The sequence below is a fragment of the Variovorax sp. N23 genome, assembly GCF_025486315.1.
Lineage (GTDB): Bacteria > Pseudomonadota > Gammaproteobacteria > Burkholderiales > Burkholderiaceae_C > Variovorax.
In genome coordinates, this window is record NZ_JAOOPY010000023.1 from 1 (window position 1) to 54,524 (window position 54,524).

Annotated in this window: 55 protein-coding genes and 1 tRNA gene (1 of these 56 running past the window's edge); 27 read left to right on the forward strand and 29 right to left on the reverse strand. The window is 68.6% G+C overall.

The window, feature by feature from the left end; translation table 11 throughout:
* Positions 1–87: 87 nt before the first annotated feature.
* From N8A90_RS24065 to N8A90_RS24085, 5 genes are read right to left on the reverse strand one after another with little or no spacing between them, the layout of a single operon-like run.
* Positions 88–693 (reverse strand): SCO family protein, encoded by a 606-nt coding sequence (locus tag N8A90_RS24065; RefSeq protein WP_262077785.1) that lies wholly within the window; start codon positions 691–693, stop codon positions 88–90.
* Positions 694–709: 16 nt separating this feature from the next.
* Positions 710–1,624, reverse strand: coding sequence for a heme o synthase (cyoE, locus tag N8A90_RS24070; RefSeq protein WP_262077786.1), 915 nt, complete (start codon positions 1,622–1,624; stop codon positions 710–712).
* Positions 1,621–2,823, reverse strand: a complete 1,203-nt coding sequence (locus N8A90_RS24075; protein ID WP_262077787.1) for a COX15/CtaA family protein — start codon at positions 2,821–2,823, stop codon at positions 1,621–1,623. The genes cyoE and N8A90_RS24075 overlap by 4 nt, the downstream gene beginning before the upstream one ends.
* A gap of 6 nt (positions 2,824–2,829) precedes the next feature.
* Entirely contained in the window at positions 2,830–3,552 is a 723-nt protein-coding gene (locus tag N8A90_RS24080) for an SCO family protein (RefSeq protein WP_262077788.1), read from the reverse strand.
* The gene (locus N8A90_RS24085; protein WP_410087742.1) at positions 3,497–4,330 is read right to left on the reverse strand and encodes an SURF1 family protein; all 834 of its coding nucleotides are present in this window, start codon (positions 4,328–4,330) and stop codon (positions 3,497–3,499) included. The genes N8A90_RS24080 and N8A90_RS24085 overlap by 56 nt, the downstream gene beginning before the upstream one ends.
* 36 nt (positions 4,331–4,366) lie before the next feature.
* On the opposite strand from N8A90_RS24085, the gene N8A90_RS24090 reads away from it, so the two are divergent.
* Entirely contained in the window at positions 4,367–4,588 is a 222-nt protein-coding gene (locus tag N8A90_RS24090) for a twin transmembrane helix small protein (protein ID WP_262077790.1), read from the forward strand.
* Between the two features lie 77 nt (positions 4,589–4,665).
* On the opposite strand, the gene N8A90_RS24095 is transcribed toward N8A90_RS24090, so the two are convergent.
* The 8 genes from N8A90_RS24095 to N8A90_RS24130 all read right to left on the reverse strand — a co-directional run bounded on the left by N8A90_RS24095 (position 4,666) and on the right by N8A90_RS24130 (position 11,057).
* A complete protein-coding gene (locus N8A90_RS24095) occupies positions 4,666–5,547 on the reverse strand; it encodes a cytochrome c oxidase subunit 3 (RefSeq protein ID WP_262077792.1) in 882 nt (293 codons plus the stop codon).
* 54 nt (positions 5,548–5,601) lie between these two features.
* Complete coding sequence (locus N8A90_RS24100) at positions 5,602–5,826, reverse strand: DUF2970 domain-containing protein (protein WP_262077793.1); 225 nt, start codon at positions 5,824–5,826, stop codon at positions 5,602–5,604.
* The gene (locus tag N8A90_RS24105) at positions 5,826–6,449 is read right to left on the reverse strand and encodes a cytochrome c oxidase assembly protein (RefSeq protein WP_262077795.1); all 624 of its coding nucleotides are present in this window, start codon (positions 6,447–6,449) and stop codon (positions 5,826–5,828) included. Before N8A90_RS24105 ends, N8A90_RS24100 begins: the two co-directional genes overlap by 1 nt.
* Before the next feature lie 12 nt (positions 6,450–6,461).
* Positions 6,462–6,572 carry a cytochrome oxidase small assembly protein gene (locus tag N8A90_RS24110; RefSeq protein ID WP_262077797.1) on the reverse strand — a complete coding sequence of 37 codons (111 nt, stop codon included), beginning with the start codon at positions 6,570–6,572 and terminating at the stop codon, positions 6,462–6,464.
* A 22-nt stretch (positions 6,573–6,594) separates the two neighbouring features.
* On the reverse strand, positions 6,595–8,235 hold the full coding sequence (gene ctaD, locus N8A90_RS24115; RefSeq protein WP_262077799.1) for a cytochrome c oxidase subunit I: 1,641 nt from the start codon (positions 8,233–8,235) through the stop codon (positions 6,595–6,597).
* Positions 8,236–8,281: 46 nt separating this feature from the next.
* On the reverse strand, positions 8,282–9,463 hold the full coding sequence (gene coxB, locus N8A90_RS24120) for a cytochrome c oxidase subunit II (RefSeq protein ID WP_262077800.1): 1,182 nt from the start codon (positions 9,461–9,463) through the stop codon (positions 8,282–8,284).
* 63 nt (positions 9,464–9,526) lie between these two features.
* A complete protein-coding gene (locus N8A90_RS24125; RefSeq protein ID WP_262077801.1) occupies positions 9,527–10,003 on the reverse strand; it encodes a DUF2244 domain-containing protein in 477 nt (158 codons plus the stop codon).
* Between the two features lie 139 nt (positions 10,004–10,142).
* Entirely contained in the window at positions 10,143–11,057 is a 915-nt protein-coding gene (locus N8A90_RS24130; protein WP_262077802.1) for a class I SAM-dependent methyltransferase, read from the reverse strand.
* A gap of 23 nt (positions 11,058–11,080) precedes the next feature.
* Between N8A90_RS24130 and N8A90_RS24135 the strand changes: the two genes are divergently transcribed.
* Both N8A90_RS24135 and N8A90_RS24140 read left to right on the forward strand, forming a co-directional pair.
* Entirely contained in the window at positions 11,081–11,815 is a 735-nt protein-coding gene (locus N8A90_RS24135; RefSeq protein WP_262077803.1) for a ComF family protein, read from the forward strand.
* A gap of 13 nt (positions 11,816–11,828) precedes the next feature.
* On the forward strand, positions 11,829–12,296 hold the full coding sequence (locus N8A90_RS24140) for a tRNA (cytidine(34)-2'-O)-methyltransferase (RefSeq protein WP_262077804.1): 468 nt from the start codon (positions 11,829–11,831) through the stop codon (positions 12,294–12,296).
* Between the two features lie 10 nt (positions 12,297–12,306).
* Here N8A90_RS24140 and N8A90_RS24145 read toward each other — a convergent pair whose 3' ends face one another.
* Positions 12,307–12,765, reverse strand: a complete 459-nt coding sequence (locus N8A90_RS24145; RefSeq protein WP_262077805.1) for a MaoC family dehydratase — start codon at positions 12,763–12,765, stop codon at positions 12,307–12,309.
* Positions 12,766–12,861: 96 nt separating this feature from the next.
* Between N8A90_RS24145 and N8A90_RS24150 the strand changes: the two genes are divergently transcribed.
* Together N8A90_RS24150 and kefC are read left to right on the forward strand one after the other, a co-directional pair.
* On the forward strand, positions 12,862–13,512 hold the full coding sequence (locus N8A90_RS24150) for an NAD(P)H-dependent oxidoreductase (protein ID WP_262077806.1): 651 nt from the start codon (positions 12,862–12,864) through the stop codon (positions 13,510–13,512).
* A 1-nt stretch (position 13,513) separates the two neighbouring features.
* Positions 13,514–15,343: a glutathione-regulated potassium-efflux system protein KefC gene (gene kefC, locus N8A90_RS24155; protein ID WP_262077808.1), complete on the forward strand. Its 1,830-nt coding sequence runs from the start codon at positions 13,514–13,516 to the stop codon at positions 15,341–15,343.
* A gap of 15 nt (positions 15,344–15,358) precedes the next feature.
* Here the strand turns inward: kefC and N8A90_RS24160 are convergent, their stop codons facing one another.
* On the reverse strand, positions 15,359–16,222 hold the full coding sequence (locus N8A90_RS24160) for an amidohydrolase family protein (protein ID WP_262077810.1): 864 nt from the start codon (positions 16,220–16,222) through the stop codon (positions 15,359–15,361).
* A gap of 102 nt (positions 16,223–16,324) precedes the next feature.
* Between N8A90_RS24160 and N8A90_RS24165 the strand changes: the two genes are divergently transcribed.
* The 6 genes from N8A90_RS24165 to N8A90_RS24190 all read left to right on the forward strand — a co-directional run bounded on the left by N8A90_RS24165 (position 16,325) and on the right by N8A90_RS24190 (position 23,192).
* A complete protein-coding gene (locus N8A90_RS24165) occupies positions 16,325–17,098 on the forward strand; it encodes a crotonase/enoyl-CoA hydratase family protein (protein ID WP_262077811.1) in 774 nt (257 codons plus the stop codon).
* A 28-nt stretch (positions 17,099–17,126) separates the two neighbouring features.
* Positions 17,127–19,025, forward strand: coding sequence for a feruloyl-CoA synthase (locus N8A90_RS24170; RefSeq protein WP_262077812.1), 1,899 nt, complete (start codon positions 17,127–17,129; stop codon positions 19,023–19,025).
* A 31-nt stretch (positions 19,026–19,056) separates the two neighbouring features.
* Positions 19,057–19,830 (forward strand): SDR family NAD(P)-dependent oxidoreductase, encoded by a 774-nt coding sequence (locus tag N8A90_RS24175; protein ID WP_262077814.1) that lies wholly within the window; start codon positions 19,057–19,059, stop codon positions 19,828–19,830.
* 73 nt (positions 19,831–19,903) lie between these two features.
* A complete protein-coding gene (locus tag N8A90_RS24180) occupies positions 19,904–20,893 on the forward strand; it encodes a tripartite tricarboxylate transporter substrate-binding protein (RefSeq protein WP_262077816.1) in 990 nt (329 codons plus the stop codon).
* 26 nt (positions 20,894–20,919) lie between these two features.
* Positions 20,920–22,638, forward strand: coding sequence for an acyl-CoA dehydrogenase family protein (locus N8A90_RS24185; protein WP_262077817.1), 1,719 nt, complete (start codon positions 20,920–20,922; stop codon positions 22,636–22,638).
* Between the two features lie 92 nt (positions 22,639–22,730).
* Positions 22,731–23,192, forward strand: coding sequence for a MarR family winged helix-turn-helix transcriptional regulator (locus N8A90_RS24190; protein ID WP_262077818.1), 462 nt, complete (start codon positions 22,731–22,733; stop codon positions 23,190–23,192).
* A gap of 245 nt (positions 23,193–23,437) precedes the next feature.
* On the opposite strand, the gene N8A90_RS24195 is transcribed toward N8A90_RS24190, so the two are convergent.
* The 6 genes from N8A90_RS24195 to N8A90_RS24220 form a co-directional block, all read right to left on the reverse strand.
* Positions 23,438–24,199, reverse strand: a complete 762-nt coding sequence (locus tag N8A90_RS24195; protein ID WP_262077819.1) for a sulfite exporter TauE/SafE family protein — start codon at positions 24,197–24,199, stop codon at positions 23,438–23,440.
* Between the two features lie 65 nt (positions 24,200–24,264).
* On the reverse strand, positions 24,265–25,275 hold the full coding sequence (locus N8A90_RS24200; RefSeq protein ID WP_262077820.1) for a Bug family tripartite tricarboxylate transporter substrate binding protein: 1,011 nt from the start codon (positions 25,273–25,275) through the stop codon (positions 24,265–24,267).
* Between the two features lie 185 nt (positions 25,276–25,460).
* Positions 25,461–26,189: an SDR family NAD(P)-dependent oxidoreductase gene (locus N8A90_RS24205; protein WP_262077821.1), complete on the reverse strand. Its 729-nt coding sequence runs from the start codon at positions 26,187–26,189 to the stop codon at positions 25,461–25,463.
* 52 nt (positions 26,190–26,241) lie between these two features.
* The gene (gene pcaF, locus N8A90_RS24210; protein ID WP_262077822.1) at positions 26,242–27,450 is read right to left on the reverse strand and encodes a 3-oxoadipyl-CoA thiolase; all 1,209 of its coding nucleotides are present in this window, start codon (positions 27,448–27,450) and stop codon (positions 26,242–26,244) included.
* Positions 27,451–27,475: 25 nt separating this feature from the next.
* Positions 27,476–28,138, reverse strand: a complete 663-nt coding sequence (locus N8A90_RS24215; RefSeq protein WP_262077823.1) for a 3-oxoacid CoA-transferase subunit B — start codon at positions 28,136–28,138, stop codon at positions 27,476–27,478.
* Entirely contained in the window at positions 28,135–28,836 is a 702-nt protein-coding gene (locus N8A90_RS24220) for a 3-oxoacid CoA-transferase subunit A (protein ID WP_262077824.1), read from the reverse strand. Before N8A90_RS24220 ends, N8A90_RS24215 begins: the two co-directional genes overlap by 4 nt.
* A gap of 119 nt (positions 28,837–28,955) precedes the next feature.
* Here N8A90_RS24220 and N8A90_RS24225 point away from each other — a divergent pair, with 119 nt between their 5' ends.
* Both N8A90_RS24225 and N8A90_RS24230 read left to right on the forward strand, forming a co-directional pair.
* The gene (locus N8A90_RS24225) at positions 28,956–29,744 is read left to right on the forward strand and encodes an IclR family transcriptional regulator C-terminal domain-containing protein (protein WP_262077825.1); all 789 of its coding nucleotides are present in this window, start codon (positions 28,956–28,958) and stop codon (positions 29,742–29,744) included.
* 35 nt (positions 29,745–29,779) lie between these two features.
* Complete coding sequence (locus tag N8A90_RS24230) at positions 29,780–30,211, forward strand: DUF1841 family protein (protein WP_262077826.1); 432 nt, start codon at positions 29,780–29,782, stop codon at positions 30,209–30,211.
* On the opposite strand, the gene N8A90_RS24235 is transcribed toward N8A90_RS24230, so the two are convergent.
* On the reverse strand, positions 30,198–31,166 hold the full coding sequence (locus N8A90_RS24235) for a LysR substrate-binding domain-containing protein (RefSeq protein ID WP_262077827.1): 969 nt from the start codon (positions 31,164–31,166) through the stop codon (positions 30,198–30,200). The two genes, N8A90_RS24230 and N8A90_RS24235, sit on opposite strands and share 14 nt — an antisense overlap.
* A 95-nt stretch (positions 31,167–31,261) precedes the next feature.
* Here N8A90_RS24235 and pcaH point away from each other — a divergent pair, with 95 nt between their 5' ends.
* Positions 31,262–31,993 (forward strand): protocatechuate 3,4-dioxygenase subunit beta, encoded by a 732-nt coding sequence (gene pcaH, locus N8A90_RS24240; RefSeq protein ID WP_262077828.1) that lies wholly within the window; start codon positions 31,262–31,264, stop codon positions 31,991–31,993.
* A gap of 16 nt (positions 31,994–32,009) precedes the next feature.
* Entirely contained in the window at positions 32,010–32,615 is a 606-nt protein-coding gene (gene pcaG / locus N8A90_RS24245; RefSeq protein ID WP_262077830.1) for a protocatechuate 3,4-dioxygenase subunit alpha, read from the forward strand.
* Positions 32,616–32,685: 70 nt separating this feature from the next.
* Here pcaG and N8A90_RS24250 read toward each other — a convergent pair whose 3' ends face one another.
* On the reverse strand, positions 32,686–34,098 hold the full coding sequence (locus N8A90_RS24250; protein ID WP_262077831.1) for an MFS transporter: 1,413 nt from the start codon (positions 34,096–34,098) through the stop codon (positions 32,686–32,688).
* Positions 34,099–34,126: 28 nt separating this feature from the next.
* The gene (locus tag N8A90_RS24255; RefSeq protein WP_262077832.1) at positions 34,127–36,001 is read right to left on the reverse strand and encodes a bifunctional sugar phosphate isomerase/epimerase/4-hydroxyphenylpyruvate dioxygenase family protein; all 1,875 of its coding nucleotides are present in this window, start codon (positions 35,999–36,001) and stop codon (positions 34,127–34,129) included.
* Positions 36,002–36,140: 139 nt separating this feature from the next.
* Between N8A90_RS24255 and N8A90_RS24260 the strand changes: the two genes are divergently transcribed.
* The gene (locus tag N8A90_RS24260) at positions 36,141–36,920 is read left to right on the forward strand and encodes an IclR family transcriptional regulator C-terminal domain-containing protein (RefSeq protein ID WP_262077833.1); all 780 of its coding nucleotides are present in this window, start codon (positions 36,141–36,143) and stop codon (positions 36,918–36,920) included.
* Between the two features lie 19 nt (positions 36,921–36,939).
* Here the strand turns inward: N8A90_RS24260 and N8A90_RS24265 are convergent, their stop codons facing one another.
* The 3 genes from N8A90_RS24265 to N8A90_RS24275 form a co-directional block, all read right to left on the reverse strand.
* Entirely contained in the window at positions 36,940–37,773 is an 834-nt protein-coding gene (locus N8A90_RS24265; RefSeq protein ID WP_262077835.1) for a shikimate dehydrogenase family protein, read from the reverse strand.
* Between the two features lie 37 nt (positions 37,774–37,810).
* Positions 37,811–38,725, reverse strand: a complete 915-nt coding sequence (locus N8A90_RS24270; protein ID WP_262077836.1) for a shikimate dehydrogenase family protein — start codon at positions 38,723–38,725, stop codon at positions 37,811–37,813.
* 235 nt (positions 38,726–38,960) lie between these two features.
* Positions 38,961–39,647 (reverse strand): c-type cytochrome, encoded by a 687-nt coding sequence (locus N8A90_RS24275; protein ID WP_262077837.1) that lies wholly within the window; start codon positions 39,645–39,647, stop codon positions 38,961–38,963.
* Between the two features lie 152 nt (positions 39,648–39,799).
* On the opposite strand from N8A90_RS24275, the gene N8A90_RS24280 reads away from it, so the two are divergent.
* The 11 genes from N8A90_RS24280 (at position 39,800) to N8A90_RS24330 (ending at position 52,656) form a co-directional block, all read left to right on the forward strand.
* Positions 39,800–40,654 carry an AAA family ATPase gene (locus tag N8A90_RS24280; RefSeq protein ID WP_262077849.1) on the forward strand — a complete coding sequence of 285 codons (855 nt, stop codon included), beginning with the start codon at positions 39,800–39,802 and terminating at the stop codon, positions 40,652–40,654.
* A gap of 4 nt (positions 40,655–40,658) precedes the next feature.
* Positions 40,659–40,907 carry a hypothetical protein gene (locus N8A90_RS24285; RefSeq protein WP_262077838.1) on the forward strand — a complete coding sequence of 83 codons (249 nt, stop codon included), beginning with the start codon at positions 40,659–40,661 and terminating at the stop codon, positions 40,905–40,907.
* A 2-nt stretch (positions 40,908–40,909) separates the two neighbouring features.
* On the forward strand, positions 40,910–41,515 hold the full coding sequence (locus tag N8A90_RS24290) for a GNAT family N-acetyltransferase (protein ID WP_262077839.1): 606 nt from the start codon (positions 40,910–40,912) through the stop codon (positions 41,513–41,515).
* 18 nt (positions 41,516–41,533) lie between these two features.
* A complete protein-coding gene (locus tag N8A90_RS24295) occupies positions 41,534–42,721 on the forward strand; it encodes a vWA domain-containing protein (protein ID WP_262077840.1) in 1,188 nt (395 codons plus the stop codon).
* Positions 42,722–42,838: 117 nt separating this feature from the next.
* Positions 42,839–43,729: a 2OG-Fe(II) oxygenase gene (locus N8A90_RS24300; protein WP_262077841.1), complete on the forward strand. Its 891-nt coding sequence runs from the start codon at positions 42,839–42,841 to the stop codon at positions 43,727–43,729.
* Between the two features lie 69 nt (positions 43,730–43,798).
* A complete protein-coding gene (locus tag N8A90_RS24305) occupies positions 43,799–45,682 on the forward strand; it encodes an autotransporter assembly complex protein TamA (protein WP_262077842.1) in 1,884 nt (627 codons plus the stop codon).
* A 10-nt stretch (positions 45,683–45,692) separates the two neighbouring features.
* A complete protein-coding gene (locus tag N8A90_RS24310) occupies positions 45,693–49,772 on the forward strand; it encodes a translocation/assembly module TamB domain-containing protein (RefSeq protein ID WP_262077843.1) in 4,080 nt (1,359 codons plus the stop codon).
* Positions 49,773–49,800: 28 nt separating this feature from the next.
* Positions 49,801–49,875 (forward strand) — tRNA-Arg (locus N8A90_RS24315).
* A 174-nt stretch (positions 49,876–50,049) separates the two neighbouring features.
* Positions 50,050–51,273: a tyrosine-type recombinase/integrase gene (locus tag N8A90_RS24320; protein ID WP_262077844.1), complete on the forward strand. Its 1,224-nt coding sequence runs from the start codon at positions 50,050–50,052 to the stop codon at positions 51,271–51,273.
* Positions 51,270–51,572, forward strand: coding sequence for a hypothetical protein (locus N8A90_RS24325; protein ID WP_262077845.1), 303 nt, complete (start codon positions 51,270–51,272; stop codon positions 51,570–51,572). The genes N8A90_RS24320 and N8A90_RS24325 overlap by 4 nt, the downstream gene beginning before the upstream one ends.
* 880 nt (positions 51,573–52,452) lie before the next feature.
* Positions 52,453–52,656 (forward strand): hypothetical protein, encoded by a 204-nt coding sequence (locus N8A90_RS24330; protein WP_262077846.1) that lies wholly within the window; start codon positions 52,453–52,455, stop codon positions 52,654–52,656.
* A gap of 993 nt (positions 52,657–53,649) precedes the next feature.
* Here N8A90_RS24330 and N8A90_RS24335 read toward each other — a convergent pair.
* Complete coding sequence (locus N8A90_RS24335; protein ID WP_262077847.1) at positions 53,650–54,117, reverse strand: hypothetical protein; 468 nt, start codon at positions 54,115–54,117, stop codon at positions 53,650–53,652.
* 2 nt (positions 54,118–54,119) lie between these two features.
* Positions 54,120–54,524 carry the 3' portion of a hypothetical protein gene (locus N8A90_RS24340; RefSeq protein WP_262077848.1) on the reverse strand. 309 nt of this gene lie beyond the right edge of the window, so only the last 405 of its 714 coding nucleotides appear in the window; the start codon falls outside the window, past its right edge; its stop codon occupies positions 54,120–54,122.

A 54,524-nucleotide genomic window follows, 5' to 3' on the forward strand; every position in this document is an offset into this window, starting at 1 on the left:
CGGGCGTCCTTGGCCGGGTAGCTCCGGCAGTGTTCCTATCGTCCTGAGGTGTCAACGCTATTCAGGACGGGTCACGCGCCGATTGGCTCAGCCCTGCTTGATGAGCGCCTGCACATCGGCCACCATCGGCGCCACGCCGGCGCCGTAGCGCGCATAGAGGCGCAGGCGGCCCTGCGTGTCGTAGATGTAGCTGGCGGCCGAGTGGTCCATCGAGTAGCTGGTGGGTGTCTTGCCGTCGACCTTCTTGTAGTAGGCCTTGTAGTCCTTGGCCATGGCCGCGAGCTGCGCCTGCGTGGGGATGAGTGCGACGAAGGCCGGGTCGAAGGCGCCCATGTAGGCCTTCATGACCTCGGGCGTGTCGCGCTCCGGGTCGACGGTGACGAACAGCACCTGCAGCTTGTCGCCATCGGGGCCGAGCTGCTGCTTGACCTGCGCCATCTCGGTCATGGTCGTGGGGCACACGTCGGGGCACTGGGCGTAGCCGAAGAACAGCACCACGACCTTGCCCTTGAAGTCGGCCAGCGTGCGCTCCTTGCCGTCGGCGTCCTTCAGGGCGAAGTTCTTGGCGTAGTCGGCACCGGTCATGTCGACGGCATTGAAGCTGGGCTTGGGGTCGGAGCAGGCCGTCAGGCCCGCCCATGCGGCCAATGCCACAGACAGGCCGGCCAGTCGGAGGAAATAGCGCTTGTTCATGCTGCGTCCGTCGAGGTCAGTAGAGGTAGTGATCGACCAGCAGGGCTGCGAACAGCACGCTGAGGTGGATCAGGGAGAAGCGGAAGGTCTTGCGCGCCAGCGCGTCGGAATAGTGGCGCCACAGCGCGAAGGCGTAGCCGCTGAAGCCGATGCTCACCGCGACCGCCACCGCCAGGTACAGCCAGCCGCTCATGCCGTAGATGAAGGGCATCAGGCAGGCGGCGAACAGGATGAAGGTGTAGAGCAGCACCTGCAGCCGCGTGAATTCGTTGCCGTGCGTCACGGGCAGCATCGGCAGGCCGGCCTTGCGGTAGTCCTCGACGCGGTAGAGCGCCAGCGCCCAGAAGTGCGGCGGCGTCCACAGGAAGATGATCAGGAAGAGGATCAGCGCCTCGGGGCCGACATCCCCCGTCATCGCCGCCCAGCCGAGCACTGGCGGCATCGCGCCCGAGGCGCCGCCGATCACGATGTTCTGCGGCGTGAGCGGCTTCAGGATGACGGTGTAGACCACCGCGTAGCCGACGAAGGTGGCGAAGGTGAGCCACATGGTCAGCGGGTTGACCGTGAACCACAGCAACGCCGAGCCGGCAGCGCAGAGCACCGCCGAGAAGATGAGCGCCTGACGGTCGCTCAGCTGGCCGCGCGCCGTCGGGCGCCAGGCGGTGCGCTTCATCTTGGCGTCGATGCCCTTCTCGACCAGGCAGTTGAAGGCGGCGGCGGCGCCGGCCACCAGCCAGATGCCGATGCAGCCGAGCAGCCCGCGCTGCACCTCGGGCCAGCCCGGCACGCCGGGGACGGCCAGCACCATGCCGATCAGCGCGCAGAAGACGATGAGCTGCACCACGCGCGGCTTGGTGAGCGCATAGAACTGGCGCAGCACGCTGGCGGTGCTGGCGCTCGCGGGTGAGGTGGCGGGAAGCGGTCGGCTCATGCGGCCCCCATCCTGCCCGAAGCGGTGCCGGGTGCGCGCACGGCGGCTTCGCGGGCGGCGCGGCGGCTCTCGCACAGCGTCCAGGTCAGCACCACCGCCAGCGCGGCGGCGCCGCCGGTGTGCAGCACGGCCGCGGCCAGCGGCCAGCCGAGCAGCACGTTGCCCAGCCCGGTCGCAAGCTGGAGCAATGCCAGACCTGCCAGCCAGCGTGCCTGCGCACGCAGCGACGGGATGCGGCGCAGGCGCCAGGCAAGCACGCCGAGCGCGACGAACACGGCGTAGGCCATCAGCCGGTGGACGTAGTGGATGGCGGTGAGCGCGGCGAACTCGATCGGCGTGCCGCCGGTATCCACGCCGAGCTCGCGCCAGATCTGGAAACCCTGGCTGAAGTTCATCTGCGGCCACCAGCTGCCCTGGCAGGTCGGGAACTGCGTGCAGGCCAACACCGCGTAGTTGGTGCTGACCCAGCCACCCAGGGCGATCTGCAGCACCAGCAGCGCGGTCGTAGCGACGAGCAGCGTGCGCAGCGGCGATGCGATCGCCACCGGGCCGCGCGCCGCGGCCGACTGCCGGTAGCGCACGGCCTGGATGCACAGCAGCGCCAGCAGCACGACGGCGCCGAGCAGGTGCAGCGTGACGATGGCCGGGAACAGCTTGAGCGTGACGGTGAGCGCACCGAACGCGCCCTGCAGGCACACCCACACCAGCGTGGCCGCGGGCCACCAGGCGCTCAGCGCGGCCGGATCGCCCGCAGCTGGCGAACGCCCCGGCAGCTTGCGCTGACGGCGCCGCACGACCCAGGTTGCGACCGCCAGGCTGAGGATGAGCACGCCGACACCGGTCGCGAGGTAGCGGTGCACCATCTCGACCCAGGCCTTGCCGTGCGTGACCGGGCCGGACGGCTGCGCCGACTGCGCCATCGCGATCTCGTGGCGTGCGCCGACCGGGCTGGCGTTGCCGTAGCAGCCCGGCCAGTCGGGGCAGCCCAGGCCGGAATCGGTGAGCCGGGTGAAGGCGCCGAACAGCGTGAGGTCGAAGGTGAGGAACAGCGTGAGCACGGTCAGCGCATGCAGGCGGCGCGCCGGCCCGGCGCCGGCATCGCGGCGCCACACCCACACGAGCGGCCCAAGCGCGATCAGCACGCCCATGGCCATGAGCCACGCGACGGGGGTGAGGTCGTAGAGGGACTGGCTTTGCATGGCGTGCTAGCGGCCCGGTTCGTCCCAGGAGGCGGAGGCGCGCAGCAACCGGTCGAGGTCGCGCTTGGCGCGGCCGGCGCCTTCGGTGTCCATGCGCGCCGGGAAACGCATCATCCAGTTGCCCAGCGGATCGACCACGTAGAAATGCTCGGCCAGGGTGTGGCCGGCGGCAGGTGCGAGCCACTGGGCGAGCTCGGCCGCGGGCACGCGCAGCACGGTGGCACCGCGCAGGCCGTTGTCCAGGCGCGGCGGCACCGGGGCGTCGTCGCTCACCAGCCAGACGCGGTCGAGGCGGTCCTTCTCGCGGCCCAGGCTTTCACGCAGCTGGCGCTGCAGGTACAGCTGCCGCTCGCACAGCGCGTCGCAGGCGGCATCGGCCACCGTCACCAGCAGCCACTGACCCTTGAGCGCGCGCAGCGTGGTCGGCGTGCCGTCGCGTGCGGTCGCGCTCGTGGCCGGCAGCGGCCGCTGCGGATCGATCAGCTCGCCGTAGACGCGCCTGCCTTCCGGTCGGATCACGTAGTAGGTGAAGTACGAGGCGATGACCGGTGCGGCGCAGCACAGCATCACGGCGATCATCTTCCAGCGGCCGACCATCGTGCGGCGGCCTTCGCTGCCGTCGAGCGCCTGCTTGGGCGACGGCATCGAATGGACGGTCAGGCCCAGCGGCTCGTCAGCGTTCGCCACGGCGGGCCCTGCGCCAGGGTGCGATGAGTTGGAACCAGACATAGAGGATGACGACGAGGGCCGCGAGGCCGAACCACTGGAATGCATAGCCATAGTGCCTTTCGACACCCAGCGCGGGCGCCGGCCAGTCGCGCTGCAGGCCTTCGGAGGCCGCGCCGATCTGCTGGAGCGTGAGGTCGGTGCGCAAGGGCAGACGGGTTTCGCTGCGGAACGCTTCGAGGTCGAGATTCTGCCGGATGGGAGAAGACCCCACGACAGGCTGCTGCGCCTCGCCGGCCGGCCCCCCTTCGGCGGCAGGGGCGGAGGCAGAAGCCGGGGCGGCGGGCTTGCCGAGTTCCAGCAGGTGCGCCGGCGGCGTGGCAACGCGCGCCGTCAGCTCGACCAGGCCGGCCGGGGTCTCGATCGGCACCAGCTGGGCGCGGTCGTTGAAATTGCGCTGGACCCAGCCGCGCTGGACCATCACCGTCTGCTCGCTGCCTTCGAGCGCGAAAGGCGTCAGCACGTAGAAGCCCGGCACGCCGCGCATCTGGCGGTTGTCGAGGTACACGGTCTGGGCGGCGAGCCAGAGCCCGCGCAGGTGCACCGGGCGGTGCAGCGCGTCGGCCGGCTTGTCGATCGCGAGGAAGGCCTCCTGGTCGAGCGCCGGGCGCTGCTGCTGGGCCTCGATCTCGGCTTGCAGCGCTTCCTTCTGGGCGGCCCGCGACAGCTGCCAGCGCCCGAGCGACACGGTCGCCGAGAGCGTGAGCAGCGCGGCCAGCGTGACGATCCAGAAGCGCCCGCGGCGGCGCGGCGGCCGCTCAGCCAATGAGGTTTCCCGCATCACGTCGGCATGCGCCTGCGGCCGATAATGGGCTTCATGAAATACATCCTCGCCCTGGCGTTCGCGGGCATCCTGGCCAGCCTGGGCTGGGCGCTGTTCTTCATGCTCAAGGACGGGCGCGACGGCCGCGCCAAGAGCGGCGGCATGGTGCGCGCGCTCACCGTTCGGATCGGCCTGTCGGTGCTTTTGTTCCTGTGCGTGCTGCTCGCGTGGAAACTGGGCTACATCCAGCCCGGCGGGCTGCCCGTCGGCAAGTAGGTCGTGCTCGTTCCAGGTCCACGAACGCCATGAAAAAAGCGCCTTGCGGCGCTTTTTTGTTGTGCCGGGTTCTTCGCTCAAAGCCAGTAGACCAGGAAGTACAAACCGAGCCACACCACGTCGACGAAGTGCCAGTACCAGGCCGCGCCTTCGAAGCCGAAGTGACGCTCCGGTGTGAAGTGGCCCTTCTGCAGGCGCAGCGTGATGAACAGCAGCATCAGCATGCCGATGAACACGTGCAGCCCGTGGAAGCCGGTCAACATGAAGAAGGTCGAGCCATAGGCGCCCGAGCTGAGCTTGAGGTTCAGCTCGGTGTAGAGGTGGTAGTACTCGTAGCCTTGCACGCACAGGAAGACGATGCCCAGCACCACGGTGAGCCACATGAAGCGGATGCACTGGGCCCGGTGGTCGGCCCGCAGCGCGTGGTGCGCGATGGTCAGCGTCACGCCCGAGCTCAGCAGCAGCGCGGTGTTGATGGTCGGCAGCCAGAACGGGCCGACGGTCTGGAAGGGCTCGACGATGCCGGCCGGCGAACCGGTCACCCCGGCGGCGACGCTGGGCCACACGGCCTTGAAGTCGGGCCACAGCAGCGCGTTGTCCAGGCTGCCCAGGGACGGCAGTGCGTGGGTGCGCGTCCACCACAGGGCCGTGAAGAAGGCGCCGAAGAACATCACCTCCGAGAAGATGAACCAGCTCATGCTCCAGCGGTAGGACAGGTCGATTCGGTGGCTGTACTGGCCGCTCTCGCTCTCGCCGATGGCGTCGCGGAACCACTGGAAGAGCACGCCCCACCACCACAGCAGACCGAAGGCCAGCGCGTAGGCGCCCCACTGGTGGTCGTTGATCCACTGCCCCGCCCCCAGGATCACGAAGAACAGGCCGATGGCCGCCATGATCGGATGGCGTGACGGCCCGGGCACGAAGTAGTAGGGCGTGGTGCCGTGGGTGGTTGAACTCATATCAGCTCCTGGCTTTTCTCTCGTTGTCGTTTCTTGGGGGCAATGGCGTGAGGGTCAGGCGGCGACGACGTACTTCACCAGCAGGATGAGCGCGCCGACGAAGCAGGCGACCGCGACCAAGCCGACGATCACGATGTGCAGCGGCGTCAGCTTGGCGATGTCTTCCTGGTAGTCGCTGTTCTTGCGGACGCCGAAGAAGCCCCAGGCCACCGCCCGGATGGTCCGCAGCAGCGAACTCTTGCGGGGCTGTTCGGGCGTCTCCGGCATATCGGCGGCCATCAGGAACGCGGCTCCGCAACCAGAGGGACGGCCGACGCCGTCGGCGCCGCCGGCGTCTTGCCGCCCACCTCGAAGAAGGTGTACGACAGCGTGATCGTCTTCACGTCCCTGGAAATCTTGGGGTCGATCACGAAGGCGACCGGCCACTGTTTCTTCTCGCCCGCATCCAGGGTGTACTGGTTGAAGCAGAAGCACTCGAGCTTGTTGAAGTACGGCGCCGCCTGCTGCGGCGCATAACTCGGGATGGCCTGCGCCGCCATCCGGCGGTTCTGCACGTTCTGGAATTCGTACATCACCGTGTTGAGCTGGCCGGGATGCACCTGCATCGAACGCTGCGCCGGCTTGAAGTCCCACAGGCCGCGCACGTTGGCGTCGAACTCGACCGTGATGGTGCGGCTCATGTCGACCTGCGTGTTGTCGGGCACGCGCACGTTCTTGCCGCCCGACGCGCCACCCGGCACCTCGAGCTCGGACAGCGCGAGGATGTTGATGCCCGTCATCTCGCAGATGGCGCGGTACAGCGGCACCAGCGCATAGCCGAACGCGAACATGCCGGCGGCCACCACGGCCAGCTTGCCGACCATGCGGACGTTCTCGCGGCGGATGCGTTGGCCGATGCCCATGCGGTGCGCCCTTCAGTGGCCCAGCCAGACCATGCGGACGATGAAACCGATGAAGAACAGCACCGCGATGGAGGCCAGCGTGAGCCCCATGCGTCGGTTGTTCCTCTTCTGTTCCGGCGTCATCGCAGTTCCAGCGTGCGGCCGGTCAACCGATCACCTTGGTGGCGGTCGGGTCGAGGCGCGGCGGCGTCTCGAAGGTGTGGAACGGCGCCGGCGACGGCACTTCCCATTCGAGGCCCTCGGCCGCTTCCCAGGGCTTGGCCGCCGCGGGCTCGCCCTGGCCGCGCATGGCGGGCAGCACGACGAAGAAGAAGAAATAGACCTGTGCCAGGCCGAAGGCGAAGGCGCCGACCGAGGCCACCGCGTTGAAGTCGGCGAACTGCATCGGGTAGTCGGCGTAGCGGCGCGGCATACCGGCCAGCCCCAGGAAGTGCATCGGGAAGAAGGTGATGTTGAAGGAGATCAGCGACCACCAGAAGTGGATCTTGCCGCGCGTCTCGTTGTACATCACGCCGGTCCACTTCGGGCACCAGTAGTAGAAGCCGGCGAACATCGCATAGAGCGAACCGGCCACCAGCACGTAGTGGAAGTGGGCCACCACGTAGTAGGTGTCCTGCAGCTGGATGTCGATGGGCGCCACGGCCAGGATCAGGCCGGTGAAGCCGCCCATGGTGAACACGAAGATGAAGCCGACGGCGAACAGCATCGGCGTCTCGAAGGTCATGGAGCCCTGCCACATCGTCGCGACCCAGTTGAAGATCTTCACGGCCGTGGGCACGGCGATCAGCATCGTGGCGTACATGAAGAAGAGCTGGCCCGTCACCGGCATGCCGGTGGTGAACATGTGGTGCGCCCAGACGATGAAGCTCAGGATGGCGATCGACGAGGTGGCGTACACCATCGAGGCATAGCCGAAGAGCTTCTTGCGGGCGAAGGCCGGCACGATCTGGCTGATGATGCCGAAGGCCGGCAGGATCATGATGTAGACCTCGGGGTGGCCGAAGAACCAGAAGATGTGCTGGTACATCACCGGGTCGCCGCCGCCGGCGGGGTTGAAGAAGCTGGTGCCGAAGTGGCGATCGGTCAGCGTCATCGTGATGGCACCGGCGAGCACCGGCATCACGGCGATCAGCAGGTAGGCGGTGATGAGCCAGGTCCAGCAGAACATCGGCATCTTCATCAGCGTCATGCCGGGGGCGCGCATGTTGAGGATGGTCACGATGATGTTGATCGAGCCCATGATCGAGCTGGCGCCCAGGATGTGCATCGCGAAGATGCCGGCGTCCATCGAGGGGCCCATCTGCAGCGTCAGCGGCGCATAGAGCGTCCAGCCGGCCGCCGGTGCGCCGCCGGGCATGAAGAACGAGGCGACCAGCATGATGGCCGCGGGGATCATCAGCCAGAAGCTGAAGTTGTTCATCCGCGCGAAGGCCATGTCGGACGCGCCGATCTGCAGCGGGATCATCCAGTTCGCGAAGCCCACGAAGGCCGGCATGATCGCGCCGAACACCATGATCAGCCCGTGCATGGTGGTGAACTGGTTGAACAGTTCGGGGTTCACCAGTTGCAGGCCCGGCTGGAACAGCTCGGCGCGGATCAGCAGCGCGAGCACCCCGCCCACCATCAGCATGGTGAACGAGAACAGCAGGTACAGCGTGCCGATGTCCTTGTGGTTGGTCGCGAACAGCCAGCGGCGCCAGCCGGTGGGCGCCCCGTGATGGTCGTCGTGCGCGTGGCCATTCTGGTCCGGGGAGGCGTGACCGTGGGGGTCGAGGACTGCACTCATGTCGATGTTCCTTGCAATTGCTTCGTCGCGGGGCCTGCGGCCTCTTTTACAGCTTGGCCCGTTCGGCCTTGACCTCGGCCGGCTGCACCAGCTGGCCGGTCTTGTTCGACCAGCTGTTCTTGGTGAAGCTGGCCACGGCGGCGAGGTCGGTGTCGCTCAGCTGTTTCCAGGATGGCATCGCACCATTGTTCTGGCCTTTGAGGAGCACGTCGATCTGGACCGTGTGGTCCGCGTCGAGCACCTTGGCCGAGCCGTCGAGCGGCTTGATCGGGCCGGCGCCCTTGCCGTTGGCCTGGTGGCAGGCGGCGCAGTTGGCGGCGTAGACCTTCTCGCCGCGGGCCAGGATCTCGGGCAGTGCCCAGACCTTGTTCGGATCGTCCTGCTTGGCGGCGGCTTCCTTGCGCTTGGTGTCGACCCAGGCCGTGTAGTCGGTGGCCGAGACCACCTTCACGTGGATCGGCATGTAGGCGTGTTCCTTGCCGCACAGTTCCTGGCACTGGCCGTAGTAGTCGCCCACTTTCTCGGCACGGAACCAGGTGTCGCGCACGAAGCCGGGAATCGCGTCCTGCTTGATGCCGAATTGCGGCACGGCGAAGGCATGGATCACGTCGTTGGCCGTCGTGATGACGCGGATCTTCTTGTCGACCGGCACCACGAGCGGGTTGTCGACCTTGAAGAGGTAGTCGACGGGAATCTCACCCTTGGCGCCCGAGTCGGACATGGCGCGGTGCGAGCTGTCGAGCGTCGAGATGAAGCCCAGGCCCTCACCCTCGCCCTTGAGGTAGTCGTAGCCCCACTTCCACTGGTAGCCGGTGGCCTTGACGGTGAGGTCGGCATTGGTGGTGTCCTTCTGGGCGACCAGCACCTTGGTGGCCGGCAGCGCCATCAGGATGACGATGAGGAAGGGCACGATGGTCCAGACGACCTCGACCACCACCGACTCATGGAAGTTGGCCGCCTTGTGGCCGACCGACTTGCGGTGCTTCCAGATCGAATAGAACATGACCGCGAACACGGCGATGAAGATCACGGTGCACAGGATCATCATGACCGTGTGCAGGAAGTGCTGCTCCTGGGCGATCTTGGTCACGCCGACGGGCATGTTGAGCTGACGCACCATCGGGCCGCCCGGCAGATCCTGGACGGCATGGGCCATGCCGCTGAAGGCTGTGCCGGCTGCCAGCAACACCTGTGCGGGCTTGAACTTCGTGCGCCAATTGCTCTTCATCGTGTTTACTTCTTCTTCAATGTCCGTTGAACCCAGCGGTCTGCCTCGCTGGCCGCGTGCCACTCAGGCGCCACGCAATGCCATCCGAATCTCGCGTGCCAGCGCCGCCCGCAATTCGGGGCGCACATAGCGCCCCACCTTGACCGACCGACCCTGTCCCGACACCTCGATCAGCGACCGGTCGCTGGCCTGAGGTTCGATCCGCACCTGGTGCGGCAAGAATTCCGTGCGCTCGCAGTGCCCGCCGTTTTCCAGTTCGACCACCAGCCGTCCGCCCTGCAAGGCGATCCGCTCTCCGTCGGTCGCATGCCTGGCGTACAGCACGAAGGCGAAGCCGACCGCCACGAGCTCGATCCAGGCAAAGGGCAGCACCAGCGGTGCGCCATGCAGCCAGAACACCGTGCCGACGCCGAGCGAGATCACGCACAGCGACGCGTAGAGCCACCCCAACTGGCTCGGCGTGACCGAGCAGTTGCGCTTCAGGAACCAGTGGATGCTCTGGCCTGACACGGTGGCAAAACGAAACACGAAATTCGACACGGACGAGTTCGGCAGATCGGTTCATCGACACACGCCGAACCCGATCCATCAGGGTCCGACAGGTGCCGATCGCGGGAAAAGCCCCGGGAGTTCACGCAGCGGCGGATTGTAGCGGTTCGCTTGCAGACATTGACCTGGATCAAGGTCGCCCACGTTGCAGCATTTCGCGCATCTGGCGCAGCGAAACGGCGCTCTCACCGGACAGCGCGACCCGCGGCGGCGGCTTGAAGGCATGGCCGTAGATGATCTCGAAGGTCATCGAGATCCGTGCTTCGCCGCCCGCCTCGACCGGCGTGGCCGAGGCCGCCAGCGCCGCGCGCAGTTCGCCCTGCCAGTGCCGCCCTCGCAGGCCGGGGAAGCGCCCCGGGTGCAGGTTGCGCCCGAGGCCGCGCAGTTCGGCCAGTGCGGCCTCGGGCGTGGCCCAGGTCAGCACGATGCGCTCCATGTCCATGATCGGCTCGGCAAAACCGGCGCCCACCAGCATGTCGCCCCAGTCGTGCATGTCGGTGAACTGGTGGCAGGCCGGCGGCCAGCCCAGGCGCGCGTACAGCGCGCGCAGTTCGGTGAGGGTGTCCGGTCCGAGACAGGAGAACATCAGGAAGCCGTCCGTGGCCAGGTGCCGGTGCCAGGTCGCGATCAGCGCCTGCGGATCCGCCGCCATGTGCAGGGCCATGTTGGCCCAGAGCAGGTCGACGCCCTCCTCCGGCGGCGCGTCGAAGCGCGCGCGGGCGCCCTGCCAGCGCCGCGCGCTCCACCAGGGCGCGCCGAGCGCGTCGGCCGTGGGCGCGGCGAGCGCATCGGACGGCTCGATCACGTAGGGCACCGCCTGGCCGTAGCGTCGCGCGACCAGCGCATGGGCTTCCTGCCCGCCGCGCAGCGGCGACCAGTCGGCCCACCGCTTCGGCCGGGCCGTGATCCACTGCAGCCGGTCTTCCATGCGCCGCCCGACCTCCTCGTGCAGCCAGGGCGACGCGGCGCCGGGCGGCAGGCCGGCCCAGCGCGCGGCGGCCGGTGGATCGATGGTCGGCGGGCGCTGGACAGGATCGTTGGACATGGGGAAGCTCAGTATATTGAGCCATGCGCATCGGGCCGGCCACACGGCTTTTCTCGTCCCTCCTCGACCGCCTGCCCAGCCAGTGCGCGGTCTGCCGCGCCTGGCCTTCGCAGCCGGTGTGCGACGCCTGCGTGGCGCGCTTCGCCCCGCCCACGCCGCGCTGCACGACCTGCGCCCTGCCCGTGCCGGCCGGCGTGGCGCGCTGCGGCGCGTGCGTGCGCCACCCGCCGCCGCTCGACGCCTGCCTGGCCGCCTGCACCTATGCCTGGCCCTGGCCCGGCCCGATCGGCGAGTTCAAGTTCCAGGGCCACGCCGGCTGGGCGGCGCCCTTCGCGACGCTGATGCGCAGCATGCCGTGGGCCGAGCCCGCCGTGGAGCGCGCCGACCTCGTGCTGCCGATGCCGCTGTCGACCGCGCGGCTGCGCGAGCGCGGCTTCAACCAGGCGCTCGAACTGGCGCGCCGGCTGGCGCCGGCCAAGACCGATGCCACGCTGCTGCTGCGCACGCGCGACACGCCCGCCCAGAGCGGCCTCGGGCGCGCCGAGCGGCTGCGCAACCTGCGCGGCGCCTTCGCGCTCGAGCCGCTGCGCGCGACGGCGGTGCGCGGCCGGCACGTCCTGCTGGTCGACGACGTCATGACCAGCGGCGCGTCGGTCTTCACCGCCGCCCAGGTGCTCAAGACGGCCGGCGCCGCGCGCGTCACCGCGCTGGTGCTGGCCCGCACCGATCCGCCGCACGAGGGGCACGGCGCACATTAGCGAGAATCGGCCGATGTTCCACATCGTCCTGGTCGAGCCCGAGATCCCCCCGAACACCGGCAACGTGATCCGCCTGGCGGCCAACACCGGCTGCACGCTGCACCTGGTCGAGCCGCTGGGCTTCTCGATGGACGACAAGCTGCTGCGCCGCGCCGGCCTGGACTACCACGAGTACGCCGAGGTGCGCCGCCACGCCAGTTGGGCCGCACTGCTCGAGACCGAGGCGCCGGCAGCCGATCGGATGTTCGCCCTCACGACGCGCGGCAGCCGACCGGTGCACGACGTGGCCTTCGCGCCGGGCGACTGGCTGGTCTTCGGCTCGGAAACCCGCGGCCTCGCGCCCGAGCTGCGCGAGCGCTTCGACCCGCCGCAGCGCCTGCGCCTGCCGATGCGCGAGGGCCAGCGCAGCCTCAACCTGTCGAACGCCGTCGCGGTGACGGTGTTCGAGGCCTGGCGCCAGAACGGTTTCGCTCAGTGCTAGTCGGCAGGCGTCAGCGGTAGCGCCGCACCACCGACTCGGCCACGCACGCCGGCTTGGTCGCGCCTTCGAGCTCGATGGTGGTTTCCCAGACCATCTGCAGGCCGTCGCCCTCGATCGGCTCGGCCGACAGCAGCTTCATGCGCCCGCGCAGCCGGCTGCCCACCGGCACCGGCGCCATGAAACGCACCCGGTTGAGCCCGTAGTTCACGCCCATGCGCGACTCGACCACGTCGAACGCGTTCTCGTAGAACTTCGGCAGCAGCGACAGCGTGAGAAAGCCGTGCGCGATCGGCGCGCCGAACGGCCCCGCCTTGGCGCGCGCCACGTCGACGTGGATCCACTGGTGGTCGCCCGTGGCCTCGGCGAACTGGTTCACCTGCGCCTGGGTGATATCGATCCAGTCGCTGACCGCGACTTCCTGGCCGACGCAGGCGGCCAGATCCTGAAGGGTCTGAAAGGTCTTTTTCATGCGGCGGACTGTACGACGCAGCCGTGGCCGGGCGGTGTCCGCGCCGGGACATGCACGGGCAGCGCACGTTCGCCCGCGCTGCGCTATGTTCGCGGGATGACGACGACAACACACACGGGAACCGAGGGACGGCGCATCTACCTCGTCGCCGCCCATCCGCACTGGCGCGAGTCGCGGGTGAACCGCCGCCTGCTCGCGGCCGCGCGGGAGGTCGACGGGGTCGAGGTGAACGACCTCTATGCAAGCTACTCCGACTACGCCATCGATGCCGACGCCGAGCGCGAGCGCCTGGCGCGCGCCGACCTGCTGGTGCTGATGCATCCGATCCAGTGGTATTCGATGCCGCCGCTTCAGAAGCTCTGGCTCGACGACGTGCTGCGCTACGGCTGGGCCTACGGCACCGGCGGCACCGCGCTCCATGGCAAAGATATGTGGCTGGCGGCTACCACCGGCGGCCCCGAGGCCAGCTACCACCCCGCGAGCTACAACCGCTATTTCTTCGACGCCTTCCTGCCGCCTTACGAACAGACCGCCGTGCTGTGCGGCATGCGCTTCCTGCCGCCGCTGATCCTGCACGGCGCCCGCAGCGCGAGCGCCTCGGCCATCGACGCGCACGTCGACACCTTCGCGCAGCGCCTTGCCAGCTACCCGGACTGGCCCGAGATCGACGAGCTCGGCGCCTGCCCGACCTGCAGCGTGCCCGCCGAAGACCGACCGGCGCCGGTCCTCGAAGGCGAGGTCACCTGACATGGGCCACGCTCCCGCCTGGCTCACCAGCAGCCTGATCTACCTGGGCGCCGCCGTGCTGGTGGTGCCGCTGTCCAAGGCGCTCGGCCTCGGCGCCATCATCGGCTACCTCGCAGCCGGCATCGCCATCGGCCCGTGGGGCCTGGGGCTGGTGTCGAGCGTCGAAGAGGTGCTGCACTTCGCCGAGTTCGGCGTGGTGCTGATGCTCTTCCTGGTCGGCCTCGAGCTCGAACCCGCACGCCTGTGGAACCTGCGACGGCCGATCTTCGGCTGGGGCACGGCGCAGGTCGTGGCCTGCGCCGCGGTGCTGTTCACCGTGGGCACCCTCGCTGGTGCGAGCTGGCGCGTGGCGCTGGTCGCTGCCCTCGGGCTGGCGCTGTCGTCCACCGCCATCGCGCTGCAGGTCTTCGGCGAACGCAACCTGCTGCGCACGGCCAGCGGGCAGGCCGGCTTCTCGATCCTGCTGTTCCAGGACGTGGCGGCGATCCCGATCCTCGCGCTGCTGCCGCTCCTGGCCATGGGCGATGCGCAGGCGTCGATCAGCAGCGCGCAGCGCGCCTTCGAGGCGGCCAAGATCGTCGGCGTGATCGCCGGCATCGTGCTGGGCGGCCGGCTGTTGCTGCGCCCGCTGCTGCGCTGGATCGCGCGCAGCAACACGCCCGAGATCTTCACCGCGACCGCCCTGCTGCTGGTGGTGGCGATCGCGGCGCTGATGCAGCTGGTCGGCCTGTCGATGGCGCTCGGCGCCTTCCTCGCCGGCGTGCTGCTGGCCGAGAGCGAGTACCGGCGCGAGCTCGAGACCGACATCGAGCCCTTCAAGGGCCTGCTGCTCGGCCTCTTCTTCATCGCAGTCGGCATGAGCATCGACTTCGGCGTGCTGATGGCGCAGCCCGGCCTGATGGCGCTCGTCGTGGCCGGCTTCCTGGCGCTGAAGCTCGTCGTCATCTACGCCCTGGCCAAGGTGATGGAGGTGCCCTACCAGCAGCGCCCGGTGTTCACGCTGCTGCTGGCACAGGGCGGCGAGTTCGCCTTCGTGGTGTTCCAGGCGGCCGGGCCGAACGTGCTGCCGCCTGGCGTCGCGTCCTTCCTCATCGGCGCGGTCGCGCTGTCGATGCTGATCTCGCCGCTGCTGCTGGTGATGATCGACAAGTTCCTGCTGCCGCGCTACAGCCGGTCGAGCGCGCCGGCGATGGAAGAGATTTCCGAGCAGCAGGAGCCGAAGGTGCTGATCTGCGGCTTCGGCCGCTACGGGCAGATCATCGGCCGCCTGGTCAGCGCGCAGGGCATCCCGGTCACGGTGCTCGACCACGACCCCGACACCGTCGCCGGCCTGCGCGAATTCGGCTTCCGCGTGTTCTACGGCGACGCGACCCGGCTCGACGTGTTGCGCACCGCCGGCGCGGCGACCGCGCTCGCCGTGGTCGTGGCGGTCGACGACGTGGAGCAGTCGCTCGAGATCGTCGATGTGGTGCGCGAACACTTCCCGCAGGCGCGGCTGGTGGGGCGGGCACGCAACGTCAGCCACCTCTACCAGCTGCAGGACCGCAAGGTGGAATTCATCGAGCGCGAGCTGTTCGAGTCGTCGCTGCGCAGTGCCCGCTCGGTGCTCGAGGTGCTGGGCTGGCCGGCCCACGAGGCACGCGAATCGGCCATGCGCTTCCGCCAGCGGAACCTCAAGCTCACGGCCGACGGCTACCCGCACTACAAGGACCGCGCCAAGTTCATCGCCGTCGCGAAGGAAGGCCGCCAGCAGTTCGCCGAGCAGATGGCGCGGGAACGCGAGGAGCGGCAGAAGCGCGTGCGCGGAGACTGGGATCGCGCCGACGACTGAGAACGTGCAGCTTGGCTACTTCAGGCCCAGCAGCCGGACCGCGTTGTCCTTCAGGATGCCGGGCATCACCTCGGGCTTGAAGCCGGCCTCGAGGAAGTCCTTCATCCAGCGGTCGGGCGTGATGAGCGGGTAGTCGCTGCCGAACAGGATGCGGTCCTTGAGCAGCGTGTTGGCGTACTGCACGAGCTGCTTGGGGAAGTACTTCGGGCTCCAGCCCGACAGGTCGATCCAGACGTTGGGCTTGTGCGTGGCCACCGACAGCGCCTCGTCCTGCCAGGGGAAGCTGGGGTGCGCCATGATGATCTGCATGTCGGGGAAGTCGATGGCGACGTCGTCCAGGTGCATCGGGTTGCTGTACTCCAGCCGCAGCCCGCCGCCGCAGCGCATGCCCGAGCCGATGCCGCTGTGGCCGGTGTGGAAGATGGCTGGCAGCTTGTGCTCGGCGAGCACCTCGTAGAGCGGCCAGGCCATCTTGTCGTAGGGGTGGTAGCCCTGCACCGTCGGGTGGAACTTGAAGCCGCGCACGCCGTGCTCCTCGATCAGGCGCCGCACCTCGCGTGCGCCCATCTTGCCCTTGTGCGGGTCGACGCTGCCGAACGCGATCATCACGTCGGGGTTCTTCTGCGCGGCCTCGGCGATCTCCTCGTTGGGGATGCGGCGGCGGCCGAGGTTGCTCTCGGCATCGACGCCGAACATCACGAAGCCGATCTTGCGTTCGCGGTAGTAGTCGATGCTCTCCTGGATGGTCGGGCGCTTGCTGGTGCGGAAGTACTTGTCGGCCGCGCGATCGTATTCCTCGCCGTAGTTGTCGAAGGGGTTCCAGCAGCTCACTTCGGCGTGCGTGTGGGTGTCGATGGCGACGAGATTGGCGATGTCCATACTGTGTCTCCGGTTCGGGTAAACACCGACCGCTGGCGGGCGAACGGCGGTTGAATTGGTTATTTTTCATAACCATAATCGATGCAACTCGAGAACGCAATCATGACGAACACAGACCTTTGCATCGATCTCCAGGGCGACATCGCCATCGTCCGCCTGACGCGCCCCGCCAAGCGCAACGCGCTGAACGACGGGCTCATCCTGGCGCTGCGCGACGCCTTCCAGAACCTGCCGGCCACGGTGCGCGCCGCCGTGATCGACGGCGAAGGCCCGCACTTCTGCGCCGGCCTCGACCTGTCGGAGCTGAGCGAGCGCGACGCGGGTGCCGGCCTGCGCCATTCGCGCATGTGGCACGACGCGCTCGAGAGCATCCAGCACGGTCCGGTGCCGGTGGTGGCAGCGCTGCATGGCGCGGTGGTCGGCGGCGGGCTCGAGCTGGCCAGCGCCTGCCACATCCGCGTGGCCGATGCGAGCACCTTCTACGCCCTGCCCGAAGGCAGCCGCGGCATCTTCGTGGGCGGTGGCGGCTCGGTGCGCATCCCGCGCCTGATCGGCGTGGCCCGCATGACGGACATGATGATGACGGGACGGGTCTACAACGCCGAGGACGGCGAGCGCGTCGGCTTCGCGCAGTACCTGGTGTCCGAAGGCGCCGCGCTGGACAAGGCGGTGGAGCTCGCCCAGCGCATCGCCACCAACGCGCCGCTCACCAACTACGCACTGATGCACGCGCTGCCGCGCATCGCCGACCAGCCGGCCGACCACGGCTACTTCACCGAAGCGCTCATGGCCGGCATCGCCCAGGACGCGCCCGAGGCCAAGGCCCGGGTCAAGGCCTTCCTCGAAGGCAAAGCCGCCAAGGTCGCCAAGGGCTGAGCCCACCTCACCACCGCAGGAGAAAAACATGCTGGAGACAACCGCCATGCCGACCACGGCAGCCGCCGGTGTTGGCGCACCCCGCTATCGGCCGCTCGCGTTCGGCATCACCCGCGGGGTGCTGCGCGAAGGCGAAGGCGGCGTGCAGTACCTGCAGGCCGACCAGCCGCTCGGCGCCTATGCCCACCGCATGACCGAGCGCCTGGTGCACTGGGCCGCCGTGGCGCCCGATCGCACCTTCATCGCGCGCCGGGCGCGCAACGCCGACGGCAGCACCGGTGACTGGGTGCGCATCAGCTACCGCGAGGCGCTGCACAAGGCGCGCGCCATCGGCCAGGCGCTGCTGCAGCGCGACCTCTCCCCCGAGCGGCCGGTGGCACTGCTGAGCGAGAACAGCCTGGAGCACGCCATGCTGGCGCTCGGCTGCCTCTACGTCGGCATCCCCTACTGCCCGGTGTCGCCGCCCTACTCGCTGGTCAGCAAGGACTTCGAGAAGCTGCGCCATGTGATGGCGACGCTGACGCCCGGCCTGGTGTTCGCGACCGACACCCGCTATGCCGCAGCCATCGCCGCCGCCGTGCCGCCGGACACCGAGGTGGTGCTGGCCGGCGGCAGCCTCGAAGGCCGCACGGTGACGCCGCTGAGCGCGCTGATGGCGACTGAGCCGACGTCGGCGGTCGAGGCCGCCCTGCACGCGACGCACCCCGGCACGATCACCAAGTTCCTCTTCACCTCCGGCTCCACCAAGAACCCGAAGGCCGTCATCAACACGCACCGGATGTGGTGCGCCAACCAGGCGCAGCTGCGCGCGTCGATTCCGGCGCTGGGCGAGGAGCCACCGGTGCTGGTCGACTGGCTGCCCTGGAACCACACCTTCGGCGGCAACCACAACGTCGGCATCGTGCTGGACAACGGCGGCACGCTCTATATCGACGACGGCCGGCCGACGCCCGCCGGCATCGCCGAGACGCTGCGCAACCTGCGCGAGATCGCCCCCACCGTCTACTTCAACGTGCCCACCGGCTTCGAGTACATCGCCCAGGCGATGGCCGAGGACGCGGCCCTGCGCAAGACGCTGCTGTCGCGCTGCCGGCTGTTCTTCTACGCCGGCGCCGCCCTGCCGCAGGCGCTGTGGGACGAGCTGCACCGCATCCAGGAGGCCGAGCTGGGCGAGCGGCTGGTGATCGGCACCGGGCTGGGCATGACGGAGTCCGGCCCCTTCGGCCTGTACATCACCCGGCCCGAAGTGCGCACCGGCGACCTGGGGCTGCCGGCCGCCGGCATGGAGATCAAGCTGGTGCCGGTGGACGGCAAGACCGAGATCCGCTACCGCGGCCCCAACGTGACGCCGGGCTACTGGCGCCTGCCCGAAGCCACGCACGATGCCTTCGACGAGGAAGGCTTCTTCCGCACCGGCGACGCCGTGGCGTGGATCGACCCCGGCGACATCCACCTGGGCCTGCGCTTCGACGGCCGCATCGCGGAAGACTTCAAGCTCGCCACCGGCACCTTCGTGAGCGTCGGGCCGCTGCGCGCCAAGATCATCGCCTTCGGCGCGCCCTACGTGCAGGACGCGGTGCTCACCGGCATCAACCTGAAGGAAGTGGGTGCGCTGATCTTCCCTACGCAGGCGGTGCGCGAGCTCGCCGGGCTGCCGGCCGACGCGCCGATGCGCGCGGTGGTGGACAGTCCCGCCGTGCAGCTGCACTTCCAGAAGGTGATCGACCGCCTGGCGGCCGACGCCACCGGCAGCGCGAACCGCATCGCCCGCGCGGCGCTGGTGGCCGAGCCGCCATCGATCGACAAGGGCGAAGTCACCGACAAGGGCTCCATCAACCAGCGCGCCGTACTCCAGCACCGCGACGCGCAGGTGCAGGCGCTGCATGGCGACGCCCTGCCCTTCACCCTCAAGCCGCAGTGGCAGTGACCGCCCCCAACCCGACGAAGGAGACGAGACCATGAAGATCGACGGACAAGCCGCCCTGGTGACCGGTGGCGCCTCGGGCCTGGGCGAAGCCACGGCCCGCGAACTGGCCCGGCTGGGCGCGAAGGTGGCGGTGCTCGACCGCAACGTCGAACGCGCGCGGCAGGTGGCCGCCGACATCGGCGGCAGCGCCCATGCCTGCGACATCACCGACACCGCCAGCGTCGAGGCCGCGCTCGAGGCCGCTGCCGCTGCGCACGGGCCGGCCCGCATCCTGATGAACGTGGCGGGCATCGGCAGCGCCAAACGCATCGTCGGCAAGGACGGCAGCGCCGCGCCGCTGGAGGACTTCAGCAAGGTGATAACGGTCAACCTGATCGGCACCTACAACATGAGCCGGCTGTTCGCCGCGCGCTGCGCGAAGCTCGACGCGCTGGACGGCAAGGATGGCGAAGGGCGCGGCGTGATGATGTTCACCGCCTCGGTCGCGGCCTTCGACGGCCAGGTCGGCCAGCAGGCCTACAGCGCATCGAAGGGCGGCCTGGTCGGCATGACGCTGCCGATGGCGCGCGACCTGGCGCAGTACGGCATCCGCGTGTGCACCGTGGCGCCGGGCATCTTCGCCACGCCGCTGCTGCTCGAACTGCCCGAGCCGGTGCAGCAGTCGCTGGCGGCATCGATCCCCTTTCCGCCGCGGCTGGGCAAGCCGTCGGAGTTTGCGGAACTGGCCTGCCACATCGTGACCAACGGCCACCTCAACGGCGAGGTGATCCGCCTCGACGGCGCGCTGCGCATGGCGCCGCGCTGACGCTTCATCCCCGAAGAACAAAAGATCAGCTGCCGCCGAGCCGTTCAGCCCACGCATCCCAGGAGACAACACCATGCAACACCGCCGCCACTTCCTCCACACCCTCGGCAGCGCCGCCGCCCTCGGCGCGCTCGCGCCGCTCTCGGCCCTGGCCCAGGGCCTCGACCAGGTGAAGATCCTCTACGGCTTCCCGGCCGGCAGTGCCGGCGACAGCGTGGCCCGGCGCGTGGCCGAGAAGCTGGCCGGCACGGCCTACACGAAGAACCCCGGCGTGGTGGAGAACAAGCCGGGGGCAAGCGGCCGCATCGCGATCGAAACGCTCAAGGCCTCGCCGGCCGACGGCTCGGTGCTGGCGCTGGCACCGGTCTCGGCATTGGCCGTGTACCCGCACATCTACCCCAAGCTGAGCTACAAGCCGGAAGACGTGACCCAGGTCTCGATCGGCGCGGTGATGTTCCATGGCCTGGCCGTGGGCCCGGCGGTGCCGGCCGAGGTGAAGACGCTCAAGGACTTCCTGGCCTGGGCCAAGGCCAACCCGGACAAGGCCAACTACGGTTCGCCCGGCGCCGGCTCGATGCCGCACCTGCTGGGCGCGCTGCTCGGCCTGCGCGCCGGCGTGGCGCTGCGCCACGTGCCCTACCGCGGCACCGTGCCCAGCATCACCGACCTGGTCGGCGGCCAGATCGCCGCCGCGATGAATCCGAGCGGCGACTACCTGCAGTACATCAAGGCCGGCCGCGTGCGGGTGCTGGCCACCTCGGGCAGGCAGCGCTCGCCCTACCTGCCCGACGTGCCGACCTTCACCGAGCTGGGCTACCCCGACGTGACCTCGGAAGAGTGGTTCGGCTTCTATGCGCCGGCCCGCACGCCAGCGGCCACGCTGGCCAACGCCAACGCCGCCATCCACCAGGCGCTCAAGGACAAGGCGGTGATCGACTCGCTCGCGCTGGTCGGCCTGCTGGCGCATGCGAGCAGCCCCCAGGAGATGGCGGCCGACCAGAAGGCGGAGTTCGAGCGCTGGGCGCCGCTGGTCAAGCAGATCGGCTTCACCGCCGAATCCTGATCCCCTTCGCACCGACACCATCACCGATGACCTACCGCCCCCGCACCGAAGACGCTCGCTTCCTGCTCGAGGCCGTGCTGGACGCGCCGCGGCAGCTGGCCGCGCTGCCGCCCTTCGCCGACGTCGACGCCGAGCTGCAGGGCCAGGTGCTCGACCAGGCCGCGACCTTCGTGGCCGACATCGTCGCGCCGCTGCAGCGCACCGGCGACGAAGTCGGCTGCCGGCTCGAAGGCGGCGCGGTGCGCACGCCGCCCGGCTTCCCGGCGGCCTACCGCGCCTTCGTGGCCGGCGGCTGGCCCGGCCTCGCGGTGCCGGTCGAGGACGGCGGCCAGGGCCTGCCCGCGGTGCTGGAGGCGGTGCTGTACGAATGGCTGGCCGCCGCCAACCACGGCTTCACGATGGCGCCGGGCCTGCTGCACGGCGCCTTCGAATGCCTGCGCCACCATGGCAGCGAGGCGCTGAAGCAGCGCTACCTGCCGAAGATCGCGAACGGCGAATGGCTGGCCACCATGTGCCTGACCGAGGCGCACGCCGGCAGCGACCTGGGCCAGGTGCGCACCCGCGCCGAGCTGCAGGCCGACGGCAGCGTGCGCGTGGCCGGCACCAAGATCTTCATCTCCGGCGGCGAGCACGACCTGAGCGACAACATCGTGCACCTGGTGCTGTGCCGCCTGCCCGACGCGCCGGCCGGCCCCAAGGGGCTGTCGCTGGCACTGGTGCCCAAGCAGCTGGACGATGGGGCGCACAACGCGGTGCATTGCGAGCGCATCGAGGAGAAGATGGGCCTGCACGGCAGCCCGACCTGCGTCATGCGCTTCGACGGCGCCACCGGCTGGCTGGTGGGCGAGCCCGGCCGCGGGCTGGCCGCCATGTTCGTGATGATGAACGCCGCCCGGCTGCATGTGGCGCTGCAGGGCATCGGCCTGCTCGACGCCGCCTGGCAGAAGGCCGATGCCTATGCCCGCGAGCGACGCCAGATGCGGGCGCCCGGCGCCGCCGGCGTCGAACCCAGCCTGATCGTCGACCACCCCGCCATCGCGCGCGTGCTCGACACCCAGCGCGCCTGGATCGACGGCGCCCGCCTCATCGCCTACCGCACCGCGATGCAGCTGGACGTCGCCCGCCATGGCGCCGACGCCGCCACCCGGGCCGCCGCGCAGCAGTGGTGCAATCTGGTGACGCCGGTGCTCAAGGCCGCCTGCACGCAGCAGGCCTTCGACGGCGCCAGCGCCTGCCTGCAGGTCTTCGGCGGGCACGGCTACGTGCGCGAGTGGGGCATCGAGCAGATCGTGCGCGACGCGCGCGTGACCATGATCTACGAAGGCACCAACGAGATCCAGGCCATCGACCTGCTGGTGCGCAAGGTGCTGCCGGACGCCGGTGCCGGCCTGGCCGCGACGCTGCTCACGCTGCGCGACGAACTCGACGCCTCGCGCGAAGCCGACGCCGACGTGCAGCGCCGCCTGGCCCAGTTGCGCTACCTCAGCACCCAGCTCGCGATGGCCGCGCAGGCCCATCCGCGCCTGGCCTACGAAGTGGCCGACGACTACCTGCGGCTGGTGATGCTCGCGATGCTGGCCTGGGCCTGGGCGCGCATCGAGCAGGCACCCGGCGCGGACGACGGCCATGCCCGCGCGGCCGCGGCGTTCCGGCGCTGGGTGCTGCCGGAGTTCGAGATGCGCGCCGGCATCGTCAAGCGCGCCTGCGAAGAAACGATCGCGCGGCCGGCGGAAGCGATGCGCTAGGCTCGGGGCCGATGGCCACCGCACCTCGTCCTTCACCCCGCGCCCGCAAGACCCCCGCTTCTGCAGCCGCCCGGGCTTCCGCCGCTTCGTCCATGCCCGCCGCCGCACGCAACGGCACGTCCGGCGCCGAGGCCCTCGACACCCGGGTGCTCGAGGGGCTGGTCGGCTACAACACCCGCCGGGCCTACCTGGTGATCAGCGCCACCTTCGCCGAACGCATGGCGGTCTACGGCATGAAGCCGGTGGACTTCTCGGTGCTCTCGCTGCTGGCGCACAACCCCGGCGCCACCTCGCGCCAGCTGTGCGCCACGCTGGACATCCTGCCGCCCAACTTCGTCAACCTCGTCGCCGACATGGACCGGCGCGGGCTCATCGAGCGCCGGCCCCATCCGCACGACCGCCGCGCACTGGGCCTGCACCTCACGCCGGCCGGCCATCGCTTCGTGGCCCAGGCAGAGGAGGCGGTCATCCAGCTCGAGCAGGACGCCAGCGCGCGCCTCACCGAACGCGAACGCGACACGCTGATCCGCCTGCTGCAGAAGATCTACCTCTGAGATGAAACCCACCCCCGATGCGGCGCACTGCGTGTCGCCGCCCCGTGCGCCGGCCGGAGTCCGGCGCCCTTCGGGGCCGTCCAAGTCTGCGCAAGCAGACTTGGAGCCGCGGCCCTCAGCCCCTCAAGGGGGCGATACCAGCGGCCCGGCAAAGCCGGTTCCGCGGTATCCCGGCACTTGGCCGCGCCGGTTTCATCGGCTGCGGCTGACGCGCAGCGCTATGGGAAACTGAAACGCGCCGCCGCTCAGGGCGCGATGAAGCCGTCCCATACCAGCTTCAGGCCCGCGAGCAGCATGCCGAAGTAGATGAAGCGGTAGAACCACAGCGGGTCGATGCGCCGCGCGATGCGCACGCCGATCCACACGCCCAGCGGCGCGATCGGCAGCAGCATGAGCGAGGTCGCCATGTTGCGCAGGTCGATGAGGCCGAGCCACGCATACGGCACCCACTTGGCCAGGTTCACCACGAAGAACAGGTAGGCCACCGTGGCGGTGAAGGCCACGGGCGTGAGGCGCAGCGGAATCAGGTACGCATTGAGCGGCGGGCCGCCGGCATGCGCGATGAAGCTGGTGAAGCCCGAAAGCGCCGTCAGCACGGCGCCGGCCGCGCGCGGCGGCGGTGCATCGCCGGGCCGGGGCGGAAAGACCAGGCGCTGCGCCAGGAAGAGCAGCGTGAAGACGCCGACGATGCCGGACACCAGATGCGCCGACAGCACGCGGAACAGCAGCGCGCCCATCACCACGCCGACCAGGCTGCAGGGGATGAGGAAGGCCAGCAGGCGGCGGTCGAAATCCTTGCGGAAGGCCGCGATGCCCAGCAGGTCCATCAGCAGCAGCACCGGCATCAGGATGGCCGCGGCCTGCGGCACCGTGACGGCCAACGCCATCATGGGCACCGCCAGGGAGCCGAAGCCGGCGCCGAAGCCGCTCTTGCTGATGCCCAGCAGCAGCACGGCGGGGATAGCGACCGCGTAGAAGAACGGGTCGGTGATGACGGGGAAGGTCAAGGCTCGGTCTCTCGGACAAAGCCGGGGATTCTCCCCCGTCTGTTCACCCGGTCAGATCGGGAAGATCAGTCGGCGGTCGCGCCGGATTCCTTCACGACCTTGCCCCACTTGGCGGTCTCGGAAACGATGAAGGCGGCGAACTGCTCCGGCTTCTCGCCGGCGGCTTCGGCGCCCTGCTCGGCCAGCTTCTTCTTGACTTCCGGGTTGGCCAGCGCCTTGAGGATCGAGGCGTTGAGCTTGGCGATGACCGGCGCCGGCGTGCCGGCCGGGGCCAGCAGGCCGAACCACGACGTGGCTTCGTAGCCGGGCACGCCGGATTCGGCGATGGTCGGCACGTCGGGCAGGGCCGGCGAGCGCTTGGCGGTCGTCACGGCCAGGGCGCGCAGCTTGCCGCCCTTCACGTGGGCAATGGCCGAGGGCATGTTGTCGAACATGATGGAAATCTGGCCACCCAGCAGGTCGGACACGGCGGGCGCGCTGCCGCGGTACGGCACGTGCTGCATGTCGACGCCGGCCATCTGCTTGAACAGCTCGCCCGACAGGTGGATGGAGCTGCCGCTGCCCGACGAACCGAAGTTGATCTTGCCCGGGTTGGCCTTGGCGTAGGCGATCAGTTCCTTCACGTTCTTGTACGGCTGCGACGGGTTGGCCACCAGCAGGTTCGGCACCATCGCCACGCGCGACAGCGGTGCGAAGTCCTTGATCGGGTCGAAAGGCATCTTCTTGTAGAGCGCCTGGTTGATGGCGTGCGTGCCCACCGTGCCCATGAAGATCGTGTAGCCGTCGGCCGTGGCGCGCGCCGCGGCCTGGCCACCGATGTTGCCGCCGGCACCGGCGCGGTTGTCGATGACCACCGGCTGGCCGAGGTCGGTGCTCATGGACTGGCCGACGACGCGCGCCAGGATGTCGGTGGTACCACCGGCCGAGAACGGCACGATGATCGTGATGGGCTTGCTCGGGAATGCAGCCTGGGCGTGGGCGGCGAACGGCACCATCGACAGCGCGCCTGCGGCGGCGACGGTGGCGAGGGCGAAGGTGCGGCGCTTCAGCGCGGCAGCAGAGGAAATACGGGACATGGATAAGCCTTCCAGAAGTGGAACCAAAACAGGCGGAATCCCGCCTGGGGACGAAACGGACAGGGCCCCGACCTCTCTATCGGCAGGTTGCGAGAGAAGTTAAGGGTAAATCCCGATTAATTTCGAGAAACCCGCCCGCGGAGTGCGCAGGTGCGGGCGGGGCCCGGACCTGCAGCGAGATCGGTTCAGATCGGCGCGACGCCCAGCGTCGTACCGCCGCACACGTAGAGCACCTGTCCGGTGACGAAGCCGTTGTCGGGCGAGAGGAAGAACATCGTGGCGCGCGCCACGTCGTCGGCCGTGCCGAGCCGCTTGACGACGATGCTGTCGATGATGCGTTTCGTCTGCGGCGCGCCTTCGGGGTTGCTCTTGCGGAACAGCTCCGTCGCGATCGGGCCCGGCGCCACGGCATTCACGGTGATCTGGTCGCCGCCCAGTTCCATCGCCAGCGTGCGCGTGAGGCCGATCAGGCCGGCCTTGGTGGCGGAGTAGACGATGCGCTCGGGCTTGCCCAGCGCCGCGCGCGACGACACGTTCACGATGCGGCCGTGGCCCGAGGCGCGCAGCGCCGGCAGCGCGGCCTGGATCAGGATCATGCTGGCCTTGAAGTGCAGGCCCACGACGTAGTCCAGGTCGGCCATCGTCGCGGTGTCGATCGTGCCGGGGCGCGTGGCGCCGGCGTTGTTGACCAGCGCGGTGACGGCATAGGTCGAGGTGATCTGCTGCGCGATCGCCTGCGTTTCGGCTTCCTTCGTCAGGTCGGCCTGGAACGACACCAGGTTGGCGTGGCGCCAGTCCGGCTTGTTGTAGTCGAGGTTGACGACGGTGCGGCCTTGCGCCAGCAGCGCCTCGCAGGTGGCCCGGCCGATGCCGGAGCTGCCGCCCGTGACCAGGGCGACTTCTTGTGGACTCATAGACACTTTCACTTCAAGCGGGCCGCACCGCGGCCCCGGGGAAGAACGCGGCTCAGACGCGCTCGAGGATCAGCGCGATGCCCTGGCCCACGCCGATGCACATCGTGCACAGCGCGTAGCGGCCGCCCTGCTTGTGCAACTGGTTGATGGCGGTGGTCGCGAGGCGCGCACCGCTGGCACCCAGCGGGTGGCCCAGCGCGATCGCGCCGCCGTTGATGTTCACGCGCGCGTCGTCGTCCTTCAGGCCGAGCAGGCGCAGCACCGCGAGGCCCTGGGCCGCGAAGGCTTCGTTGAGTTCGATCACATCCATCTGGTCGATCGTCAGGCCGGTCAGCGCCAGTACCTTCTGCGTGGCGGGCGCCGGGCCGATGCCCATCACGCGCGGTGCCACGCCGGCAGTCGCCATGCCGACCACGCGGGCGCGCGGCGTCAGGCCGTGCCTGGCGGCGCTGGCTTCGTCGGCCAGCAGCAAGGCGCAGGCGCCGTCGTTCACCCCGCTGGCGTTGCCGGCGGTCACGGTGCCATCCGGCCGCACCACGCCCTTGAGCTTGGCGAGCGTCTCCATGCTGGTCTCGCGCGGATGCTCGTCCTTGCTGACGATGATCGCGTCGCCCTTCTTCTGTGGCACGGTCACGGGCACGATCTCGGCGTCGAAGAAGCCGGATTTCTGCGAAGCCACCGCACGCAGTTGCGAATTCAGCGCCATCAAGTCCTGCGCCTCGCGCTCGATCTTGTAGTCGGTGGCCACGTTCTCGGCCGTCTCGGGCATCGAGTCGACGCCGTACTGCGCCTTCATCAGCTTGTTGACGAAGCGCCAGCCGATGGTGGTGTCGTACACCGCGTTGGCGCGGCTGAAGGCCGACTCGGCCTTCGGCATCACGAAGGGCGCGCGGCTCATGCTTTCCACGCCGCCGGCGATCATCAGGCCCGCCTCGCCGGCCTTGATGGCACGCGCGGCCGAACCGACCGCGTCGAGGCCCGAGCCGCACAGGCGGTTGATGGTCGCGCCGCCCAGTTCGAGCGGCAGGCCGGCCAGCAGTGCCGACATGCGCGCCACGTTGCGGTTGTCCTCGCCGGCCTGGTTGGCGCAGCCATAGAGCACGTCGCCCACGGCCTGCCAGTCGACGTTCTTGTTGCGCGCCATCAGCGCCTTGAGCGGGATGGCGCCGAGGTCGTCGGTGCGCACGCTCGACAGCGCGCCGCCATAGCGGCCGAAGGGGGTGCGGATGGCGTCGCAGATGAAGGCTTGCTTGTTGCTCATGTGTCTCTTCCTTGGTGGTGTCGTGTCAGGCGGCGATCGGCAGGCCGATCAGCGTCTCGAGTTCGGCGTGCGTGAGGCCGTCGACCGTGTCGATCAGCTTGAGCCCGTCGGGCGTGCATTCGAGCGTGGCGAGGTCGGAGTAGACGCGCTTGACGCAGCCGATGCCGGTCAGCGGGTAGCTGCATTCCTTGACGATCTTGCTCACGCCGGCCTTGGTCAGCAGGTCCATCATGACCCACGTCTGTTTCGCGCCGATGGCCAGGTCCATCGCGCCGCCGACGGCGGGGATGGCGCCTTCCTCGCCGGTGCTCCAGTTGGCCAGGTCGCCGGTGGCCGACACCTGGAAGGCGCCGAGCACGCAGATGTCGAGGTGGCCGCCGCGCATCATCGCGAAGCTGTCGGCATGGTGGAAGAACGAGCCGCCCGCCAGCAGCGTGACCGGCTGCTTGCCGGCGTTGATGAGGTCGTAGTCCTCGCTGCCCGCGGCGGGCGCCGGGCCCATGCCCAGGATGCCGTTCTCGCTCTGCAGCACGATCTCGCGGCCGGCCGGCAGATGGTTGGCCACCAGCGTGGGCTGGCCGATGCCGAGGTTGACGACGGCGCCGTCGAAGATGTCCTGCGCCACGCGTGCGGCGAGCTGGTCCTTGGTGCGACGCTGGTAGGTTGCGGTCGTGGTGCTCATGGTCATGCTGCCTTCTTGAAACCGCCGGCCTGGGTCGCGACGCGATCGATCTTCACCACGTGCTTCACGAACACGCCGGGGGTGACGATGCTCTCGGGGTCGAGCGCGCCGAGTTCGACGATCTCGTGCACCGTCGCGATGGTCTTCTTCGACGCCATCGCCATCACCGGGCCGAAGTTGCGCGCCGCCATGCGGTACGTCAGGTTGCCCCAGCGGTCGCCCGTCTCGGCCTTGACCAGCGCGACGTCGCCGTAGATCGGGTACTCGAGCACGTAGTGCTTGCCGTTGATCTCGCGCGTCTCGCGGCCCTTGGCCAGCTCGGTGCCGTAGCCGGTCGGGCAGAAGAAGGCGCCGATGCCGGCACCGGCGGCGCGGATGCGCTCGGCCAGGTTGCCCTGGGGCACCAGTTCGAGTTCGAGCTTGCCGCTGCGGTAGAGGCCATCAAAGATCTGGCTGTCGACCTGCCGCGGGAAGCTGCAGATGATCTTGCGCACGCGGCCGGCCTTGAGCAGCGCCGCGAGGCCGCTCTCGCCATTGCCCGCGTTGTTGTTGACGACCGTGAGGTCCCGGGCGCCCTGTTCGATCAGGCCGTCGATGAGCTCGAGGGGAATGCCGGCGGTGCCGAAGCCGCCGATCAGCACGGTGGCGCCGTCCTGGATGCCCGACATGGCGTCGGCGATCGAGGGCGAGATCTTGTCGATCATGGGAATCTGTCTCCGGTGAAGGATGGAGGAACCGGGCCGTGACGCCCGGAGAACACTCTGAATTTGTTCGTATGTCGAACATTTGTTCTTATAATGAATTCTAAACAACAAGGCCATCCATGGCAAACACGAGACAAGAGAAAGAGGCCGCCCCGGCACCGGGCGACAGCTACGTGCAGTCCTTCGCGCGCGGGCTGCAGGTGATCCGCTCCTTCAGCGCCACCGCACCGCGCCAGACGCTCAGCGAAGTCGCGGCCGCGACCGGCCTTACGCGCGCCGGCGCACGGCGCATCCTGCTCACGCTGCAGTCGCTCGGCTATGTCGAGACCGACGGCAAGCGCTTCGGGCTGACGGCCCGCATCCTCGAACTCGGCTTCGCGTATCTGTCGTCGATGCCGATCTGGAACCGCGCCGAGCCGGTGATGGAAGCGCTGGTCGAGCAGGTCAAGGAATCGTGCTCGGCCGCGGTGCTCGACGGCACCGACATCGTCTACGTGCTGCGCGTGCAGACGCACAAGATCATGCGCATCAACCTGGCGGTCGGCACGCGGCTGCCGGCCTACTGCACCTCGCTGGGCCGCATGCTGCTGGCCGACCTCGACGACGCCACGGTGCGCGCGCGGCTCGAGGCGTCGGAGCGCACCGCGCTCACGCGCTACACCGTCACCGACGTCGACACGCTGGTCGCGAAGGTCGCGCAGGCGCGCCGACAGGGCTGGTGCCTGATGAACCAGGAACTGGAAGAAGGCCTCATCTCCATCGCCGCGCCGGTGACCGACCGCAGCGGCCGCACCGTGGCCGCGCTCAACATCAGCGGGCAGGCCAACCGCACCCCCGCGAAGGTGATGCAGGAGACGATGCTGCCCGGCCTGCGCGCCGCCGCCGCGGAGATTTCCCGGCTGCTCTGACGCGCCGCGCGGCCGGTGCTACCCTCGCCCGGATCATGTTCAATCCCACCCAGGAAGAAGTGCGCCGCTTCTTCTGCAATGTCTACGCGAAGCACCGCGACGGCCTGCCGATGGAAGCGCTCGAGACCATCGCCGCCGGCTGGATCGACGCACACCCCGAATACCACCCCGACCTGGCCGATGCCGACGCCGCGGTGAGCCGCGTGTACGACGGCAAGAACGGGCAGGAGAACCCGTTCCTGCACCTATCGATGCACCTGTCGATCAGCGAACAATGCTCCATCGACCAGCCCCGCGGCATCCGCCAGGCGGTCGAGCTGCTGGCAGCGCGCAGCTCGCTGCTCGATGCCCACCACGCCGCGATGGAATGCCTCGGCCGGATGATGTGGGAAGCCCAGCGCGCCGGGCGCCCGCCCGATGGCGAGGCGTATGTCGATTGCGTGCAGCGGCGCGCTACCCGCGACTGACCAGCGCCGCGGCGTGCGCCGACGCGCCTTCGCGCAACAACGCCGCCAGCGTGCGCTGTGCCGCCGAGAGTTCCACCCCGCTGCGCAACAGCAGGCCGACCGGCTCCTCGGTGCCGGCGGTGGCCACGCGCAGCCGCACCAGCGCCCCCGACAGCAGCTCGTCGCGCACCGCACCGGCCGGTGTGAACCACACGGCATCCGAGCGCAGCACCAGCGCCCGCGCCACCGCGAGGTCGAGCGTCTGCGTGTGCGTGGCCGGCAGGCGCAGCCCCAGGCCCGACAGCAGGCTCTCGGTGTGATGCCGGGGAATCGTGCCTTCGCCGTAGACCACCAGCGGGTGCGTCATCACGTCCTGCACCGACAGCGATGCGGCGTGTGCGAGCGGGTGCCCCGGCTGCACGACCACCGCCAGCGGCTCGGCGCACAGCAGCTCGAAGCTCAGGCCCACCATCCGCTGCGGGTCGCTCATGCGGCCGCACACCAGGTCGAGTTCGCCCGCGCGCAGCGCGTCGAACAGCACGGCGTTGACGCCGGTGCGCACCTCGACCTGCAGCGCCGGCATGCGTTCGCGCAGCGCCAGGAGCGCATCGACCAGCAGCGTCGGCGCCACGCTCGGCAGCGCGCCGACGCGCAGGCGCTCGACCCGCTCGCCGGCCCCGGGGTGCAGGGCCAGGGCGCCGGCATCGATTTCCTCCAGCACGCGCAACGCATGGGCCAGCAACTGTTCACCGGCGACGGTGAAGCGCTGGATGCCGCGGCGCCCGGCCTCGCCGCGCTCGACCAGGCGGGTGCCGGCCAGCGCTTCGAGCTCGGCCAGCGTCTTCGACATGGCCGGCTGACTCAGCGACAGGCGCTCGGCGGCGCGCGCGAGATGCCGCTCCTGCGCCACCGCGACCAGGCAGCGGAGATGCCGCAACTGCACGCCACGCACGAAAGGATCGGAAGGCACCTGCATTGAATTACCAACGGTTATGAGAAATCGACAATCGTTCAATTTACATCAATGATGCGCATGAATAGAGTACGGCTTCCCCGACGATGGAGACACCCATGACCCGACCCGCCACCCCCGGCACCGCCCTGCCCACGCTCGACCCGCGCGACTGGAAGAGCCACCCTTCGTACATCTACACCGGCTACAAGTCCACGGCCAAGCGCGGCCCGCTGCAGCCGCTCGTTCCCCTGAAGGCCTCGCTGGGCGAACTGCAGCAGCCGGTGTACGGCCACGGCAGCATCGGCGAGTTCGACCACGACCTCACGCGCAACGCGCGCCGCAACGGCGAGCCGATCGGCGAGCGCATGATCCTCACCGGCCAGGTGCTCGACGAGCGCCGCCGCCCGGTGCGCAACACCCTGATCGAGCTGTGGCAGGCCAATGCCGCCGGCCGCTACGTGCACAAGGTCGACCAGCACGACGCGCCGCTCGACCCGAACTTCCTCGGTGCCGGCCGCTGCCTGACCGACGACGAGGGCCGCTACCGCTTCCTCACCATCAAGCCGGGCGCGTACCCGTGGGGCAACCACCCCAACGCCTGGCGCCCGCAGCACATCCACCTGTCGCTCTTCGGCCAGCACTTCGCGAGCCGGCTGGTGACGCAGATGTACTTCCCCGGCGACCCGCTGCTGCAGTACGACCCGATGGTCACCGGCACGCCCGAGAAGTACCGCAACCGCCTGATCGCCGACTTCAGCCTCGACATCACCGAGCCCGATTTCGCGCTGGGCTACGAGTTCGACATCGTGCTGCGCGGCGCCGACGAGACGCCCTTCGAAAACCGCTGAAGCAGGAGACCCCACCATGATGAGCGCACAGGAAACCAACTTCGGCCAGACCCCGTCGCAGACGGTCGGCCCCTACTTCGCCTACGGTCTCACGGCCACGCAGTACGGCTACGCCTTCGACCAGCCCTTCGATGCGAGCGTCGCGCTGGACGACGCCGTAGGCGAACGCATCCGGCTCGAAGGCCGCGTGCTCGATGGCGACGGCAACACGATCTTCGACGCGCTGGTCGAGATCAGCCAGCCCGACGGCGAAGGCCGCTACCCCGCTTCCGTGGACGATGCGCAGACCCGCGGCTTCCGCGGCTTCGGCCGCTGCGGCACCGGCACCGACCCGAAGCACCGGTTCGTGTTCCACACCGTCAAGCCCGGCGCCGAGGCCCCCGGCGAGGCGCCGCACATCAATGTCATCGTGACCATGCGTGGCCTGCTGGTGCATGCCTTCAGCCGCATCTACTTCAGCGACGAGGCCGCCGCCAACGCCGAAGACGCGGTGCTGCAGAGCGTGCCGGCCGCGCGACGCCAGACGCTGATCGCCCAGCGCGTCGAGCAGGACGGTGCGGTGCTCTACCGCTTCGACATCCACATGCAGGGCACGGCCGAGACGGTGTTCTTCGACGTCTGAGGATCCCGCTCCAGGCAAAAAGGGGGCGCACCGTGCGGTGCGCCCCCTTTTTTTCATATGGGTTGCAGGATCAGGCCGCAGCGCGTGTCAGCCGGCCCTGGTCCATCGTCTGCTGGCGCAGGCGCTCGTATTCCTGCGCCGGTACGGGCACCGCGTCGACGTTGCCCAGGTCCTTCATCTGCACGCGGTAGGTCTCGCGCGCGGTGTAGGCCGCGATGGCCGCGATGGCGCAGATGGCCAGCGTGATCGAACCGACGATCAGCGGGATGTTCGCCGCACCGGGCGGTGCGACGGCGACGAACAGCGCCGGCAGCAAGGCGGTGATGGCGGTGCCGACGTTCTGCGAGATGGCCATGCCCGAGACGCGCGTGCGGGTCGGGAACATCTCGGGATAGAAGCTCGGGAACACCGCGTTGTAGCCCTGGTAGACCACGCCCCACATCAGCAGCGACATGCCGATCGCCATCGGCACGTGGTGGATGCTGATCGCATACAGGTAGCCGAAGGACAGCAGCCCCGAGCCCAGCGCGCCGACCATGATCGGCAGGCGGCGGCCCAGCTTGTCGGACAGGTTGCCGACGTAGGGGATCACGATCACGGCCAGGATGTTGCCCATGACCGGGATCCAGAGGTAGACGTCCTTCTCGAAGCCGATGCCGTAGCCGGGCTGCACCGCATAGGCCGCGCCGAAGATGGTGGCGACCACCGGGATCACGTTCATCAGCGAGCAGCACAGCACCCGCAGCATGTCGCCCCAGCTCTCGGTCACGGCCTGGATCACCGGCGCCTTGGGCACCTTGCCGCTCTGGCCGACCTCGGCGAAAGCCGGCGTCTCGTCGACTTCGCGGCGGATGATCCAGCCCGCGACGATCACCAGGAAACTCAGCAGGAACGGAATGCGCCAGCCCCAGGTGTTGAAGTCGTCCGCGGGCATGTAGTGCGCGAGCGGCAGGAACACCGCCGCCGCCAGGATCTGGCCGGCCTGCACGCCCTGCAGCGTGAAGCTGGCGAAGAAGCCACGCCGGCCGAAGGGCGCATGCTCGAGGATCATCGAACTGGCGCCGGAGATCTCGCCGGCCACCGCGAAGCCCTGGATCAGGCGCATCAGCACCAGCAGCGCCGGCGCCCACAGGCCGACCTGGTCGTAGGTCGGCAGCAGGCCCACGGCCACGGTCGAGAAGCCCATCAGGAACATGCAGACCAGCAGCACGTGCTTGCGGCCGTGCGTGTCGCCCCAGTGGCCGAGCACGATGGCGCCGATCGGCCGCGCCACGTAGCCCACGCCGTAGGTCGCGAGCGACGCGATGATCGCGATCTGCGGGTCGCCCTTCGGAAAGAAGATCTGCGGAAAGATCAGCGCCGCGGCGGTGGCGTAGATGAAGAAGTCGTAGTACTCCAGGGCCGAGCCGATCCAGCCGCTGGCTGTGGCCTTCCGGGACTGGTGCTTGCCTTGCGGCTCGCCGGCTAAATGGGTGCTGCTCATGGTTGTCTCCTTGTCGGTGATCGGGTTGTCATGACTGGGCCTGTGATGCCATGCGTGCGGGCGCGTTGATCGCGCCATACGCGTCGTAGTGGTCGACGCGCTGCACCACCTCGAAGAACAGGCCGTTCTCGAAGCTCTCGGTGTAGATGTGCAGGTAGTCGCCCGCCGGCGAGCGGTCGAACAGCACGCCAGCGGCGCGCATGCGTGCGATCAGCCCGTCGTCGAGGTCCATGCGCGTGGCGAGGTCGTCATGGTAGTTGCCGGAGATCGGCACGAAGGCCACGCCGTTGGCACGCAGCCGCGCCACGCTCGCGAAGATATCGTCGCAGCGCAACGCGATGTGATGCACCGCCCCGCCGCCGCTCCTGCGCAGGGTGCGCGCGGTGCGCGTGCGCTGGCTCAGCGACACGTTGAGCACCAGACGCACGCTGCGGTCCGCATTGGCGACACCGCGGCTGCGGATGAGGCCGAAGGGGTCGGCCAGCTCGAGGCTTTCGCCAGGTTCGAGCCCGAGCACCGCGCGCGAGAACAGCACCCAGGTGTCGAGCTGGTCGATGTCCAGGCCCAGCGCCACGTGGTCGATCGCCCGAAGGCCCGCCTCCGAGGCGCCGGGCCCGGCGTCGTCGAGCACGAAGTCCGCGGCGTAGAGGCCATCGCGGCCCAGCGCGCTCGCCACGAAGTGCATCAGGTTGCCGCCCGGCGCCACGATCGCCGGCACCCGCAGTTCGCCGGGGCCGACCGGGCTGTGGTGCGGCTGCGAGCGCATCGCGACCGCGCGCTCGGCGGCGGCCTCGGGGTCGTCCGTGCGCAGGCCGAGCGCGCAGACCGACGCGCCGTGCGCCTCGAAGCGCTCGCGCGCAAAGGAATCGGGCTGCGCGTTGACGATCAGGTGCACGTCGCCCTGGCGGTACAGCACCACCGCCTTGGAGCGGTGCCGGCCGACGCGACGAAAGCCCAACTGCTGCAGCAGCGCGCCGAGCGACACGGCGGCCGCCTCGTCGACCGCGAACTCGATGAACGAAATGCCCGAAAGGTCCGGCAGCGGCGGCGGGCTGAACAACGCGACCGGGGCGGGCCACGCATCGTCCATGCGCTCGCGCACCCGGCTCTCGAGGTACAGCAGCGAGCGCATCGCATCGACCGCGGTGCGCCGGTTGGGCGTCTCGCGGAACACGTCGTTGAAGATCTCCAGCGACAGCGGGCCGGTGTAGCCGGCGCGCAGCGTCTTCTCGAGAAAGGTCACGACATCGAAATCGCCCTGCCCCGGAAACGAGCGGTGGTGCCGCGCCCACTGCAGCACGTCCATCGCCAGCAGCGGCGCGTCGGCCATCTGCAGGAAGAAGATCTTCTCGCCGGGGATGTCGGCGATGCCGGCCGGGTCGTCCTTCAGCGAGAGCGTGTGGAAGCTGTCGAGGATCAGGCCCAGGTTCGGGTGGTCGGCACGGCGCACGATGTCCCAGGCCTGGCCGTAGCGCGAGGTGTAGCGGCCCCAGGCCAGCGCCTCGAAGCCGACGCGCAGGCCACGCTGCGCCGCGCGCTCGGCCAGCGCATGCAGCTGCGCCGCGGCGAGCGCCGGGTCGTCGATGGCCAGCGACGAGGTGTTCGAGCAGCACAGCATCAGCCGCGCGCCCATGGCCTGCATCAGGTCGAACTTGCGCTCGGCGCGTTCCAGGCTGCGGCGGAACTGCGGCTCCGGCATCGCCTCGAAATCCCGGAAGGGCTGGTACAGGTCGATCGACAGGCCAAGGTCGCGGGCGATCGCGCCCAGCGCGGCGGCGGAACCGTTGAACTGGATGAAGTCGTTCTCGAACAGCTCGAAGCCGTCGAAGCCGGCCGCTGCGATGGCTTCGAGCTTCTGGCGCAGCGTCCCGCTGAGCGACACCGTGGCGATCGAACGGTGCATGGTCAGTCGTGGCGGCGGGTGGTCATGGGCCGACTGTAGGAATGCCGCGCGGCCAGGACAACGGCCCGGCGCCCGAGGGCGATCGATGATCGACCGCATGCGATCAGAATACGCACGAAACTCGGGTTACACCTAGGCCATGACACACACCGACACCGCCGCCCCCATCGACCGCAAGCTGCTCATCGAAGGGCTGGGCAAGGGGCTGCGCGTGATCGAGGCCTTCACCGACGAGCGCACGCGCCTGACCGCCACCGAGGCCGGCGAGCATGCCGGCCTGACGCGCACCGCCGCCCGCCGCTACCTGCTGAGCCTGGTGCACTACGGCTATGCCGCGACCGACGGCAAGTACTACTGGCTGCTGCCGCGCGTGCTGCGGCTGGGGCAGGCCTACCTCGAAGGCGCGCGGGTGCCGCGGCTGGTGCATCCGTACATCCAGCGGGCCTCGATGCAGTGCGGCGAGACGCTCAACGTCGGCGTCCTGGACGGCCACGAGGTGGTGTATCTGGCCCGCAGCAATGCGCCGCGCATGGTGTCGATCGGCTTCCACCCCGGTGCGCGCGTGCCGGCGCATGTGGTGTCGCAGGGCTTCGTGCTGCTGTCGACCTTCGACGACGCGGCGCTCGACGTGTGGATCGCCGAGCACGACTTCGCCAGTTTCACCGGCGCGGCGCCGGTCGATGCGGCGCGCTTCCGAGAGAGCGTGCTGGCGGCGCGGCAGCTCGACCACTGGCAGGCCGAGCAGCACCTCAACGTCGGCCTCAGCGGCCTGGCCGTCGCGCTGAAGGACCGCAAGGGCCGCTGCCAGTACGCGCTGAGCGTGACCGTGCAGCGGCAGGTCTACCCGGACGACGCTCTATGCAAGAAGCTGCTGCCGGTGCTGCGCGAGGTGGCCGAGGCGATGCGCGCGATCATCTAGCGCCGTTCAGCAGCGCCGTTCAATAGCGCAGTTGTGCGACGGCGCGCAGGTCGTCCGGCGACGCGGTGCCGAAGCCGAAAAACTCGAGGTAGGCCGGGATCATCTCGAACAGCATGTCGGTGCCGACCTGCACCGCGCAGCCCTTGGCCTTGGCCGCCTGCAGCAGCGGCGTGTATTCCGACTTCATCACCACCTCGCCGACGAATGTGTCGGGGCCGATGCGGTCGATGTCGAAGGGCAGCGGGTCGCCCGCCTTCATGCCCAGCGGCGTGGCGTTGACGACTACGTCGAAACCGGCCGGGTCGTTCGAGCCGGTGCGCACGGTCAGCGCCGGGTAGTGTTCGCGCAGCCGGCCGGCCAGGGCCTGCGCCGAGGCGTCGCTGACGTCGAACAGCGCGATCTCGGCCGCACCCGCCGCCGCGATGGATGCCGCGATGGCCGAGCCCACGCCGCCCGTGCCCGACACCAGCACGCGCGTGCCCTTGAACAGCCGGCCCTTGCGCTCCACGCCGCGCACGAAGCCCGCGCCGTCGAACTGGTCGCCCCGCAGCGTGCCGTCGGGCCGCAGCAGGATGGCGTTGCAGGCACCGGCGATGCGCGCCGTGGGGGTGACCTCGTCCATCAGCGCCACGGTCGCGATCTTGTGCGGCATGGTGACGAGCGCGCCGCGGATGTTGGTCAGTTGGAACAGCGAGGCCAGCACCGAGGCATACACGTCGGGCTTGACGCCCATCGGCACCACCACCGCGTCGATGCCCTGCCGGTCGAACCAGGGGTTGTAGATCATCGGCGCCTTGAAGGCTTCGGTGGGGTAGCCCAGGTGGGCGATGAGGGTGGTCTTGCCGGAAATCATGGAATGGGTCGGTACGAAGGAAAGTCGGAGCCCCGCCTCAGGGCGCGCGGTAGCGCAGCGGCTGCCGGATCTCGGCATGCATGGCGGGCGGGTAGATGTGTGCGCGCAGGAAGTCGGCGTCCTTGCTCAGGGCGCGCGCCACCTGCTCGTAGCCGAAGTAGCGCAGGTAGTGCGGCATCTGCTGGATCAGCATCTCGAAGCCCGCCTGCGCATTCAGGCCCCGTGCGCGCGCCGCCTGCACCAGCGGCGTGGGCTGGCCGCGCAGCAGGATGTCGAACACGGCGGCATGGCGCTCCATGCGCGCGACATCGACCGGCAGCGCATCGCCCTCGTTCAGGCCGAGCGGCGTCGCGTTGATGACCAGGTCGTACCCCTCGGGCGCGTTGCTGTCGACGGCCACCACGTCGGCATCGAAGAAGGCGTCGAGCTTGGCCGCCACGCCGGCCGCTTTGCCGGCCGAGGTGTCGAACAAGGCCAGGTGCGCCGCCCCGTTGACCTCGCCGCCTTCGACCAGCGCCACGCCGGCCGCGGCGGCGCTCACGCCCGCGCCCAGCATCAGCACGCGCTTGCCGCGAAACGGGATGCGGTAGTGGTCGAGCGCACCGATCAGCCCCTCGCCGTCGAACAGGTCGCCCTCGAGCCGGTCGTCGTCCGTGCGGCGCACCACGTTGACCGAGCCCGCCACGCGGCCGATCAGGCCGCAGCCGTCCAGCAGGTCGAGCACCAGCGGCTTGTGCGGCGGCGCGATCAGCATCCCACGCACGTTGCGGGCCAGGAAGGCCGAGGCGAAGAACACCGCGAAGTCGCGGCGTGGCACCTGCATCGGCAGCAGCACCGCATCGATGTCGAAGCGCTCGAACACGGCATTGAACATCCACGGCAGGCGCACGTTGCGCACCGGATCGCCCGGCAGGAGGTAGGCCTGGGTGTTGCCGCTGATGGTGGAGGTCATGGATCGTCTCGTCGAAGGATCATCGGCCGCTGCGCGGTCGCAGGCGGAACTGTAGGCCGGCGTGCGGCCCGGAGTCGAGGCGTTGAGCACTCGACGCGATCGATCATCGCGCGCATTCGGTCGCTGATCGGCCAGTTCCAGGGTTTCTCCTGCACGCCGTGCGCGAGCGGACCAGAAACGACAAAGCCCGCACGGGGCGGGCTTTGCACATTGGGACGGTCAGAGAAGCTGCGGCTTACTTGGTGGCCATGTGGAAGCGCGATTCAGGCACCGTCTTCACTTCGCCGGGCAGCGAGCTGATGTAGCCCGCCAGTTCCTTCAGTTCGGCATTGGTGAACTTCTTGGCCTGCCCGCCCATCACGCCGTTCGAGCGGCCGAGCTGGGCGTGGTTCTCGACCTTGTACGACTTGAGCGCGACGAACAAGTAGTCGGCGTGCTGGCCGGCCAGCTTGGCGACGGTGCCGTCGTTCGGCGTGTTGAAGTTCGCGCCGTGGCAGGTGGTGCAGGCGTTGGCCTTGTCGCGCGTGATGAGCGCCTGGACGCGTTCGCTCGGCTGCTTGGCCGGGGTGGCAGGCGGTGCGTCGCCTTCCTTCACGCCGAGCTGCGCGTAGTAGGCGGCGAGGTCGGCCATGTCCTGGTCGCTGAGCGAGTCGGCGATGGCGCGCATCGTCGGGTGCTTGCGGTCGCCGGCCTTGTAGGCGGCCAGCGCGGAACGGATGTAGGTGGCGCTCTGCCCCGCGATCTTCGGGACCTTGTGGATCTCGGGGAAGCTGGCCTGGTAGCCGATGATGCCGTGGCACCCCACGCACATGGCCGTTTTCTTGGCGCCGTTTTCAACGCTGCCCGTCACGTTCTGGGCCTGGACGGAGACCGTCACGCAAGCGACAGCGAGGGCAAACATCGTGGTCAACAACTTGTTCATTTTGCGCGCACAATCTCGTGGAGGAACAGTTTTTTAGATCAACATTTGATTATATGCGGGGGGTTCTTCGCAGCCCCCGTGCCTCGGCGACACCGCCGTGTGGCCACGCCGATCAAATGCACCGATTCACCCACTCCCGCGCGATGCCATCCATGAAATTCAAGGGCTCCGACAACTACGTTGCCACCCAGGACCTGATGCTCGCGGTCAACGCGTCCATCACGCTGACCCGCCCCCTGCTCGTCAAGGGCGAACCGGGCACCGGCAAGACGATGCTGGCCGAAGAAGTGGCCGCCGCGCTGGGCCTGCCGCTGCTGCAGTGGCACATCAAGTCGACCACCAAGGCGCAGCAGGGCCTGTATGAATACGACGCGGTGAGCCGGCTGCGCGATTCGCAGCTCACGGATGTCGATGGCGGCGAACGCGTCAAGAACATCCACAACTACATCGTGAAGGGCGTGCTGTGGCAGGCCTTCACCGCCGACCAGCCGGTGGCGCTGCTGATCGACGAGATCGACAAGGCCGACATCGAATTTCCGAACGACCTGCTGCGCGAGATCGACCGCATGGAGTTCTACTGCTACGAGACACGCGAGCTCATCCGCGCCAAGCACCGGCCGGTGGTCTTCATCACCTCGAACAACGAGAAGGAACTGCCCGACGCCTTTCTGCGCCGCTGCTTCTTCCACTACATCAAGTTCCCCGATGCGGACACGATGAAGAGCATCGTCGCGGTGCACTTCCCCACGCTCAAGCAGGACCTGCTCGCCGCGGCGATGAAGACCTTCTACGACGTGCGCAACCTGCCGGGCCTGAAGAAGAAGCCCTCGACCTCCGAGCTGCTCGACTGGCTCAAGCTGCTGGTCGCGGAAGACATCCCGCTCGAAGCGCTGCAGAGCAAGGACGACAAGGTGGCAGTGCCGCCACTGGTCGGCGCGCTGCTCAAGAACGAACAGGACGTCACCTTGTTCGAGAAGCTGGTCTTCATGCAGCGCAACAACCGCTGATCGCATGAAGGAAATCACGCCGCATCCGCCGCGCCAGTTGCTGCTGCTCGGCATCGCCCAGGCGCTGGGCTTCGTGGTCGGGGCATTGCTCGGCCGCTGGCTCGGCACCGCGCTGGGCTTCGATGCCTTCGGCCCCAACGGCTACGACGGCCCGGCCATGCTGGGCATCGCACTCATCGGGCTGGGCGGCGGCGGCGGCGTGCAGCTGGGCCGGGCCTGGTACCGGCGCAAATACGGAGACCCGAGAGTCTGAGCATGGCATTCGTCGAACCCACCACCTTGTCGGCCCGCGGCCTGGCACTCATCCCCCTCTCGCTCGACCATGAAGCCGGCCTGCGCGCCGCGGCCGCCGACGGCGCGCTCTGGCAGTTGCGCGTGACCTCGGTGCCCGAGCCCGAGCAGACCCGCAGCTACATCGAAGCCGCCCTGCAGATGCGCGAAGGCGGCAGCCGCTTCGCCTTCGCCGTGACCGAGGAAGCGACCGGCACGGTGCTGGGCAGCACCAGCTTCCACGACATCCTGCCGGACGTGAAGCGCTTGGAGATCGGCTACACCTGGTACGCCAGGCGCTGCCAGCGCACCCATGTCAACACCACCTGCAAGCTGCTGATGCTCACCCACGCCTTCGAGGCGCTGGGCTGCCGCACCGTGGGCTGGCGCACCGACAACTACAACTTCGCGTCGCAGCGCGCCATCGAGCGCCTGGGCGCCAGGAAGGACGGCGTGATCCGCGGCCATGCCCTGCGGCGCGACGGCACGACGCGCGACACGGTCATGTACAGCCTCACTGCCGGCGAATGGCCCGAGGTGAAGGCGCACCTGCTCTACCTGCTCGACAAGCCGCGCCCTGCCGAGCGCTGATCCACGGAGGGCCGACGCATGCTGATCGATTTCTTCTACACGCTGCGCTCGGCCAAGCTGCCGGTGTCGGTCAAGGAGTTCCTCACCTTGCTGGAGGCGCTGCAGGCCGACGTCGTCGGGCCGAACTCCGACGGTGCCTACAGCCTGGACGACTTCTACTACCTGAGCCGCACCGCCCTGGTGAAGGACGAGAAGCACTTCGACAAGTTCGACCGCGCCTTCGCCGGTTACTTCAAGGGCGTCGACATGCTGACCGACTTCACCAAGGAAGTCCCGCTCGACTGGCTGCGCAAGACGCTGGAACGCGAGTTCTCCGCCGAGGAGAAGGCCAAGATCGAGAAGATGGGCTGGGACGAGCTCATGGACACGCTCAAGAAGCGCTTCGAGGAGCAGAAGGAACGCCACGAGGGTGGCAACAAGTGGATCGGCACCGGCGGCACCTCGCCCTTCGGCCACGGCGGCTACAACCCGCAGGGCGTGCGCATCGGCGGAGCCGGCAAGAACAAGAGCGCGGTGAAGGTGTGGGACCAGCGTGCCTACAAGGACTACGACGACGGGCAGGAGCTCGGCACGCGCAACATCAAGGTCGCGCTGCGTCGGCTGCGCAAGTTCGCGCGCGAAGGCCATGAAGAAGAGCTGGACCTCGACGAGACGATCAGCAAGACCGCCGCCAACGCCGGCTACCTCGACATCAAGATGCGGCCCGAGCGCCACAACAACGTCAAGGTGCTGCTGCTGATGGACGTGGGCGGCACGATGGACGAGCACATCCAGCGCGTCGAGGAATTGTTCTCGGCGGTCAAGACCGAGTTCAAGCACCTGGAGTTCTATTACTTCCACAACTGCGTCTATGACTTCATGTGGAAGAACAACCGGCGCCGCTACTCCGAGAAGTTCGCGACCTGGGACATCCTGCGCAAGTACAACAAGGACTACAAGCTCATCTTCGTCGGCGACGCGACCATGAGCCCCTACGAGATCCTGCAGCCGGGCGGCAGCGTCGAATACAACAACGAGGAAGCCGGTGCCGAATGGCTGCAGCGCCTGACGCACACCTTCCCGAAGTTCGCCTGGATCAACCCCGAGCCGCAGGGCGTGTGGCAGTACCGCCAGAGCATCGCGGTCATCCAGCAGATGATGTCCAACCGCATGTACCCGCTGACCCTCAAGGGCCTCGAAGACGCCATGCGGATGCTGTCGAAATAACGGCACCCGCAAACGCGGTAAAAAGCCCTCGCCGTTTGAGTGCTTTTTGTTACAGTGTGGTGACGGCTTCACGGGGCGAGCGCTTCTCCCGGTGGTTGCCCATCGAGACCCAGCACCATGCCTGCCCTCGCATCCGCCCTGCGCGACCCCGCTCCCCTGGGCCTCGTCCGAACCCGGCGGGCGGACTGCGTCACCCTCCGCGGCACGACGCTGCTGCTGGACGAACTGGTCGATCCGGCCTTCTTCACCCCCGAGGCGCGCCAGCGCCTGCGCGCACAGCTCACCGGCGCGGCCCCCTTCCCGCATCTGGTGGTCGACGGCCTCTTCAACCCGCAGTTGCTGACGCTGGTGCTCGAGGAGTTCGACACGCACCACAGCACCGGCTGGTACGACGTGCAGAGCAGCTACGAGCGCACACGCCGCTCGGTGCTCGGCGCCACGCTCGGCCCGGCCACGCAACTCTATTTCGACCTGGTCAATTCCGGCTGGTTCACCACCTGGCTGTCCGACGTGACCGGCACGCCCTACCTCATCCCCGACCCGCTTCGCCACGGTGGCGGGCTGCACGAAAGCCGCACCGGCGGCAGCTTCGCCGTGCACCGCGACTTCGACCGCCATCCGCACACCGGCCTGAAGAACGAGATGGTGTTCATCACCTACCTCAACCGCAACTGGCAGCCCGAATGGGGCTCGGCGCTCGAGTTGTGGGACGCCAAGAAAGGCCAGTGCGTCACCACCGTGCAGCCCGAGTTCGGCCGCACCTTGCTGCTGCCGCATGGCCCCAAGAGCTTCCACGGGCACCCCGTCCCGCTGCAGGCACCCGACGGGCGGCCACGCCGCTCGGTGGCCACGTACTTCTACACGGGCACGCCGGTGCCGGAGCAGGACCTGGATCGCTCGATCTCCATCTTCATCCAGCCGCGCCGCATCGACGCCGCCAAGGCGCTGCTGCGCCAGTGGGTGCCGCCGATCCTCTGGAGCTTCGCCAAGAAGGTCGCGCGCCGCTGAACCGAAGATGCGCCGCTGTCCGACGCGGGGCGCTCCGGGGCACGCCGGAACTGCTGTCAGAATGCAGCGATGCTCAGGGTGGCTCCCCTTCAAACGCCGGCGTCATGGCCGGCGTTGCTTTTTGCAATCGTCCTTCTGCTGCAGGGATGCAGCCTGCTGCCGAAGAAGGACGCGGGTACCGAGGACGGCCGGCAGCCGGTGGCCGCCGACGCCCCCTCGACCGGTGATGCCTTCACGCTGGAGGTGCGCGGCCCCGACGCGGTGCGCGACTATCTGGCGCTGCACCTCGAGATCCAGCGCTACAGCAAGATTCCCGACCTGGGCGCGACCGAGCTGTCGCGGCTCATGGTCGCGGCCGAGGCCAATGCGCGCGAACTGCTCGGCACGCTGGGCTACTTCACGCCCACGCTCACGCTCGAACTGAACGAGACGCCCGGCGCCAAGGCGCCGCGTCAGGTCGTGGTGACCGTCGACCCCGGTCCGCCCACGCGCATCGGTGCCGTGGACATCGGCTTTCGCGGCGCCATCGCGGACGACCCGGCCGCCGCCGCCCAGCGCGAGGCGATCCGCGCGGCCTGGACGCTGCGCACCGGCCAGCTCTTCACGCAGCAGGCCTGGGACAACGCCAAGACCGTCGGCCTGCGCAGCCTGACGGCCAAGCGCTATGCCACCGGCAGCGTCGCCACCAGCCGCACCGAGATCGATGCCGACAAGAGCGAGGCGAAGCTGGGCGTCAACTACGACTCGGGCCCGGCCTACCGCTTCGGCCCGCTCGACGTGCGCGGCGTGCAGCGCTACAGCGCCGACGGTACGCGCCGCATCGCCCGCGTGCCCACCGGCGCCGACTACGACCAGCAGAAGCTGCTCGACGCGCAGCAGCGCCTGGCCAGCAGCGGCTACTACGACTCGGTCTTCCTCACGCTCGACACCAACGTCACCGACCCGCAGGCCGCGCCCGTGATCGCGCAGGTGCGCGAGGCGCCGCTGCAGAAGGTCGTGGCGGGCGTGGGCTTCACCACCGACAGCGGCCCGCGCGTGTCGCTGGACCATGTGCACAACCAGATGCCGCTGCTCGGCTGGCGCGCGGTGTCGAAGCTGTCGATCGACCAGAAGACCCAGTCGCTGGGCACCGACTGGAACGGCATCCCCGACGACACCGGCTGGCGCTGGTTCGGCTCGGGCCTGCTCAAGCACGAAACCGCCGGCACCTACGACACCGACAGCGGCCGCGTGCGCGCCGGCCGCGGCCGCACGGGCGACCGCATCGAGCGCAGCCTGTTCCTGCAGTACGACTACGCGACCAACCAGGGGAGCGGCGCGCCACCGTCGGCCTCGGCCCTCAGCGCCAACTGGGGCTGGACCGGCCGCTACTTCGACGACAACACCACGCCGACGCGCGGCCAGGGCCTGTCGCTCGAATTGGGCCTGGGCCAGACACTGATCGGCGAGCGCGCGCCGTTCATCCGCAGCTACATCCGCTGGCTCGGCATCCTGCCCATCGGCACGGTGCAGGGCACCGATGGCGGTGCGGCGCGCAGCAGCCGCCTGCAGTTCCGCGCCGAAAGCGGCGCCGTCATCGCCCGCGACAACGCGCAGATCCCGACCACGCTGCTGTTCCTCACCGGTGGCGACACCACGGTGCGCGGCTACAGCTACCGGCAGATCGGCACCGAGCGCAGCGACGGCGCCATCGTGGCCGGCCGCTACCTCGGTGTCGGCAGCGTGGAATGGCAGCGACCGATCGTCTGGAACGGCAAGCTCAGCGACTTCGAGAGCGCCGTCTTCGTCGACGCCGGCTCGGTGGCCGACAAGTTCGGCGAACTCAAGGCCAAGGTCGGCACCGGCGTGGGCGTGCGCTGGCGCAGCCCCGTCGGCCCGGTGCAGGCCGACGTCGCCTACGGCGTCGACACGAAGAAGTACCGGCTGCATCTGCGGCTGGGCTTCAGCTTCTAGGCACGACCGCATGCAGCCGAACGAAACGCCCACCCCGCCACCGCCGCGACGCCGGTCGCGCGCGCGCCGCGTGCTGCGCGGGCTGGCATGGGCCTTCGCGACGCTCGTCGTCCTGCTGATCACGATCGGCGCGGGTGCCTGGTGGTGGCTGGGCTCCGACCAGTCGCTCGCCTATGCGCTCGCCAAGGCCGCGCGCTACATGCCGGCCGGCCAGACGCTGCAGAGCCGCGATGTGCGCGGCTCGCTGCGCACCGGCGGACGCATCGGCTACCTGCAGTGGCAGAGCCCCACGCTGTCTGTCGAAGTGCACGATGCCGCGATCGGCTGGACGCTCAAGCCGCTGTTCCAGCGCAAGGTGCAGCTGGGCGAGGTCGTCGCCAAAGAGGTGCTGATCGAGCGCCGCGGCCCCGCGCCCGACACCAGCGCGCCGCTGCAGCCGCTCGCGCAACTGGTGCTGCCGGTGGATGTCGACCTGCCCTTTCGCATCGGCACCGTCCGCTGGGCCGGGCCGCCGGTGGTCGAGGCGAAGAACCTCGCCGGCCACTACGTCTACGCACAACGCCAGCACACGCTGAACGTCGATGGCGTCGACCTGGCAGACGGCCACTACAGCGCGCGCGTCGGGCTGCAGGGCGACGCGCCGATGGCGCTCGACCTGGCGCTCGACGGCCGCGTGCGCGCGCCGTTGGCCGAAGGCCGCAGCATCGATGTGCTGGCCACCGCCACGGCCAAGGGCACGCTGGCGGGTGCCGACGCCCGGCTGGCCATCGCCGCCGACCTGAAGCCCGCCGAGCAGGACGCCACCGCCCCCATGCAGGCGCAGTTGCAGGCCCACATCGCGCCGTGGCAGCCGCAGCCGGTGATCGACGCCAACGCCGACCTGCGCAACGTCGACCTCGCGCGCCTCTGGCCCACCGCCCCGGCCACGCTGCTGAGCGGCCAGGTGCTGGCCGGCCCCGGCGCGGCCGGCAGCGGCGTGCAGTGGCAGGCCAGCGCCGACATCCGCAACGCCCTGCCCGGCCCGTGGGACCAGGGCAAGCTGCCGGTGGAACGCGTCGAGGCCCGCACCACCTACGACGGCACCACCTGGACCGTGCCCGGCGCCACGGTGCACACCGGCGGCGGCCGCATCGACGCCGAAGGCGACTGGAGCCCGGCCCCGATGCCGTGGGCCGTGCGCGCCACCGTGCGCAATGTGCAGCCGGGCGCCCTGCACACGCAACTGGCCGGCGCACCGGTCGGCGGCAAGGCCGAGGTCGAGCAGCGCGACGGTGCGCTGGCCTTCGACGTGGCGTTGCAGGCGCAGGGCACGGCCGGCAGCGCCGCGCTGCAGGGCCTGCGGCTCGACCGCGTCGTGGCGCAGGGGCAGTGGAAAGACGAGGTGCTCGACCTGCGCACGCTGCGCGTCGAGGCGGCGCAGGCCAGCGTCGCCGGCACGCTGCAGGCCCGCATCGCCGAACGCGCCGGCAGCGGCGACCTGAAGCTGGTGCTGCCGGGCGGCAATGCACAGGTCGCCGGCCGCATCGCGCCGGCGCAGGGCCGCGGCCAGATCGACGCACAGATCGACAACGCCGCCACGCTGCAGCGCTGGGTCGAAACGCTGCCCGGCCTGGGCAAGGTCTTCGCCGGTGCCAGTGCCGAAGGCAGCGCACGCCTGGACGCCCGCTGGGACGGCGGCTGGGAAGCCGTGCAGCGCCGGCTGCAGAACGCGACCACCCCTGCGCCGCGCGGCACCGCCGAGCCCACCGTGCAGGCCACGCTCACCGTGCCGCGGCTCGATGTACGTCTGCCTGCGGCACCGGTGCCCGCCGGCAGCGTGCCGCCCCCGCCGGCCCTGCCCGTGCAGTTGCGCGGCCTGCGCGCCGAGCTGTCCGGCAGCCTGGCGCAGGCCACGCTGGCGCTGCAGGGCGAGGCGACCCGCGGCACGCAGAAGATGACGCTCGACACCCGTGCCAGCGGCGCGCTCGAAGGCGCAGGCCGCTGGCGCGCGGCGCTGGCCAGCCTGCGCGTGCAGGCACAGGACAGCACCCGCCCCGGCCCATGGACCGTGGCGCTGAGCGCGCCGCTCGACGCCAACGTGCGCAGCACCGCCGGCGGCATCGAAGTCGACACCTCCGCCGGCGGCGCCACGCTGCAGGGGCCGGTGCCCGGCACCGTGCGCATCGACTGGGCGCCGGTGCGCTTCCGCCAGACCGGTGCCACCGGGCAGCGCGCCTTCCGCCTGCAATCGAAGGGCCGCATGCAGGGCCTGCCGATGGCCTGGGCCGAGGCCATGGACAGCAACAGCTCGCTCGCCAGCATGGGCGTGACCGGCGACCTGATCTTCGACGGCGACTGGGACATCGAGGCCGGCGACGCCCTGCGCGCCGACCTGCGCCTGGCGCGCCGCAGCGGCGACATCCGCGTGCAGGCCGGCGAGGCCGCGCTCGTCACCCGCATCGAAAGCCGCGGCACCGGCGCCAAGAGCGAGATCAAGATGGTCACCAGCACCGGCAACATCGAAGGCCCGAGCACGCCCGCCGGCCTGCGCCAGGCCGAGCTGCGCCTTGAGGCGCGCGGCGAATCGGTGCAGGCCAGGCTGGTGTGGGACAGCCTGCGCGCCGGCAGCATCGACGCGAACATCGGCACCCGCGTGCTGCAGCGCGACGGCGGCTGGCAGTGGCCGGCCGATGCGCCACTGACCGGCGCGGTGAAGGCGCGCATGCCGAGCCTGGGCGTCTGGTCGATGCTGGCGCCGCCGGGCTGGCGCGTCGCCGGCACGCTCGACGCCGACGCCACGCTGTCGGGCAGCCGCACCGAACCGCGCTGGAACGGCACGCTGGCGGCCGACCAGCTCGCCCTGCGCGCCCTGGTCGAAGGGCTCGACCTGCGCGACGGCCGGCTGCGCGCCACGCTGTCGGGCACCCGCGTCGACATCACCGAATTCACGCTCAAGGGCGGCCGCGGCAGCAGCGCACGCATCGCCGGCCAGAGCGGCAACGTCAGCACCAGCGCGAGCGAAGCGGCACGCGACGGTGGCACGCTGTCGGCCACCGGCCAGATGAGCTGGCGCGCGGTGCCTGCCGGCAGCAGCGCCTCGGGCATCCGCATGGACCTGCGCGGCCAGCTGCGCAGCCTGCGCCTGCTGGTGCGCTCCGACCGGCAGATCACGGTGTCGGGCGACCTGCAGGCGGGCCTGGCCGACGGCCAGTTCACCGTGCGCGGCAAGATCGACACCGAGCGCGCCGTGATCATCCTGCCCGACGAGAGCGCGCCCAGCCTGGGCAGCGACGTGGTCGTGCGCTCCGCCGCCAAGACCGCCGAAGCCGCTGCCACCGCGCAGCGCGACGCCGCCCGCGCCACCGCAGCCGCCGCCAAGCCGCAGACGGCCAAGGCGCCCGACGTGGCCGTGACCTTCGACCTGGGCAAGGACTTCGCCGTGCAGGGCCGCGGCATCACGACCCGGCTCGAGGGCCAGCTGGACATCCGCAGCACCTCGCTCACCGCGCCGCCGCGCATCACCGGCGAAGTCCGCACCGTCAAGGGCCAGTACCGCGCCTACGGCCAGCAGCTCGACGTCGAGACCGGCCTGGCGCGCTTCAACGGCCCGGTCGACAACCCGGCGCTCGACATCCTGGCGATCCGGCCGAACATCACGCAGCGCGCCGGCGTGCAGATCACGGGCTCGGCCCAGTCGCCGCGCGTCAAGCTGTATTCAGAGCCCGTGCTGTCGGACGTCGAGACGCTGTCGTGGGTGGTGCTGGGCCGCGCGTCGGCCAGCAGCGGCGGCGAATCGATCCTGATGCAGCAGGCCGCCCTTGCCCTGCTCGGCGGCCTCGGCAAGGGCGGCTCCGGCGGCAGTCTGGCGAGCCGGCTGGGCCTCGACGAGATCGGCTTCAAGGGCCCCTCCGCTGGCGGCGAACTGCGCGAGTCGGCCGTCACCCTGGGCAAGCGCCTGTCGAGCGACTTCTACGTCACCTACGAAAGCAGCCTGGCGGGCATGCTGGGCACGATCTACATCTTCTACGACCTGACCCAGCGCCTCACCCTGCGCGGCCAGGCCGGCATCCAGAGCGGCGTCGACCTGATCTACACGCTGAAGTACGACTGACGAACTGCTAAAGTCGCGGCTGCCCAGCGTCCTCGTAGTTCAATGGATAGAACGGGGTCCTCCTAAGACTCAGATACAGGTTCGATTCCTGTCGAGGGCACCAAAGGCCCGGTTTACCGCGCATCACCAAGCATCAGAAGCCCGCACGCTCCCCGGCGTAGCGGGTTTTTCTTTGCGTCACCCCGTCGTACGGCGTAGCATCCAATCTCAAAGAAATACCGTTACTTTTCCCGGTATCCCAAAAAGGCCGGCGACGGGATACCGTCAAGGAGCATCAATGGCGCTTACAGACACATTCGTTCGGCAGGTCAAGGCGACAGAGAAGGCCATCGGGGACAAATACGCCGACGGTGGAGGGATGTACCTGCTGGTGAAGGCAGCCGGGAAGTACTGGCGGATGGACTACTCGTATGCCGGCAAGCGCAAGACGCTGGCGCTGGGCACCTATCCCGAGGTTTCGCTGGCCAAGGCTCGCGATCGTCGGGCAGTAGCCCGCGAACTACTCGCCGACGGCACCGACCCAAGCGCGGCGAAGCGCGCTGAGAAGCAAGCGCGCGCTAACTCGGCTGCAAGCACGTTCGAGGTTGTCGCTCGCGAATGGCTCTCCAAGACGGCGGCCAAGCGCAAGGCGATCACTCAGGCGAAGGTGAAGACCTGGCTGGAGAAGGACGTTTTTCCCTTCATCGGCAGCCTGCCGATATCAGCCATCGGGCCGCGCGACATCCTTGAGCGCGTCGTGCGAAAGCTCGAGGCACGAGGAGCGATCGACACCGCTCACCGGATCAAGCAGCTTTGCGGCCAGGTGTTCCGGTTCGCTGTGGTGTCCGGGCTTGTGGAACGCGACGTGACCTCGGACTTGCGCGAGGCGCTCGCAGTGAAGGCCGGCAAGCACTTCGCAGCGATCACAGAGCCCACGCCCGCGGGCGGCCTCATGCGCTCCATTCATGTGTACAGCGGGCACCCCTGCACCGTGGCAGCTCTGAAGCTTTCGCCGCTGGTGTTCGTGCGGCCTGGTGAACTGCGCACGGCCGAGTGGGCAGAGTTTGATCTGGACGGCGCCGAGTGGCGCATTCCCGGATCCAAGATGAAGATGAAGGTCGACCACATCGTTCCGCTATCGGCCCAAGCTGTGGAGATCCTCCGTGCGCTGCATCCGATTTCCGGCCACGGACGCTATGTGTTTCCCAGCATCAGGACTGGCGAGCGCCCGATGAGCGAAAACACGATCAATGCCGCCTTGCGCGGCATGGGCTACAGCACGGAGGTTCACACCGCACACGGCTTCCGAGCAATGGCGCGGACCATCATGGACGAGGTGCTTGGAGAGCGCGTCGACTTCATCGAGCACCAGCTCTCGCACATGGTGAAGGATGCCAACGGCCGCGCGTACAACCGCACTGCCCACCTCCCTGCGCGCCGCGAAATGATGCAGCGTTGGGCCGACTACCTCGACAAGCTGCGGATCGGCGCCAAGGTGATTCCGATCAGCCGAGCCGCATGATGCTTGGCGCAGTTCCTCTTCGGGTTGCGCTGTCCGTGCTGGCATTGGCGGCGCTATCGGGTTGTGCGGCGCACTACACCTCGGCATCAACCGCAGAGCCCTACGGCTTCTTCTCCGGCATCTGGCATGGCGCCATCTTCTTCTTCGCTGCGATCGGCAACCTGATTTCATGGGTGCTCGGGTTTGTCGGCATTTCCTTCCTCGATTCGGTCGCGATCATCGGCCGCCCCAATACCGGCTCCAGCTATTACTTCGGGTTCGCGCTGGGCCTTTGCGCCTACGGCGGCGGCGCAAGATAGCCGCCAGCGGCACGCACTGGAACGATGGCCATCACTTCGACTGCCCAAGAGACTTAGCCAACCACAAGCCTATCGCGGTTGCGCCCTACTAGTACTCGCAGTGCCCGCGGGCCTCGTGATGCTTTCCGCGTTCGGCCCAGCCTTTCGATCCTGTTGCTCTTGAAGAACAACCAGAGTCACGACCCACGAGAGGAGCAAGACGAAGAGGCCGGCGAGTCTCACCTTCCGGATCGACAGCCGGGCGCCCCATTGGCGAAGTAGATGCGCGGGCGGAATGGCCATCATTGTGTGATGAGCCAACCCCGCTTTTGCTTCTAACTCCCGAAGCCTCGCGATCCGAACTGATGAGAACCACGATAGCCTCGACGAAACCATGAGCCAGTAGGCGTACAACAAAATAGAGAAAACCCCGAGGGCAGGAGCGACTCTCGGAAACTGCGCCGCAACGGCGACAGCTCCAAACGAGAGAGGCAAAACCGTCGCCGCAGCTTGATAGATGATCGTGTCGTCGTTTCGAGCCCACAAGCCAAGCTCTTGGTACTCAAGGCGTTCGTCGGCGGTGAGGCTGCCGACTGACTCGGCCGCATCAGTCACCGCCACTCCCCCCGCTTCGCTGCACGACAGGTTGAAGTTGGGCAATCAATACCTTTCTCCGGACTCGCTCGAAAGGTCAGGCCCTCGAAACTCCATAGGCGTATCGTCAAACGTAGCTCCTCTGAATACCTAGCGTCCGTGCCAATCGGACTGCAAGCCTGGGGCTTGCGTTCGACCCAGGCATCACTCATTCGAATGATGCGGCTGGGACAACCCGAGAACCGTCATACGCTGGCTCTCTGAGATCGAGCACACCTTCGGCTCGCCCGATGGCCGAGGCGCGTGGATGCCATGGAGCCTCGAGAACATGGAGATGCTGGTGGCTATCCAGCAGGCCGGCGAGATTCTGATCGAGGTCATCGAGCCGCTGGTGCACGCACACGTCAAGACCGTCGAGCGCGGCTGCGTGTTGGTCTGCGGGCAGGAGGAACAGGTAGGCCAGGCGCCGAACGTGACGCAGGTCTCGTGGTGCAAGCCGATATGCAGTTAGCGATCTCCCGAGAACGGCACGACAGCTCCGAGTGTTGCGCAGGTCGCGGGACGTGAAGTATTGAGCAGCAAATCCGTCAGCCGCTGCTGGGCTGAGGCGTTTGCGTAGTCACGGGGCGATTCGCTTCTCGCTGCCCCACTACTGGTATCGGACGATGAATCGCAATTGCACGGTCGAGTTGGGTTCAGTTGCGCCCGGGCGCACCTCAAACGATCCCGTCTCGCCATCCGAACTGGCCCCTTTAGTCGCCACTACACCGAGTCTGCCGAACGCGCCTGGCGGGCTCTCGCGTTCCACGTTCCATTGCAGAGGGCCAAATATTCTCCGGCCAGGAGGAATCGTGATTGTGCAGACCCCATTGTTGTTGGAATCTACAAATACGGTTCCTGCCACTGCAGGATGGTGGATGTTGAACTGAACCGTTTGGGATGCGACAGTGACGCCATCGTCCGCATTGGTCTGGATGGGGAAGAGGTCCTGCTGTGGGTTGTAGCACCTCATGGTTGAGGTTTGGGCGTTAGCGAACAACGGCGCGCTGCACAACATGGCAGCCCACAAGAAGGTCGTGCGTATATTCATGATAATTCCTGGACAGGGCGCCGTTGAGTGAGCCAGCGGCCAAGGGGCCGGCGCTCAGTCCCGCTCCAAGTTGGCAGCAGGTCTCCAGCTACATTAGCGAGTGCTTAAGCCGTTGTCTGCTTAGCTAAAGGGCGTATCTCGACCCAGAATTTACGAGCGAACGCGATGGCCTGATGAGCTTGGCCAGGGATGTTCAGCCGCTGGCCCTTGCAATAGCGCAGACGCCCCACGGTCCTTTTGCGAGACACGGTCCGTTGCGTGCGGCCGCTCGTTGCTCTGGCTCTGGCTCTGGCTCTGGCTCTGGCTCTGGCTCTGGCTCTGGATAAACGACACATCGATCGCGCCGCGAAGCATCGCATGCAGCTCTACCATCGTTTGCTGGGGCCTGGTCCGGCCGGTGAGCTGCCTACCGTCTCAAGTAGCAAGCCAATTCTGAGTTTTCCGGGCCTTCTGCTCAGCCCTCGCTTGTGCGCGCTCTTTCAGTTCCGCGTAGGTCGAAGCGGAAATCACACCGCCGCTCGGGTTTTTTATCAGAGGGTTCGTCACCACTGCGAAGTACGTCGCTGGGTGCCGGCGACCAGCTCCGCGAAAGATTTGCACTGTCATGCCTGCGTGCGAGTACTCCTCGATCACCTGGTCGCGATCTGAAGGCTTGGAAGACGGGGGTCGAGCGTCCGGGCCATTGCGAGCTGGAGGCGATTCACCGAGTGCCAACGCAATCGCCTGGTCGGCGACGCTGTAGAGCTTCACCTCCATAACCTGAGCGCTCAGCCCCACCTGTATGGCGGAGGCGAGCGCGACCTGCGTAGCCTCGAAGCTGCCCACATCCGTTGCAGAGACATTAAATTGAACGAGCGCGACGAAAGTGTGCTGCTCGGACATAGCTACTGAGGGTCGAAGCCGAGCTTCGCCAGCCGCGCAGGCATCGGGTCAAGCTCGAGGACAATTCGATTCGCCTGTGCGATCCATGAAGCACTAACCTGACTTGGCACCGCGCCAGCCATAGCTTCCTCAAGAGAGGCGACATATTCGCGAGTATCGCGCGCTCTTCGCCACTGCTGCGCCTCCGAAATCAGTTCGTCGCGGTGTCCCTGCTCTAGAAGCCTCTCTGCTTCGGCGACTGCGGCCTTCTGCCTGAGCGTGGCCTGCTCGGCCTCGTACAGCACGCGTCGGGCTGCCCTTGCCTCCTGAAACCGACTGTCGACGCGGAACACGACGACGGCGCGATACAGCCTTGGAAAAATTTCGTGGAGCCGATCTTGCATCGGCGCATTGAGTGCATCGAGGAT

What these genes read in the sequence shown, in the direction of transcription:
- N8A90_RS24065 (WP_262077785.1), bottom strand. Translation starts at nt 693, where the DNA reads ATGAACAAGCGCTATTTCCTCCGACTGGCCGGCCTGTCTGTGGCATTG.
- cyoE (WP_262077786.1), bottom strand. Translation starts at nt 1,624, where the DNA reads ATGAGCCGACCGCTTCCCGCCACCTCACCCGCGAGCGCCAGCACCGCC.
- N8A90_RS24075 (WP_262077787.1), bottom strand. Translation starts at nt 2,823, where the DNA reads ATGCAAAGCCAGTCCCTCTACGACCTCACCCCCGTCGCGTGGCTCATG.
- N8A90_RS24080 (WP_262077788.1), bottom strand. Translation starts at nt 3,552, where the DNA reads ATGTCTGGTTCCAACTCATCGCACCCTGGCGCAGGGCCCGCCGTGGCG.
- N8A90_RS24085 (WP_410087742.1), bottom strand. Translation starts at nt 4,330, where the DNA reads ATGCGGGAAACCTCATTGGCTGAGCGGCCGCCGCGCCGCCGCGGGCGC.
- N8A90_RS24090 (WP_262077790.1), top strand. Translation starts at nt 4,367, where the DNA reads ATGAAATACATCCTCGCCCTGGCGTTCGCGGGCATCCTGGCCAGCCTG.
- N8A90_RS24095 (WP_262077792.1), bottom strand. Translation starts at nt 5,547, where the DNA reads ATGAGTTCAACCACCCACGGCACCACGCCCTACTACTTCGTGCCCGGG.
- N8A90_RS24100 (WP_262077793.1), bottom strand. Translation starts at nt 5,826, where the DNA reads ATGGCCGCCGATATGCCGGAGACGCCCGAACAGCCCCGCAAGAGTTCG.
- N8A90_RS24105 (WP_262077795.1), bottom strand. Translation starts at nt 6,449, where the DNA reads ATGGGCATCGGCCAACGCATCCGCCGCGAGAACGTCCGCATGGTCGGC.
- N8A90_RS24110 (WP_262077797.1), bottom strand. Translation starts at nt 6,572, where the DNA reads ATGACGCCGGAACAGAAGAGGAACAACCGACGCATGGGGCTCACGCTG.
- ctaD (WP_262077799.1), bottom strand. Translation starts at nt 8,235, where the DNA reads ATGAGTGCAGTCCTCGACCCCCACGGTCACGCCTCCCCGGACCAGAAT.
- coxB (WP_262077800.1), bottom strand. Translation starts at nt 9,463, where the DNA reads ATGAAGAGCAATTGGCGCACGAAGTTCAAGCCCGCACAGGTGTTGCTG.
- N8A90_RS24130 (WP_262077802.1), bottom strand. Translation starts at nt 11,057, where the DNA reads ATGTCCAACGATCCTGTCCAGCGCCCGCCGACCATCGATCCACCGGCC.
- N8A90_RS24135 (WP_262077803.1), top strand. Translation starts at nt 11,081, where the DNA reads ATGCGCATCGGGCCGGCCACACGGCTTTTCTCGTCCCTCCTCGACCGC.
- N8A90_RS24140 (WP_262077804.1), top strand. Translation starts at nt 11,829, where the DNA reads ATGTTCCACATCGTCCTGGTCGAGCCCGAGATCCCCCCGAACACCGGC.
- N8A90_RS24145 (WP_262077805.1), bottom strand. Translation starts at nt 12,765, where the DNA reads ATGAAAAAGACCTTTCAGACCCTTCAGGATCTGGCCGCCTGCGTCGGC.
- N8A90_RS24150 (WP_262077806.1), top strand. Translation starts at nt 12,862, where the DNA reads ATGACGACGACAACACACACGGGAACCGAGGGACGGCGCATCTACCTC.
- kefC (WP_262077808.1), top strand. Translation starts at nt 13,514, where the DNA reads ATGGGCCACGCTCCCGCCTGGCTCACCAGCAGCCTGATCTACCTGGGC.
- N8A90_RS24160 (WP_262077810.1), bottom strand. Translation starts at nt 16,222, where the DNA reads ATGGACATCGCCAATCTCGTCGCCATCGACACCCACACGCACGCCGAA.
- N8A90_RS24165 (WP_262077811.1), top strand. Translation starts at nt 16,325, where the DNA reads ATGACGAACACAGACCTTTGCATCGATCTCCAGGGCGACATCGCCATC.
- N8A90_RS24170 (WP_262077812.1), top strand. Translation starts at nt 17,127, where the DNA reads ATGCTGGAGACAACCGCCATGCCGACCACGGCAGCCGCCGGTGTTGGC.
- N8A90_RS24175 (WP_262077814.1), top strand. Translation starts at nt 19,057, where the DNA reads ATGAAGATCGACGGACAAGCCGCCCTGGTGACCGGTGGCGCCTCGGGC.
- N8A90_RS24180 (WP_262077816.1), top strand. Translation starts at nt 19,904, where the DNA reads ATGCAACACCGCCGCCACTTCCTCCACACCCTCGGCAGCGCCGCCGCC.
- N8A90_RS24185 (WP_262077817.1), top strand. Translation starts at nt 20,920, where the DNA reads ATGACCTACCGCCCCCGCACCGAAGACGCTCGCTTCCTGCTCGAGGCC.
- N8A90_RS24190 (WP_262077818.1), top strand. Translation starts at nt 22,731, where the DNA reads ATGCCCGCCGCCGCACGCAACGGCACGTCCGGCGCCGAGGCCCTCGAC.
- N8A90_RS24200 (WP_262077820.1), bottom strand. Translation starts at nt 25,275, where the DNA reads ATGTCCCGTATTTCCTCTGCTGCCGCGCTGAAGCGCCGCACCTTCGCC.
- N8A90_RS24205 (WP_262077821.1), bottom strand. Translation starts at nt 26,189, where the DNA reads ATGAGTCCACAAGAAGTCGCCCTGGTCACGGGCGGCAGCTCCGGCATC.
- pcaF (WP_262077822.1), bottom strand. Translation starts at nt 27,450, where the DNA reads ATGAGCAACAAGCAAGCCTTCATCTGCGACGCCATCCGCACCCCCTTC.
- N8A90_RS24215 (WP_262077823.1), bottom strand. Translation starts at nt 28,138, where the DNA reads ATGACCATGAGCACCACGACCGCAACCTACCAGCGTCGCACCAAGGAC.
- N8A90_RS24220 (WP_262077824.1), bottom strand. Translation starts at nt 28,836, where the DNA reads ATGATCGACAAGATCTCGCCCTCGATCGCCGACGCCATGTCGGGCATC.
- N8A90_RS24225 (WP_262077825.1), top strand. Translation starts at nt 28,956, where the DNA reads ATGGCAAACACGAGACAAGAGAAAGAGGCCGCCCCGGCACCGGGCGAC.
- N8A90_RS24230 (WP_262077826.1), top strand. Translation starts at nt 29,780, where the DNA reads ATGTTCAATCCCACCCAGGAAGAAGTGCGCCGCTTCTTCTGCAATGTC.
- N8A90_RS24235 (WP_262077827.1), bottom strand. Translation starts at nt 31,166, where the DNA reads ATGCAGGTGCCTTCCGATCCTTTCGTGCGTGGCGTGCAGTTGCGGCAT.
- pcaH (WP_262077828.1), top strand. Translation starts at nt 31,262, where the DNA reads ATGACCCGACCCGCCACCCCCGGCACCGCCCTGCCCACGCTCGACCCG.
- pcaG (WP_262077830.1), top strand. Translation starts at nt 32,010, where the DNA reads ATGATGAGCGCACAGGAAACCAACTTCGGCCAGACCCCGTCGCAGACG.
- N8A90_RS24250 (WP_262077831.1), bottom strand. Translation starts at nt 34,098, where the DNA reads ATGAGCAGCACCCATTTAGCCGGCGAGCCGCAAGGCAAGCACCAGTCC.
- N8A90_RS24255 (WP_262077832.1), bottom strand. Translation starts at nt 36,001, where the DNA reads ATGCACCGTTCGATCGCCACGGTGTCGCTCAGCGGGACGCTGCGCCAG.
- N8A90_RS24260 (WP_262077833.1), top strand. Translation starts at nt 36,141, where the DNA reads ATGACACACACCGACACCGCCGCCCCCATCGACCGCAAGCTGCTCATC.
- N8A90_RS24265 (WP_262077835.1), bottom strand. Translation starts at nt 37,773, where the DNA reads ATGATTTCCGGCAAGACCACCCTCATCGCCCACCTGGGCTACCCCACC.
- N8A90_RS24270 (WP_262077836.1), bottom strand. Translation starts at nt 38,725, where the DNA reads ATGACCTCCACCATCAGCGGCAACACCCAGGCCTACCTCCTGCCGGGC.
- N8A90_RS24275 (WP_262077837.1), bottom strand. Translation starts at nt 39,647, where the DNA reads ATGAACAAGTTGTTGACCACGATGTTTGCCCTCGCTGTCGCTTGCGTG.
- N8A90_RS24280 (WP_262077849.1), top strand. Translation starts at nt 39,800, where the DNA reads ATGAAATTCAAGGGCTCCGACAACTACGTTGCCACCCAGGACCTGATG.
- N8A90_RS24285 (WP_262077838.1), top strand. Translation starts at nt 40,659, where the DNA reads ATGAAGGAAATCACGCCGCATCCGCCGCGCCAGTTGCTGCTGCTCGGC.
- N8A90_RS24290 (WP_262077839.1), top strand. Translation starts at nt 40,910, where the DNA reads ATGGCATTCGTCGAACCCACCACCTTGTCGGCCCGCGGCCTGGCACTC.
- N8A90_RS24295 (WP_262077840.1), top strand. Translation starts at nt 41,534, where the DNA reads ATGCTGATCGATTTCTTCTACACGCTGCGCTCGGCCAAGCTGCCGGTG.
- N8A90_RS24300 (WP_262077841.1), top strand. Translation starts at nt 42,839, where the DNA reads ATGCCTGCCCTCGCATCCGCCCTGCGCGACCCCGCTCCCCTGGGCCTC.
- N8A90_RS24305 (WP_262077842.1), top strand. Translation starts at nt 43,799, where the DNA reads ATGCTCAGGGTGGCTCCCCTTCAAACGCCGGCGTCATGGCCGGCGTTG.
- N8A90_RS24310 (WP_262077843.1), top strand. Translation starts at nt 45,693, where the DNA reads ATGCAGCCGAACGAAACGCCCACCCCGCCACCGCCGCGACGCCGGTCG.
- N8A90_RS24320 (WP_262077844.1), top strand. Translation starts at nt 50,050, where the DNA reads ATGGCGCTTACAGACACATTCGTTCGGCAGGTCAAGGCGACAGAGAAG.
- N8A90_RS24325 (WP_262077845.1), top strand. Translation starts at nt 51,270, where the DNA reads ATGATGCTTGGCGCAGTTCCTCTTCGGGTTGCGCTGTCCGTGCTGGCA.
- N8A90_RS24330 (WP_262077846.1), top strand. Translation starts at nt 52,453, where the DNA reads ATGCCATGGAGCCTCGAGAACATGGAGATGCTGGTGGCTATCCAGCAG.
- N8A90_RS24335 (WP_262077847.1), bottom strand. Translation starts at nt 54,117, where the DNA reads ATGTCCGAGCAGCACACTTTCGTCGCGCTCGTTCAATTTAATGTCTCT.